General features: G+C 62.8%; 45 protein-coding genes, 1 tRNA gene and 1 pseudogene (2 of these 47 only partly in view). 15 read left to right on the top strand and 32 right to left on the bottom strand.

The window, feature by feature from the left end:
• The 3 genes in view from F4X08_08140 to F4X08_08130 are tightly spaced (at most 27 nt apart) and all read left to right on the top strand, a layout consistent with a single transcriptional unit that may run on beyond the window.
• A protein-coding gene (locus F4X08_08140; protein MYD25768.1) for a dihydroxy-acid dehydratase crosses the window boundary here: on the top strand, positions 1-1,358 show its 3' portion. Its footprint begins 331 nt before the window's first position; the window shows 1,358 of its 1,689 coding nt (coding positions 332-1,689); its start codon lies off the left edge, out of view; the stop codon is at positions 1,356-1,358.
• A gap of 14 nt (positions 1,359-1,372) precedes the next feature.
• On the top strand, positions 1,373-2,119 hold the full coding sequence (locus F4X08_08135) for an isochorismatase (protein ID MYD25767.1): 747 nt from the start codon (positions 1,373-1,375) through the stop codon (positions 2,117-2,119).
• A 27-nt stretch (positions 2,120-2,146) separates the two neighbouring features.
• The gene (locus F4X08_08130) at positions 2,147-3,169 is read left to right on the top strand and encodes a carbohydrate kinase family protein (GenBank protein MYD25766.1); all 1,023 of its coding nucleotides are present in this window, start codon (positions 2,147-2,149) and stop codon (positions 3,167-3,169) included.
• A gap of 19 nt (positions 3,170-3,188) precedes the next feature.
• Here the strand turns inward: F4X08_08130 and gcvT are convergent, their stop codons facing one another.
• A complete protein-coding gene (gene gcvT / locus F4X08_08125) occupies positions 3,189-4,286 on the bottom strand; it encodes a glycine cleavage system aminomethyltransferase GcvT (protein ID MYD25765.1) in 1,098 nt (365 codons plus the stop codon).
• A 170-nt stretch (positions 4,287-4,456) separates the two neighbouring features.
• On the opposite strand from gcvT, the gene F4X08_08120 reads away from it, so the two are divergent.
• The 3 genes from F4X08_08120 to F4X08_08110 all read left to right on the top strand — a co-directional run bounded on the left by F4X08_08120 (position 4,457) and on the right by F4X08_08110 (position 8,399).
• Positions 4,457-6,100 carry a hypothetical protein gene (locus F4X08_08120; GenBank protein ID MYD25764.1) on the top strand — a complete coding sequence of 548 codons (1,644 nt, stop codon included), beginning with the start codon at positions 4,457-4,459 and terminating at the stop codon, positions 6,098-6,100.
• A 138-nt stretch (positions 6,101-6,238) separates the two neighbouring features.
• Positions 6,239-7,186, top strand: a complete 948-nt coding sequence (locus F4X08_08115) for a ribose-phosphate pyrophosphokinase (GenBank protein MYD25763.1) — start codon at positions 6,239-6,241, stop codon at positions 7,184-7,186.
• A gap of 94 nt (positions 7,187-7,280) precedes the next feature.
• On the top strand, positions 7,281-8,399 hold the full coding sequence (locus F4X08_08110; GenBank protein ID MYD25762.1) for a TRAP transporter substrate-binding protein: 1,119 nt from the start codon (positions 7,281-7,283) through the stop codon (positions 8,397-8,399).
• Between the two features lie 12 nt (positions 8,400-8,411).
• On the opposite strand, the gene F4X08_08105 is transcribed toward F4X08_08110, so the two are convergent.
• From F4X08_08105 to F4X08_08035, 15 genes are all read right to left on the bottom strand, one after another.
• Positions 8,412-9,128, bottom strand: coding sequence for a hypothetical protein (locus F4X08_08105; GenBank protein ID MYD25761.1), 717 nt, complete (start codon positions 9,126-9,128; stop codon positions 8,412-8,414).
• Complete coding sequence (locus tag F4X08_08100; GenBank protein MYD25760.1) at positions 9,125-10,099, bottom strand: phytanoyl-CoA dioxygenase family protein; 975 nt, start codon at positions 10,097-10,099, stop codon at positions 9,125-9,127. Before F4X08_08100 ends, F4X08_08105 begins: the two co-directional genes overlap by 4 nt.
• 86 nt (positions 10,100-10,185) lie before the next feature.
• A complete protein-coding gene (ptsP, locus tag F4X08_08095; protein ID MYD25759.1) occupies positions 10,186-11,946 on the bottom strand; it encodes a phosphoenolpyruvate--protein phosphotransferase in 1,761 nt (586 codons plus the stop codon).
• A 1-nt stretch (position 11,947) separates the two neighbouring features.
• A complete protein-coding gene (locus tag F4X08_08090; protein ID MYD25758.1) occupies positions 11,948-12,211 on the bottom strand; it encodes an HPr family phosphocarrier protein in 264 nt (87 codons plus the stop codon).
• 38 nt (positions 12,212-12,249) lie between these two features.
• Positions 12,250-13,233 carry an HPr(Ser) kinase/phosphatase gene (hprK, locus tag F4X08_08085; GenBank protein ID MYD25757.1) on the bottom strand — a complete coding sequence of 328 codons (984 nt, stop codon included), beginning with the start codon at positions 13,231-13,233 and terminating at the stop codon, positions 12,250-12,252.
• 10 nt (positions 13,234-13,243) lie between these two features.
• Positions 13,244-13,546: a ribosome-associated translation inhibitor RaiA gene (gene raiA / locus F4X08_08080; protein ID MYD25756.1), complete on the bottom strand. Its 303-nt coding sequence runs from the start codon at positions 13,544-13,546 to the stop codon at positions 13,244-13,246.
• A gap of 48 nt (positions 13,547-13,594) precedes the next feature.
• Positions 13,595-15,058 carry an RNA polymerase factor sigma-54 gene (rpoN, locus tag F4X08_08075; protein MYD25755.1) on the bottom strand — a complete coding sequence of 488 codons (1,464 nt, stop codon included), beginning with the start codon at positions 15,056-15,058 and terminating at the stop codon, positions 13,595-13,597.
• A 15-nt stretch (positions 15,059-15,073) separates the two neighbouring features.
• Positions 15,074-15,808: an LPS export ABC transporter ATP-binding protein gene (lptB, locus tag F4X08_08070; protein MYD25754.1), complete on the bottom strand. Its 735-nt coding sequence runs from the start codon at positions 15,806-15,808 to the stop codon at positions 15,074-15,076.
• Between the two features lie 21 nt (positions 15,809-15,829).
• Positions 15,830-17,350: a hypothetical protein gene (locus tag F4X08_08065; GenBank protein MYD25753.1), complete on the bottom strand. Its 1,521-nt coding sequence runs from the start codon at positions 17,348-17,350 to the stop codon at positions 15,830-15,832.
• Positions 17,247-17,858, bottom strand: coding sequence for an LPS export ABC transporter periplasmic protein LptC (lptC, locus tag F4X08_08060; GenBank protein MYD25752.1), 612 nt, complete (start codon positions 17,856-17,858; stop codon positions 17,247-17,249). Before lptC ends, F4X08_08065 begins: the two co-directional genes overlap by 104 nt.
• 104 nt (positions 17,859-17,962) lie before the next feature.
• Positions 17,963-18,859, bottom strand: coding sequence for a lysophospholipid acyltransferase family protein (locus F4X08_08055; protein ID MYD25751.1), 897 nt, complete (start codon positions 18,857-18,859; stop codon positions 17,963-17,965).
• A 19-nt stretch (positions 18,860-18,878) separates the two neighbouring features.
• Positions 18,879-19,709 (bottom strand): 3-deoxy-8-phosphooctulonate synthase, encoded by an 831-nt coding sequence (gene kdsA, locus F4X08_08050; GenBank protein MYD25750.1) that lies wholly within the window; start codon positions 19,707-19,709, stop codon positions 18,879-18,881.
• Positions 19,706-20,476 carry a 3-deoxy-manno-octulosonate cytidylyltransferase gene (gene kdsB, locus F4X08_08045; GenBank protein MYD25749.1) on the bottom strand — a complete coding sequence of 257 codons (771 nt, stop codon included), beginning with the start codon at positions 20,474-20,476 and terminating at the stop codon, positions 19,706-19,708. Before kdsB ends, kdsA begins: the two co-directional genes overlap by 4 nt.
• 7 nt (positions 20,477-20,483) lie before the next feature.
• Positions 20,484-20,768, bottom strand: coding sequence for an Asp-tRNA(Asn)/Glu-tRNA(Gln) amidotransferase subunit GatC (gatC, locus tag F4X08_08040; protein MYD25748.1), 285 nt, complete (start codon positions 20,766-20,768; stop codon positions 20,484-20,486).
• Positions 20,769-20,838: 70 nt separating this feature from the next.
• Positions 20,839-23,049, bottom strand: a complete 2,211-nt coding sequence (locus tag F4X08_08035) for an AAA family ATPase (protein MYD25747.1) — start codon at positions 23,047-23,049, stop codon at positions 20,839-20,841.
• Positions 23,050-23,309: 260 nt separating this feature from the next.
• Here F4X08_08035 and F4X08_08030 point away from each other — a divergent pair, with 260 nt between their 5' ends.
• The 3 genes from F4X08_08030 to F4X08_08020 are packed head-to-tail and all read left to right on the top strand — an operon-like array spanning position 23,310 to position 26,434.
• Positions 23,310-24,767 (top strand): GHMP kinase, encoded by a 1,458-nt coding sequence (locus F4X08_08030; GenBank protein MYD25746.1) that lies wholly within the window; start codon positions 23,310-23,312, stop codon positions 24,765-24,767.
• Between the two features lie 34 nt (positions 24,768-24,801).
• Entirely contained in the window at positions 24,802-25,707 is a 906-nt protein-coding gene (locus F4X08_08025; GenBank protein MYD25745.1) for a hypothetical protein, read from the top strand.
• Between the two features lie 10 nt (positions 25,708-25,717).
• The gene (locus F4X08_08020; GenBank protein ID MYD25744.1) at positions 25,718-26,434 is read left to right on the top strand and encodes a ribonuclease activity regulator RraA; all 717 of its coding nucleotides are present in this window, start codon (positions 25,718-25,720) and stop codon (positions 26,432-26,434) included.
• Between the two features lie 4 nt (positions 26,435-26,438).
• Here F4X08_08020 and F4X08_08015 read toward each other — a convergent pair whose 3' ends face one another.
• From F4X08_08015 to F4X08_07995, 5 genes are all read right to left on the bottom strand, one after another.
• Positions 26,439-28,796: an MFS transporter gene (locus F4X08_08015; GenBank protein ID MYD25743.1), complete on the bottom strand. Its 2,358-nt coding sequence runs from the start codon at positions 28,794-28,796 to the stop codon at positions 26,439-26,441.
• A complete protein-coding gene (locus F4X08_08010) occupies positions 28,768-30,288 on the bottom strand; it encodes a sodium/solute symporter (GenBank protein MYD25742.1) in 1,521 nt (506 codons plus the stop codon). The genes F4X08_08015 and F4X08_08010 overlap by 29 nt, the downstream gene beginning before the upstream one ends.
• A gap of 96 nt (positions 30,289-30,384) precedes the next feature.
• Complete coding sequence (pyk, locus tag F4X08_08005; protein ID MYD25741.1) at positions 30,385-31,800, bottom strand: pyruvate kinase; 1,416 nt, start codon at positions 31,798-31,800, stop codon at positions 30,385-30,387.
• 44 nt (positions 31,801-31,844) lie between these two features.
• Positions 31,845-35,093, bottom strand: a complete 3,249-nt coding sequence (locus tag F4X08_08000) for an isoleucine--tRNA ligase (GenBank protein MYD25740.1) — start codon at positions 35,091-35,093, stop codon at positions 31,845-31,847.
• 212 nt (positions 35,094-35,305) lie between these two features.
• Positions 35,306-36,157, bottom strand: coding sequence for a M48 family metallopeptidase (locus F4X08_07995; GenBank protein ID MYD25739.1), 852 nt, complete (start codon positions 36,155-36,157; stop codon positions 35,306-35,308).
• 147 nt (positions 36,158-36,304) lie between these two features.
• Here F4X08_07995 and F4X08_07990 point away from each other — a divergent pair.
• Positions 36,305-37,693: pseudogene (locus F4X08_07990) on the top strand (sulfatase-like hydrolase/transferase).
• Between the two features lie 80 nt (positions 37,694-37,773).
• Here the strand turns inward: F4X08_07990 and F4X08_07985 are convergent.
• The 8 genes from F4X08_07985 to F4X08_07950 form a co-directional block, all read right to left on the bottom strand.
• Positions 37,774-39,450 carry a hypothetical protein gene (locus F4X08_07985; protein ID MYD25738.1) on the bottom strand — a complete coding sequence of 559 codons (1,677 nt, stop codon included), beginning with the start codon at positions 39,448-39,450 and terminating at the stop codon, positions 37,774-37,776.
• Positions 39,438-40,016 carry an RNA polymerase sigma factor gene (locus tag F4X08_07980; protein ID MYD25737.1) on the bottom strand — a complete coding sequence of 193 codons (579 nt, stop codon included), beginning with the start codon at positions 40,014-40,016 and terminating at the stop codon, positions 39,438-39,440. Before F4X08_07980 ends, F4X08_07985 begins: the two co-directional genes overlap by 13 nt.
• 98 nt (positions 40,017-40,114) lie before the next feature.
• Complete coding sequence (locus F4X08_07975) at positions 40,115-43,039, bottom strand: formate dehydrogenase subunit alpha (protein MYD25736.1); 2,925 nt, start codon at positions 43,037-43,039, stop codon at positions 40,115-40,117.
• The gene (gene nuoF, locus F4X08_07970; GenBank protein ID MYD25735.1) at positions 43,032-44,705 is read right to left on the bottom strand and encodes an NADH-quinone oxidoreductase subunit NuoF; all 1,674 of its coding nucleotides are present in this window, start codon (positions 44,703-44,705) and stop codon (positions 43,032-43,034) included. The genes F4X08_07975 and nuoF overlap by 8 nt, the downstream gene beginning before the upstream one ends.
• A 24-nt stretch (positions 44,706-44,729) precedes the next feature.
• Positions 44,730-45,497, bottom strand: coding sequence for a phosphodiesterase (locus F4X08_07965; protein ID MYD25734.1), 768 nt, complete (start codon positions 45,495-45,497; stop codon positions 44,730-44,732).
• A gap of 3 nt (positions 45,498-45,500) precedes the next feature.
• Complete coding sequence (locus F4X08_07960; protein ID MYD25733.1) at positions 45,501-47,015, bottom strand: leucyl aminopeptidase; 1,515 nt, start codon at positions 47,013-47,015, stop codon at positions 45,501-45,503.
• A 96-nt stretch (positions 47,016-47,111) separates the two neighbouring features.
• Positions 47,112-47,399 carry a zinc ribbon domain-containing protein gene (locus F4X08_07955; protein MYD25732.1) on the bottom strand — a complete coding sequence of 96 codons (288 nt, stop codon included), beginning with the start codon at positions 47,397-47,399 and terminating at the stop codon, positions 47,112-47,114.
• A gap of 8 nt (positions 47,400-47,407) precedes the next feature.
• On the bottom strand, positions 47,408-48,775 hold the full coding sequence (locus F4X08_07950) for a 4Fe-4S dicluster domain-containing protein (protein ID MYD25731.1): 1,368 nt from the start codon (positions 48,773-48,775) through the stop codon (positions 47,408-47,410).
• A 293-nt stretch (positions 48,776-49,068) separates the two neighbouring features.
• Between F4X08_07950 and F4X08_07945 the strand changes: the two genes are divergently transcribed.
• Positions 49,069-49,953 carry a dihydrodipicolinate synthase family protein gene (locus tag F4X08_07945; protein MYD25730.1) on the top strand — a complete coding sequence of 295 codons (885 nt, stop codon included), beginning with the start codon at positions 49,069-49,071 and terminating at the stop codon, positions 49,951-49,953.
• Positions 49,954-50,004: 51 nt separating this feature from the next.
• On the opposite strand, the gene F4X08_07940 is transcribed toward F4X08_07945, so the two are convergent.
• The 3 genes from F4X08_07940 to F4X08_07930 all read right to left on the bottom strand — a co-directional run bounded on the left by F4X08_07940 (position 50,005) and on the right by F4X08_07930 (position 52,649).
• Positions 50,005-51,063 carry a tartrate dehydrogenase gene (locus tag F4X08_07940; GenBank protein MYD25729.1) on the bottom strand — a complete coding sequence of 353 codons (1,059 nt, stop codon included), beginning with the start codon at positions 51,061-51,063 and terminating at the stop codon, positions 50,005-50,007.
• A gap of 100 nt (positions 51,064-51,163) precedes the next feature.
• Entirely contained in the window at positions 51,164-51,730 is a 567-nt protein-coding gene (locus tag F4X08_07935; GenBank protein MYD25728.1) for a HEAT repeat domain-containing protein, read from the bottom strand.
• Between the two features lie 13 nt (positions 51,731-51,743).
• Positions 51,744-52,649 carry a hypothetical protein gene (locus tag F4X08_07930; protein MYD25727.1) on the bottom strand — a complete coding sequence of 302 codons (906 nt, stop codon included), beginning with the start codon at positions 52,647-52,649 and terminating at the stop codon, positions 51,744-51,746.
• A gap of 269 nt (positions 52,650-52,918) precedes the next feature.
• On the opposite strand from F4X08_07930, the gene F4X08_07925 reads away from it, so the two are divergent.
• The 4 genes from F4X08_07925 to F4X08_07910 all read left to right on the top strand — a co-directional run.
• Entirely contained in the window at positions 52,919-53,722 is an 804-nt protein-coding gene (locus F4X08_07925) for a hypothetical protein (GenBank protein ID MYD25726.1), read from the top strand.
• A 140-nt stretch (positions 53,723-53,862) separates the two neighbouring features.
• Positions 53,863-53,935 (top strand) — tRNA-Phe (locus F4X08_07920).
• A gap of 378 nt (positions 53,936-54,313) precedes the next feature.
• The gene (locus tag F4X08_07915) at positions 54,314-56,734 is read left to right on the top strand and encodes an FtsX-like permease family protein (GenBank protein MYD25725.1); all 2,421 of its coding nucleotides are present in this window, start codon (positions 54,314-54,316) and stop codon (positions 56,732-56,734) included.
• 179 nt (positions 56,735-56,913) lie between these two features.
• Positions 56,914-57,671: the 5' portion of a HEAT repeat domain-containing protein gene (locus F4X08_07910; protein ID MYD25724.1), read on the top strand. Its footprint extends 1,273 nt past the window's final position; the window shows 758 of its 2,031 coding nt (coding positions 1-758); the start codon lies at positions 56,914-56,916; the stop codon falls past the right edge of the window.

Genomic DNA, 57,671 nt, shown 5'->3' with positions numbered 1-57,671 from the left:
TCCGTTCGCAGCCGATGGACGGCGTCGTGCTGCTGGGAGGCTGCGACAAGACCGTGCCGGCCCAGTTGATGGCCGCCGTTTCGGCTGGCCTGCCGGCGATCTCGCTGGTAACCGGCGCCATGCGCACGGGAAGCTGGCAGGGCGAACGTCTAGGCGCCTGCACGGACTGCCGGCGGTACTGGCTCCGGCACCGGGCGGGCGAGATCGACCGGGAGGAAATCGCCGAAATCGAACAGTCCCTGTGCCCCACGGGCGGAACGTGCATGGTCATGGGAACGGCCTCTACCATGGCCTGCCTCACGGCGACACTGGGCCTGATGCTCCCCGGCGGGGCCACGCCGCTCTCCGGATCGGGCGACCGGCTACGGCAGGCGGTGATGACGGGCCGGCGCATCGTGGACCTGGCCCAGTGCGGGGAGGATCCGCACAAGTTCCTCACCCGGGCTTCGTTCCACAACGCGTCGGTCGTGCTCGCGGCGCTGGGCGGGTCCACCAACGCGGTGATCCACCTCATCGCCATTGCCCGCCGCGCGGGTGTCACCCTCACGCTGGAAGACCTCCACGAGGCGGCGCGGAAAACGCCCGTGCTGGTGAACTGCAAACCCGTGGGTACGGGATACATGGAGGACTTCCACAAGGCCGGCGGCCTCCCCGTACTGTGGAAGGCCCTGGAATCCAGGCTGGATCTCGGTGCCGTGAACGTGAAGGGCGTGTCCCTGGGGGAGATCCTGGCGGACACGGCCCCGCCCACCGCCTGGCAGGATACCATCGGCACCCTGGAAGACCCCATCGGTCCACCCGGCGCCCTGGTCGTCCTGCGCGGCAGCCTGGCGCCCGACGGGGCGTTGATCAAACGGGCCGCTGCCGAGCTGGATCGCCAGCGCCACCGGGGACCGGCCGCCGTATTCGAATCCCCCGACGACGTGGCCGCACGGATAGACGACCCGAAACTGGGACTGACCCCCGATCACGTGCTCGTCCTTCGAAACGCCGGACCCGTGGCCATGGGCATGCCCGAAGCCGGTTCGCTGCCTATACCGGCTTACCTGGCGAAAGAGGGGGTCATGGACATGGTGCGCGTCTCCGATGCGCGTATGAGCGGCACGGCCTACGGTACGGTCGTGCTGCACTGTTGCCCCGAGGCCGCGGCCGGCGGCCCTTTGGCGCTCGTCCGGGACGGCGACCTGATCGAACTCGATGTGGAGAACCGGCGGCTCGACCTGTGCGTTCCCGAGGAGGAACTGGCCCGTCGGAAGGCCGGACACGTCCCTCCCCCGAAGCCCGGCCGGGGTTGGCGCCGGTTATACGCCGAACACGTCCTGCCCGCCCACCTGGGGGCCGACCTGGATTTTCTTTGAATAGGAGCATTGTCATGGCAGATAACCGGCTTGACCTGAGCCTGCGCCGCCAGGAACTGGCGCGCGACAACGGCTTTAACGTGTGGAAAACGATCACGACGGACGTCCGCTGGGAGCCGGAACGCACCGCGCTCGTGCTGTGCGACCTCTGGGATGCCCACTGGTGTCGCGGCGCGGTCGAACGGCTGAACGCGTTGACCCCCCGGATGAACGAGGTCACGGCCGCCTGCCGGTCCCGCGGCGTCCTGATCGTGCACGCCCCGTCCGACACCCTGGATTTCTACCGGGACACGCCCGTGCGGAAAAGAGCCGAGTCCGTGCCTTCCGTGGATACGCCGCCGGACCTCGATCTCCCGGACCCGCCACTCCCCGTAGATGCGTCCGACGAGGGCGCGGATACGGGCGAAACCGAGACCTTCAGCGCCTGGTCCCGGCAGCATCCGGACATCGTCATCGACCAGGAGAAAGACCTGATGTCCGACAACGGCGCGCAGATCTATGCATGTTTCAGGCACTACGGGATCCGCAACATGCTGATGATGGGCGTGCACACCAACATGTGCATCCTGCACAGGACCTTCGGCATAAAGCAGATGGTCCGCTGGGGCGTTCCCGTGGCGCTGGTCCGCGATCTCACCGACGCCATGTACAATCCCGCCATGCCGCCCTACGTCAGCCATGATGAGGGCACCGGCCTGGTGGTCTCTTTCATCGAGAAGCACTGGTGTCCCACCGTGCACAGTTCGGACATGCTCTCGTAACGAAGGGAAGGGCAACCCAGTGACCAGATGGAAGAGACGTCACCTCGAAGATGGGCGTCGTTTAAGCCGGCCGGGTTTCGGGGACATCCGATGAATCGTGCGCTGGACGTGTTGGCGGTCGGGGACGGCAACCTCGACGTGTGGATGCGTGTGCCGCGCCATCCGGACCGGCGCCGTGGAGGCGTGCGGGGATCCGGCGTGGTCGGTGATGCCTGTCGCGTCGGGCCGGGCGGTGCGGCCGCGAACGTGGCCATGGGAACGGCAAGGCTGGGCGCGCACGCGGCTTTCGTCGGTGCGATCGGCGACGACGCGCCCGGTTCCCAATTCGTGAAGGGCATGCGAGCCGGCGGCGTAGACACGTCCCATCTCCACGTCATGGAGGGACGGGCGACTTCGCTGGCCTGCATGTTCGAGACGCCGGACGGCGAGTATGCGTTCTACGTGTGCCCGGGTTCCCGGGCCATACCTTCCCACTGCCTGGCCGCCGACTTCGTCCGGTCGGCGCGCATCCTCTATGTCACCGGCCATGTGCTGACTGAAGACGAATCAACCTGCGCGGCCATCCTCGACGCGATGGCCACGGCCCGCGACGCCGGCGTTACGGTGGCCTTCGATCCGGGAAAGTACTGGCTCAATCCCTCTTTGGAATCCCGCGTGCACGAGGCCGTGAAGTATACGGACATCATCCTGCCCAACCGGGAGGAAGCGGAACAGCTCACGGGCCGGCCAGCTCCCCGTGAGGCCGCTGCCGACCTGCTGGAGGCGGGCGTCGGAATCGTATCGGTGACGCTGGGTGGCCGGGGTTGCCTGGCGGCCTCCGAAGACCGCATGGTCGAGCAGCCTGCCTTCCGCGTCCGGACCGGGTCCACGGTCGGCGCGGGCGACGCGTTCGCCGGCGGACTGCTTTACAGTTTTCTGTTGAAGGAGAACCTGGAGGAAATGGCGGCTTTCGCCAACGCCACGGCGGCCATCAAGATCGGCACACCCGGCGCGTCGGAGGGCCTGCCCCGGGCGGATGAGGTAAGGGCCTTCCTTCGGGAAAACGCATAGCGTGATCCGGCCGACCGGCCTACTTCCGGCTTCCGGTATAAAAGGGGAGTTTCACCACTTCGGCGGCGATGTGCCTGCCTCGGATGCCGATCGCCAGGTCCGCTCCGGGTTCCGCCAGTTCAGCGGGCACGAAACCCGTGCCGATCCCCAGCCCCAGCGTGGGTGAAATCGCTCCGCTGACGACCCGGCCGACCGGGACCCGGTCGTGGAGGATCTCATAGCCCTGCCGGGGTATCCCCCGTTCCAGCAACTTCAGTCCGACCAGCTTCCGCTTCACGCCTTCACGCCGGACCCCCAGCAGGGCGTCCCGGCCGATGAAGTCCGGTTTCTTCAGCTTGACCGTCCATCCCAGGCCGGCTTCGATGGGATTGATCGATTCGTCGATCTCGTGCCCGTAGAGCGCGAGTCCGGCTTCCAGCCGCAGGGTGTCTCTTGCCCCGAGTCCGCACGGCTTCAGGCCCCCTGAAGCACCGGATTCCAGCAAGAGGTCCCATAGCGCGGCCGCATGCTCCGCCGGATACCAGATCTCGAAGCCGTCCTCGCCCGTGTATCCGGTACGAAAGACGCGGGCATCGATGCCCCCGACGCGCGTTTCGACAAATCCCTGAAACCTGAGCGAATCCAGTCCGGCCTCCGCCAGCGGATCGAGTATCTGCTCGCTGCGGGGGCCCTGCAACGCGATGAGCATGCTCTCCTGGCTCAGGTCCCGGATTTCGACGTCATACGCGACGGCATGGCTGCGGAACCAGTCCAGGTCCTTTTCCCGGTTGCCCGCGTTGGGAACGACCAGCAACCGGTCCGGCATTCGATATACCAGGAAGTCATCGATGACGCCGCCGTCGGTCCGGCAGGCCAGGGTATACTGGGACCGATAGGGCTTAAGCCGTTCGACGTCATTCACCGTGACGTGGTTTGCGAAGGCGACGGCATCCGGTCCGGATATCTCTACGCGGCCCATGTGGGAGACATCGAAGAGACCGGCCGCCGTGCGGACCGCGTGGTGTTCAGCCAGAATCCCTTCGTACTGAACCGGCATCTCCCAGCCGCTGAAAGGCACCAACTTCGCGCCCAGCGCCAGGTGGCGGTCATATAGCGCGGTTTTTTGGAGTTCCGCCATGCAACGCTCCCCCTGCGTGATCCCGATTTACACCCATCGCATTTAACGCAAGGGCTTCCTGCGGTGTCAACACAAAAACGAGATCCATGATAGGGCTCCGACTGATTTGAACAGGTGGCAATAGAGGGTCAAATCAACCGAATCACCATCATCAAAAGGAGTTCCTTATCATGATGCGAATATACCATCTCGCCATCACCGTTCTATGTCTCGGTTTCGCGGGGAAGGCCGCGGGCACGGGCATCGTCATTTCGGAGGTACTGGCCGATCCCCATTCGGAATCCAAAGGAGAGTTCGTCGAACTCTATAACGCGGGGGACGGACCGGTGGATCTCGAAGGCTGGCTGCTCGGTGATTCGCGGGACGTGAACGACACGATTACGGACTTCACCGGCCCCCATGACTTCGGCCTGGCGGGTACGGTGCTGGCACCGGGCGCATACGCGCTTGTCGTAGATCCGGACTACGAAGGCGAATACAACGAGCGAGTTGCCGCGGCAGGCGATCCTGCCCGTCTACTGATGCTGACCATCAAGGGAGACCGAACACTGGGCAATGGGCTCGGGAACAGCGGAGACCTGGTCTTCATCAAAAGAGACGAGGTTACGATCGACCAGTTCGCGTGGACCGAATCGGCGGGCGGCAACGGCATCTCGTGGGAGCGGCCCCGATTCGACCTTCCCGCGGACGGGTCCAACCGTGTGCCGTCCACTCATCCCGACGGATCGACGCCGGGGTTTCGAAACAGCACGGCGAGCGACCTTCCTCCCACGCCCGGACCGGTGGAGCCCGAGGAACCCACGGAACCCGCGCAGCCGGAGGAGCCCGAGGAACCCACGAAACCCGCGCAGCCGGAGAAGCCCGAGGAACCGGATGAGCCCACCGAACCGGAAGAACCCACTGAACCTGTGGAGCCGGAAGAGCCCGAGGAACCGTCGGAACCCGCTGAGCCTGCAGCACCAGGCGAACCTTCGGAACCCATGGCGCCTCAAGACACCGGGAGTTCGATGGAAAACGTGGTCATCAATGAAATCATGTTCAACCCCGGCCCGAACCGGACCGAGTGGATCGAGCTGTACAACAGGGGTAGCGGTGCGGTCGATCTTGCCGGCAGCGCGCTGCGGCTGGATCACGTGGAACGGGTGCGCCTCATTTCCTCGGGCGGCCTGTCGATCGAAGGCCAGGGCTATCTCGTCATTGCCCATGACGCCGCCCTGTTCCGGGAAACGCATCCCGGCTTCGGCGGTACCGTGGTGGAAGCGATAGGCGGCTGGGAAAGGCTACGGAACAGCGGTGCGAAGGTATGGCTTCTGGACGCGGTGGGAAAACCCGTCCATGGCGCGGAATACGACGAGGCCCTGAATCCCGACCCTGGTCGTTCCGTGGAACTGGTGAACCCGGACTTCGATCCACCGGTCTGGGGACCATCGGCCGACACGGGCGGCGGTACTCCGGGCCGACGAAACGCACTCTATGTTTCCCGTATACCGGACGGCGTCTCCGTGCATTTCAGCAACAATCCGTTCTCCCCGGATGGCGACAACTTCGAAGACGTTTGCCTGGTGACGGTCGACCTGCCCGCCCCCCACGGTATTCTACACGCCATGGTATTCGATATCCGCGGCCGGTTTCTCAAAACGCTCATCGATCAGACGACGGTAGCCAGCCGGCATGTCTTTACCTGGGACGGAACGGATCAGCACGGACGCGGGCTGCCGGCCGGCCCGTACATTCTATACGTAGAACAGATGCTGCCCACACTCGACAGGCTGACGGCTTCCAAGCATCTGGTCGTGATCGCCGCTTCGCCATGAACGGCCGGATTTCGCCGTGAACGGCCGGATATAGTCCTTGACACGGGGCCCCGGTTTCCCTTGATTACGGTGGCTTCACGCAGCATGGCTCCAGGCCGCCCGGAGCATGAATCGGGTCGCGCGTACAGAGACGGATACATGAACAGTATCGTGGTATTCAGCGGCTCTTCCCATCCCGCGCTGTCGGAAGAGGTCTGCCACTATCTGAACGTACCGCTGAGAGCCAGTACCCTGACGCGATTCAGCAACGACTGCCTCCAGGTCCAGTTGAATGCGAACTGCCGGGAAGGCGATGTCTACATCATCCAACCGCTGGGTCCTCCGGTGCAGGAGAACCTGGTTGAATTGCTGTTGATGCTGGATGCCGCCCGCGGGGCGTCGGCGGCGCGCACCACCGCCGTGCTGCCTTATTACTCCTACTCGAGATCCGACAAGAAGGATGCTCCCCGCATATCCATCGCCGGTCGCCTGGTCGCCGATCTGCTGGGAACGGCCGGCGCCAATCGCATACTCACCCTGCAAATGCACCAACCGCAGGTTCACGGGTTTTTCAGTATCCCGGTAGATCACCTGAACGCGATCAAGGTACTGGCCCAACATTTCCAACAGCGGGACCTGAGCAATACGGTGGTGGTTTCCCCGGACCTGGGCAACGCAAAGAACGCGGCCCATTTCGCGCGGCAGCTGATGTTGCCGGTGGCGGCGGGCAACAAGCGCCGCATCTCGGATGAAAAGGTCGTTATCGACATGATCGTGGGGGACGTATCCGGCAAGAACGCGATCATCATGGACGATGAGATCGCCACCGGCGGCAGCATCATCGAACTGATCCAACGGCTGGAAGAACGCAACGTACAGCGGGTTTCCGTCGTTTGTACGCACGGCGTATTCAGCGGCGGGGCGATCGAACGGTTCAGAGATTGTTCCAGGATCGACGAAATCGTCACGACGAACACGGTACCCATCGGCGAAGACAAGCGACTTCCCCATATGGTCATCCTTTCCGTCGCTTCGCTCCTGGCTGAGACGATTCGAAGGATCCACAACGGGGAGTCGGTGAGCAGCCTGTTTGCCGATACGATGTAAGGTTCGGCTGGGAGGGCTGCTCCCGGTCGGCCGCAGGACGCGGGACGACTTATATAAACCAAATGCGGGACTAACCGATTCATGGAGGAAGAGGATGGACCAGATCAAACGGCGCGAGTTTCTGAAGACGGCGTCCACGGCCGGATTGGCCGGTGGAGCCGCACTGATGGCTGGTTGCGGATCCGGGCAGGAAAGTAGCGGTCCCGCCATCCGTACGGACAGGACCTATGAGTGGAAAATGGTCACCACCTGGACACCGAATCTGCCCATATTGCAGGAGAGTGCGCGGCTCCTTTCCCAATGGGTGGAGGAAATGTCCGAGGGGAGGATGAAGATCACGGTGTATGCGGGCGGCGAGTTGATTCCGGCCCTCGAGGGATTCGAAGCGGTCAGCCAGGGAGTGGCGGAAATGGGACACGGCGCCGCGTACTACTGGGCGGGGAAAGCGCCCGCCACGCAGTTCTTCTCTTCGGTACCCTTCGGGATGAACGCGCAACAGGTCACCGCCTGGCTCTATAGCGGCGGCGGGCTGGAGTTATGGGAGGAAATCTACGCCCCCTTCAACCTGATCCCCATGCCCGCAGGCAATACCGGTTTCCAGATGGGGGGCTGGTTCAGGAAGGAAATCAACACCGCCGACGACCTCCAGGGACTGAAGATGCGGATACCGGGCCTGGGGGGCGATGTAATCAAGCGGGCGGGCGGTTCGGCCATTCTGTCCCCCGTCGGCGAGATCTACACCAACCTCGAACGCGGCGTCATCGACGCCACCGAATGGATCGGCCCGTACCACGATTACCTCATGGGATTCTACCGGGCGGCCCAGTACTACTACTATCCGGGTTGGCATGAGCCGGGCACCGTGACGGAACTCATGGTCAACAAGAGCGCCTTCGAGGAACTCCCGGCCTATCTGCAGACGGTGATACGGACCGCTGCGGCGCGGTCAACGCACTGGGTACTGTCCGAATTCGACGCCAGGAACAACGAGTACCTTCAGAAACTGGTCAACGAAGAAGGGGTACAGCTCAGGCGCTTCCCGGATACCGTGCTCACGACCCTCAAGGGATACTCGGAAGAAGTCATCGCCCAGCTGGTCGAAACGGACGAAGACAGCAGACGGGTGTACGAGTCCTTCACGTCTTTCCGGAACACGGTTACCGGATGGACGGACCTGGGAGAGAAGATCTACTACTCAGGCGCCATGGGGTAGGGCAACAGAGCGCTATTCGTCGAAAACGCCTTCGATCCGGGTGATCCAGCCCGACATCGCGTCGCAGTAAAGCAGGTCGGCTCCACAACGCGCCAGGCCGTGCGGTTCCGGATATTCCGGACCGATATGGATCTCGTCGCGTACGTTGCCGGTCTCGACGTCCATCTTCGCGATGACGCGGTCCACCTTGAAAACCATCCACAGGGCGTCGTCAGCGGTCCTCACGACACCGTGGCCGGCGTCGTAAGGCAGCGGAATGACCCGCTTTACCGACCAGTCCGGGACACGGACCTGCGTGAGCGTCTTTTCCTTAAGCGTGCTCAGCCAGATCGTGCCGGTTTCCACGAAATCGTAGTCCAGGCCGTGGGTGCCGCCGGGTGCGGGGAGCGGCCTGCGGAGCAGGGTAGCGCCGGTCCGCGGGTCGACCTTGAGGATCTCGCCCGTCCCGGGCGGCGCGTCGGTCTCCCTCGTAAATCGCCACCGTTCGCCCGGGCCGTTCGCGGCCAGCCAAAGCCCGCCTTCGCCGAAGGACATCCCACTCGTGTTGGAGGATTCCGTCGGCAATTCGCGCAGTATCCTGCTGACCCCGTACTCGTGGGGATCGTCCAGGGCGAGGAGCGCGATGCGATCGGTGAATTGATCGACAACCCACAGGCCTTCATCGGTGACCTGCAGACCGTTTGGCGCACTGTACGGCGCCCGCATATACCGGGTGATCCTGGGGTTCATGCCTCTTTCCTGTCCTTGAGACGGGTCCAGCCCCTGCCCGGGTTATAGGGCTTCGCCTCGTGGTAGCGATCGCGCAGTTCCCTGAAGGCTTCCGGTGTCGTGACCTCCCGATCGGGATGACTCGAATCCCGGATCACGAAATCGGCCTCGCTCGGATAGCAGGCCATGGTGACCGGGTCCCGTTCCGGCGTGTAGGTCGACGGGTCCTCCTCCGAGTTGTTCGGCGCATCCATGGACTGGTACCTCAGGTCGATACTCCAGCGAACGATTCCGGTATGGTTTACGAAGGAGGCGTGGGGAGTCAGATTCGTCATGAACAGGACATCGCCCCGTTTCATCACCAGGGGTATCGGCTTGTTCTGCGGTAATTCATCCCCGGGGATCTCCAGGTAGCCGCCGTGCCCGCCCGTGTAGTGCCGGAACACGCCATCCTTGTGAACTCCCGGAATCACGTTCAGGCAGCCGTTTTCCACCGTCGTGTCCACCAGCGGGATCCAGCAGGTCACGATCAGGTGCCGGTCGCAGTGGGGCAGGAAGTAGCCGGAGTCCTGGTGCCAGGGCACTTCCGTCCGTGTATGCCCCGGCAGCTTCGGTCGGATACGATAAGCGGAGGCGCCCACGATGTCCGGTCCGATCAGGTCTGAAACACAGTCTACCAGTTCCGTATTCCGCAACAACTCCAGCATCGACTCGCCGTTGAACTGTCCACCACCCCGGCCCATGATCATCGCGAGGACGGCCTCGCCGGCTTCTTCGGACTCCTTGTAAATATGCGCCAACCGGGTCTCGAACCCCTCTTCCTCGTAGGCACTGGCCAGTTTTCCCTCGCCGTGCAGCCGGCGCGCGCCTTCCTCCACGATGTCACTCAAGGCGAGGATCAACGGCCGCAACGCGGCTTCGGACAGCAGCCCGCCTTTGACCAGGTAACCCTGACTATCGAATTGCGTGGTTTCCGCCTGAGATAAACCCATTTAAGCCTCTCTTATTCCCTGGACCGCGCCCGGCACGCCGGGATGTCTCGGTGATGGCGGACCGGCCAGGCTGACCAGGCTGACCGTCAGATGCGCATCATGTCCGATACGTCCAGCTCGGTCTTCGGCTGGTGGGGTTTCAGGAAACGCATGATCTCTTCCGACGTGGACAGGTCCAGCGCCTCCCGGGTAATGGTCTTGAGCTCCTGGTAATCCGCGGAGCGGATCAGGCTCTTGATCTCGGGTATATCGATGGGGCTCATGCTGAGCTCGTCAACGCCGAGACCGAGCAGTATGCAGGCCGCAAGGGGGTGCGCGGCCATGGCGCCGCACACGCCCACCCAGATATCGTTGTCGTGCGCGGCGTCGATCACCGACGCGACAAGGCGGAGCACGGCCGGATGGCACGGATTGTACAGGGAGGCGATGCTCGGATTGCCCCGGTCGGCCGCCACGGTGTACTGGATCAGGTCGTTCGTGCCGATGCTGAAGAAGTCCACCTCCTTCGCCAGATCGTGGGCCGTCAGTGCGGCCGAGGGGATTTCGACCATGATTCCGACCGGCATCGACTGGTCGACAGCCACCCCATCCTCCAGCAGTTCGTTCCGCGCCTCTTCAAAAAGCGCCTTCGCCCTCCTGAGCTCCTGCAATCCCGATATCATGGGGAACATGAGACTCACGTTGCCTTCCGCACCGGCCCTCAGTATGGCGCGCAACTGCACCTTGAACATCTCCGGCCGGTCAAGACAGAGCCGGATACCCCGCTGGCCGAGTGCGGGATTCGCTTCGTCCGGCATCTGTTTCGGCATCTTGTCCGCCCCGAGGTCCAGCGTCCGTATGATCACGTGGTTCGGCGCCATGCGCCGCGCGATGCGCTGGTACGTCCGGGTCTGATCTTCTTCGGACGGCAATTCGTTGCCTACCAGGTAGAGGAACTCGGTACGGTACAGGCCGATGCCGTCCGCGCCGTGATTCAGGACGTCCTCCAGTTCAGCCGGCAGTTCGATATTGGCCGACAGCTCGATGCGCCTTCCGTCCCGCGTCTCCGCCGGGAGGTCGTGGAGTTCCTGCAGTTCATGCTCCAGCACCGATAGCTGGGACTTCGTTTCCCTGTATCGCGCGATCGTATCGGCATCCGGATCGAGATGGACCATCCCGGTGTTGCCGTCGATGATGATCATCATGCCGTCCGATATGGCCTGGGTAGCGATGTTGGTCCCGACCACCGCCGGCACGGCCAGACCTCGCGCGACGATCGCCGTATGCGACGTTTGGCCACCGGCGTCGGTGATGAAGCCGCAGACCGCAGACCGGTCTATTTCCGCGGTATCCGATGGGGACAGGCTGTGGGCTACGAGCACGATCTCACCGTCTGTGGCCTCGATCCCGATATGCGCGCTGCCGGTGAGTTTCGCCAGCACCCGGTATTGCACGTCTTCGAAATCGGCCGTCCGTTCACGGAAGTATGGATTCTCAATCGAGGAGTAACTGGCGATCCATCCTCTCATGACATCGTCGAAGATATACTCTGCGTTGATCCGTTCACGCCGGATGCGCACGACAGTGACATCCACCACTTCCGGGTCTTCGAGTACGGCCTGGTGCGCGCGGAAGATCTTCCCTACGTCCTGGTCGAAATCAACCGCGATGCGGCGCTGTAACCGGGTCAGGTCGTCCAATGCCTCGTCGACGGCGGTCCGGAATCGAAGAATCTCCGCCTCCACGCCGTCGGCGGGGATCGGACGCTGGTGTACGGCGGCGAAGCGGCGATTATAGACCAAAGCGCGTCCTATGGCGATGCCCGGCGATGCCGGTATGCCTTGAAGTACGCGGCGCTCTTCGCTCATGTTACGGCTCCTGATCCTTGTCGAACATGTCGGTGATGGCCTTCAGGGCATCCGTTTCGTCCGGTCCATCGATCTCCACCGTAATGGAACTGCCATGCTCCGCGGCCAGCATCATGACCCCCAGGATGCTCTTGCCATTCACCGGAATGTCGTCCTTGACCAGCGTGACTTCCGACTTGAATCTGGACGCCGTTCGAACCAGTTGCTCGGCGGGTCGCATGTGCAACCCCTTCCTGTTCTTTACGGAAACGGTTTTCCTTATCAAGTCGTTGCCCGATCCATTCAGACCTGCGTGACATGCTTCTACTCGTAGTCTTCCCTGCGATACCGGACCTTCTCGCCTTCCTTCATGACCTCCAGCACCCGCTGGTTCAGTATGGACGCCGGGTTGATCCCGACGACTTTAAGGAGATGCCGGAGTGCGACGACCTCGGAAATGACCGTCAGGTTTTTGCCCGGGTTGATGGGAATCCGGACATAGGGCAATTCCGCGTCGAGCAACGTCGTGGTCTTCTCATCGAGCGCCGTCCGTTCGTAGACCTCGTCGCTGTTCCAGTCCTCCAGGTTTACGACGACTTCTATCCGCTTGCGCACGCGGATGCTGCGTATGCCGAACATGCTGGTGACGTCGATAATGCCGACGCCGCGTATTTCCATGAAATGCTGCGTGATCGTGTTGCTCGTACCCATGATGACGCCGCGCCGCATCCGGTACGCGGTAACCACGTCGTCCGCAACCAGCCGGTGGCCCCGTTCCACCAGGTCCAGGGCCGTTTCGCTTTTGCCGATTCCGCTGCGTCCCGTGAACAGGAGACCCACGCCGTACACGTCGACCAGGGCGCCGTGCACAGTTGTCATCGGTGCGAAGTAGGGTTCCAGGTACTCGATCAGGGACTGCGCGAAGGCATCCGTCGTCAGTGAAGTACCCAGGACGGCGGTATCGAACCGCTCGGCGGTCTCGGCCAATTCCAGTGGAGGATCCATGCCCTTAGTTATCACCATGCAGGGAAAGCCGAGGTCGAACAGCCTATCCAGCGACGCAAGCCGCTGGTCCGCGGGCAGGCTCTTCAGGTAGGATAACTCGGTCTCCCCCAGGATCTGGATCCGGTTGCTGGAAAACCGCTCGACAAATCCCGCCAGCGCGAGTCCGGGACGGTTCGTCTCCGCGTTCGTTATCTTCCTGGACAGTCCCGTTTCACCCGTCAGCGGGGACAGTTTCAGGTCGACCTGCTCTACCAGGTTCTTGATCAGCAGGACGCGCGATTTCAGGGGCGATGTCGTGGCCATCGTCCGTTACCTAGTGACGCCGGGTTCTGTGATCGTGCAGCTTGCCATTGTGTTTCTTCAACTGGGTTTCCATCTTGTTGACCGCCTGATCGAGCGCCGTGTAGGCTTCGGCGTTCTCCTCTTTGCTGGTCAGGACGTGCCCTCCGACGTGCACGTTCAGTTCAACCATGTACCGGTATTTTTCCTGCGAGACGATAAGGTCCGCACTCAGGATGTTGTCGCTGTATCTGTTCAAACGGTCGATCTCTCTGTCCGCATGCTCCTTGTAGGCGTCTGCCAGTTCGCAGTGTCGGGCCGTCATGGATTTCTGCACGTTCGCCTCCCTTCGCCGTGTGGCTGATTCGCTGCATGGCTGATCGGGTCAGATCCTTCTGCGCATCCGCGCAATGGGTATTCCCAGGTTTTCGCGGTACTTCGCCACCGTCCGCCGCTTGATCTGCACGCCTTCCTTCGTGCGGAGAATCTCCTCTATCGCCTGGTCGCTCAACGGCGCGCGCGCGTCTTCCTCCTCGATGATCCGCGCGATGCGGTCTTTGACCGTCTTGGTCGCCAATTGGCCCGCCGCGGCTTCCCCGGTCTCCTCGTCCGCCTTTTTCTTCAATCGCCCATCGAAGAAGAACCTCAACGCGAAAATGCCCCGGGGCGTCTGTACATACTTGCCTTGCGTGGCCCGGCTGACGGTCGTTACATGCAGGCCCACCTCGTCGGCCACTTCCTGGAGAATCATCGGCTTGAGACCGGAAAGGCCCGCATCCAGGAACTCGCGCTGGGCCCTGACGATGCAGTTCGTCACCTTCAACAGGGTCGACCGCCGCTGTTCGATGGAGTTGACGAAGTGGTTCGCCTCGGTCAGCTTGCGTCTCACGTAATGCCGGTCTTCTTCAGAGGATTGCGCGTTCCGGTTCAGGATGGCCTGGTAGGCATGGCTGACACGCACCCTGGGCAGGTTGCGATCGTTGAGGTAGACGAGGTATTCGCCATCCACTTTCTCGACGATCAGGTCGGGATGTATGGCGATAACGGATGAATCGCTGACGGCCAGCCCCGGGTGGGGATTGAGTCCGGCGATCACGTTCAGGGCGTCGCCGATTTCCTGCTCGGACGCCCTTATCTTCTTTCGAATCGAAGCGATGCGCCGCAACTTGACGTCGCGCCAGTGTTCCGATACCAACCGGTATGCAAGTGTATCGCTCAAGTTCAACGCTTCCAGTTGAAGCATGAGACACTCTCGCAGGTCCCGCGCGCCGACGCCGGTAGGCTCGAGGGTCTGCACGACCTTCAGCACCCGTTCCGCTTCGTCGAACGGCACGCTCGATTCCAGCGCCAGGTCCAGCAGTGGCACGTCGAGGAGACCGCTGTCATTCAGGTTTCCGATCAGGTATTCGCCGATTTCGCGGTCCTGGGCGGAGAGGTCGAGCAGCCGCAACTGTTCGATCAGGTACTCGGTGAGCGTCGTATCCGACTTTCCCTCCCGTTCCAGGATGTGCTGATCTTCCCTTTTTTCCGTCTCTTCACGGGCATCCATCTGGTTATGCATGCCGTCCTGAATGTAGGCGTCCCAATCGATTCGGTCCCGTTCGGACGCGGGGTCTCCAGGATCGTCCTCGCGCGCCGCATCCGGCTCCTCGCCCGCCGCATCCGCCGCCTCGCCCGCCGCATCCGCCGCCTCGCCCGCCTCTTCCTCGAGTTCCAGCAACGGATTCTCCTCGATTTTCTCCTTGATCTCCTGCTCGAGTTCCAGCGTGGTGTACTGCAACAACTTGAGCGAGTACATCAACTGGGGAGAAAACTGCTGTCTGGTCTGGGGCTGAAGTTGAAATTCCATGGGCGTGCCTTCCGGTTACTCCAGGCGGAACCGCTCGCCGAGGTAGATACGGCGCGCTTCGGGGTCCTCAGCCAGGTCCTTGGCCGTACCCGATATGTAAATCCGGCCGTCGGCCATGATATAGGACCGGTCCGTGATCTGCAACGTTTCCCGTACCATGTGATCCGTGACCAGGATGCCCAGTTTTCGTTCCTTCAGGCGTCCGATGACTTCCTGTATGTCCTCCACGGCAATGGGATCGATGCCGGCGAAGGGCTCATCGAGCAAAATGAACTTCGGTTCGGTCACCAGGGCGCGGCTGATCTCGGTTCTTCGCCGCTCGCCGCCCGACAAGGTATAGGCTTTGTGCTTGGCCAGATGCGCGATGCCGAAATCCTCCAGCAGATCCTCCATCTTCCGGCGCCGGGCCTTGCGGGTCATGGGCAAGGTCTGGAGAATGGACATCAGGTTCTGTTCCACCGTCATCCTGCGGAAGATCGACGGTTCCTGGGCCAGATAGCCAATCCCCACACGGGCCCTGCGGTACATCGGCCACCGCGTAATGTTCCGGCTTTCCCCGGTTTCGCGGTCATCGATGAGCACCCGTCCCGACCCTGGCTTGATCATGCCGACGATCATATAGAACGAGGTGGTCTTCCCCGCCCCGTTCGGGCCGAGCAGTCCGACCACCTCGCCCTGGTCCACGCGCAGGCTCACATCGTCGACGACGCGGTGATTCTGGTAGGACTTCACCAGGTTCTCAGCTCGCAGGCACTGCACGGATCCTCCGATTCAACGGTTTCCGTCTTCGTCTTCCGGGTTGAGATAGGACCCGTCCACGCCGCCGTCCGCGTTCACCTTGACCGGTTCGCCTTCATTCAGTTCGATCACGATTTCCTTCGCCCGGACCACGTTGTGGCCGGTAGAGCCACCTTCGAGCGCAGACGGATTGTAGGTACTCACCGCGTTCCCTTGCGCGGTAATCATCTTGACCGATTCGCCCTCGAAGTCCACGACCATACTGCGGCCTTCAATGGTACTGCGGTTCGCCTGGTCCGCCTGGTCCGCCTGGTCCGCCTGGTCGTCCATCTGGCCGGTCTGGTCCGCCTGGTCGGTCTGGTTGTCTGCCTGGCCGACCGTCCGGTCCGCCATATCATCCGCCAGATTCGTCCCCTCTTGCTCTGCCGCGGTATAGGAACCCCGGGCGTTGCCCGTAACCAGGGCGCGTGCGACCTCGCCGTCCTCCATTTCGAGGATGATCTCATCCCCGGTGATCTCGCTGTGGACGCTCCGAATCACCGGGTTGCCGAGGAGATCGATCTGCTGGCCTTCGCTGTCGAAGCGCAACGTATCGCAAATCCCCTCCAGCGTTCCCTTCACGACGCTGACCGAATCGAACACGTCGGCGGTCCGGTCTTCGAAGGCGTAGGCCAAGCCTTTCCCGGTCGCCACGATTTCGCCCTCATCGCCTTCCAGTCGCTTGACCAGCCGGGGATTGCCGCTGAAACGAGCGCTATCCGTTGCCTTGAAATACTCCGCGTGATCACAATAAATAGTCACGCCTTCGCCCTCGTCCACCACGATGACGGATTCCTCGGCCAGCGCTTTCAGCAGGGAGTTGGTTTCGGTGAAGTAGTACTCAAGACGAAAGCCCTCGATGTTGATCCTGCTTTCGTTTTGCCGCCAGGTCATGTTCGGCTTGCCCGTCGCCACGGCGCGATGGGGATCCTGGGTGAATACCATGCGACTGCCCGTCAGCACCACGCCGTCCAACGCGTCGTCGAGCCTCACCTTCCCCGCTCCGATAGCCCGTTGGTCCTGTTCATAGTACACCGCGGCGTCGGCGGTGAGCGTGGTGGTCCCGCGGATCATGCGTACGTTCCCAAAAAGATGTACGATACCTTTCAAGCGATCATAGTTCACCCGGTCACTCGTCAGCACGGTGTTTCCGTGCTTGAGCCGGACCGACTCGGCCAGGTCGAAAACCTCGTCGACACCGGTAGCCCGGAAGCTGCCCGCTTCCTCGATTTGCACCGGCTCGCGGCGCTCCTGGCCCCTTGCCTGAGCAGCGGAAAGCACGATGAAACAGCAGACCGTAATCAACCATCTGACGGACCCTGTACCACGATACAATATACCGAAATTACCGTTGAACGTCAAGGATGCGTGCCCCCCGTGACGGCGGTCGAAGTGCTGCTCTGCGAAGGGGTCATTGCGGTTGTGCGTCCGGCAGAAAACGGCCTTTGATGTTGCGCCGAATGATATATCCGCGCATGCCCGGATCGGCCTCAAACCCATCGCCCGCAATGACATCCGCGTCCCCGGTCAATCGTACGGCGGCATCCGTTACGATGAGATTCGCCGCGTTCAACCAGGTCAGGGAATCGGTTTCCAGGGTGCCCCGTTCCGTACTGTGGACCGTTACGCCGCCCCGGACGCGCAGGTTGTGGGTCTGCCCGTCGATTTCGCCCCACTCCGCTTCGAGCGTAGAGGCCAGGCTGCCGTCTTCTTCAAAGAACTCGACGTAGATGCCCTCATCAATGACCGTGACGTTGGTTTCCGTGAAATAAACGCGGTGCCCGGCCCGGATCGTGGCTTCCTGCCTGCCATCCCGGCTCAGGTATATAGTCGTGTTCCACGCTTCCTGGTCCGGCAGCGCATCCTGCACGCCTTCTTCCGGAACCGGCGGATCGATGGGTTGGCATGCGGCCGCGCACAGTACGATTGCCATGGCCAGGTGCCACGGCCGGAAACGGGCGTGCCTTTTGAATGCATGGAGAATCAGGCGGGGCGAAACATGCAGATCGTGGGTAGTCGGCATGACTGAATATACCTGGTTTCGTCCGTATCTGCAAGATCAAGTTGGGCCGCTGACGCTGGATCACGCCTACTTGAACGCCTTGTCAGTTCGCCACGCGCGCCGTGTCAAGCCTCCTTGGACACCTTCCACCTGTCATGCATCCAGACCCACTGCGCCGGCGCTTTCCTGATGAACCGTTCCAGTTCCCCGGTATACGCCCTCGTCGTTGTTTCCACGTCTTCCGGCGTCCGTCCGGTGGGACGGATCGGCGGCCGGACCGTCACGAGATGGGTGTCGTCCGGCAGACGGTGAATGGCCATGGGCACGATGGGCGCGCCCGTTCGATCCGCCAGCACCGCGGGTCCGGTCGGAGTACGCGCCGGGTGGCCGAAGAAGGTCACCGCGATGCCGGCCCCCCGGGTATCCTGGTCCACAAGGAGCCCCACCACATGCCCCTTTCTCAGCGCGCGAAGTATGGCGCTAGTGGCCCGGTCGCGGGGCACCACTTCCAGTCCGCTCCTCACCCGGTTCTCCCGCAGGAGCGCGTCCAGCCTGGCGTCGTAAAGCGGGGCCGCTACCACGGTTACCGCGAATCCCTTGAGCGCCAGGAACGCGCCCATCAGTTCGAAGTTGCCCAGGTGGGCGCTGACCGCTACTACGCCCTTCCCCTCGCCATAGGCCGATTCCAGGATGGACAGGCCATCGGCCCTGACCAGTCCGTCCACGTTCTCCGCCGTGACCCGGGGCAGCCGGGCGACATCCACGACATTCCGTCCCAGCTCCCGGAAGACGTTCCGGCCCAGCCGCCTGATCTGCCCGAGCGACTGCGTTTCGCCGTAAGCCAACGTCAGATTGGAAAGGGCAAGGCGTCTGGGACCGCGGGCGGCCAGGTACGCCAGTCCGCCGATCCACCCTCCGACGGACAACGCCTGCTGCCTCGGCAACGCATTCATCAGGCCGATAATCGCGCACGCCGCCTGATAGATCACGGCATTACGCATGCGCTTGATCAGAGAGGCCAAGAGTGCACTCGCATGGAAGTCAATCCACGGTGTGGGGCCGCACGACTTCGTCGATCGCCTTGAGGCTTTCCAGCAGAGGTTCCAGGCGGTCGAGCGGCAACATGCTCGCGGCGTCGCACAGCGCCTCGGAAACCCGGGGATGGGTCTCGATGAATACCGCTTCGCATCCCGCGGCCACCGCGGCACGGGCGAGGGGTTCGATGAATTCGGGGGTGCCGCCGCTCGCGTCGCTGCTCGGACGGCCGTATAGCCTCACCACGTGGGTGGCATCGAATACCACGGGGTATCCCGTCCGGCGCATGATGGCCAGCGACCGCATGTCGGCGACCAGGTCGTGATATCCGAAAGAGACGCCCCGTTCGGTCAGGAGGATGCTCTGGTTGCCCGCGCTTTCTATCTTGGACACGACCGACGCCACGTCTTCCGGCGCCAGGAACTGTCCCTTCTTCACGTTGACGGGCTTTCCGGTCCGGGCCAGGGCGAGGGTGAGTTCCGTCTGCATGGACAGGTGCGCGGGAAGCTGCAGAACGTCCAGGACCTCCGCGGCCTCGTCTACCTCAGGCAACGCGTGAACGTCCGAGAGCACGGGCACGCCGAGCGCTCGAACTTTCCGGAGTACGCGCAACCCCTCGTGCAGCCCGGGCCCCGCGAAGTAGGCTGCTGAAGAGCGGTTCGCCTTCGCATAGGATGATTTGAACACGAGCGGGATGCCCAGGCGCCCGGTGGCCGCAATCAGGCGTTCCGCGGTCTCCATGACCACGGCCTCGCTCTCGATCACGCAAGGCCCCGCGATCAGCGCCAGCGGCCTTCCGCCGCCTATGGCCACGTCTCCCACGACGACTTCTTTCACGACGCATCTTCCTCCGCGGCCAGCCTGCGTTCCGCTTTTACCAGGTCTTCGGGCACATCGACACCAAGCGGGGCGTAGTCGGTTTGTCGTACGGTGATGCGGTATCCGTTTTCCAGGGCCCGCAACTGTTCCAGCCGTTCGACCCGCTCCAGGGGTGTCGGTTCAAGCCCGGCGAACGTGAGCAGGAACGACCGCCGGTACCCATAGAGACCCACCGTGTTGTAGAACCTGTGTTCGCGCAGGTATTCCCGGTCCGGCCGTTCCCCCGGCCAGGGCAGCGGCGAGCGGGAAAAGTACAGCGCCAGACCTCGTCCGTCGAAGACCACCTTGCCCATGTGGGGATTTAGCAAGTCCTCCGTCCTGGTGATCCGGTGCGCGAGGGTCGTCATGGGCAGGTCCGGATCGTCGACCAGGGGCTGCACCACCGTTTCGATGGCTTCAGGCGTGATCAGCGGCTCGTCTCCCTGGATGTTGACGACCACGTCCGTATCCATCTCCCGTACGGCCGCGGCCAGCCGGTCCGTACCGCTCGGGTGATCCGGTGCGGTCATGATGGGTTCGCCGCCGAACCCGCGGACGGCGTCCGCTATGCGCCGGTCGTCGGTCACGACGTACAGATCGGTGAGGCACCGCGCCCGGCTGGACCGCTCGTAGGTGTGCTGTATCATCGGTTTGCCCCGCAAGGGCGCCAGCGCCTTGCCGGGGAAACGCGTCGAAGCGTAGCGGGCCGGTATGAGACCCGTGATTCTCCGGATATCGGATCCCATATCGCCTTCAGATTACCTTGGGTACCGTGAAATGGCCGCGATCGGACGCCGGTGCGTTCCGCAACGCTTCTTCCTGGCTCAGCGACGTTCCGGCTTCGTCATCGCGGAAGACGTTCTTCAGCTGCAGCACGTGGGAAGTCGGACCTACGGCCGTCGTGTCGAGCGTATTGAGCTTCTCCATGTACGCGAGTATGGCATTCAACTGATCCACCAGCTGTTCCCGTTCTTCATCCGAGAACTTCAGGTGGGCTAATGCCGCGACATGATCGACGTCTTTGACAGTTACCGTCATGGTTTGTCGCCCCTTCGCATGCGCCGGATCGACCGGCGCTTATTCAATATATCAACACATCGATTTATCATTATATCATTTCCAGGGCGGCGTATTTCACGATCACCTTCTTGGTCGTATCCGAGAAGCGTATCGTCGCCCGCAGGTCGTCCCCGCTTCCCGCGACCTGTATGATGCGTCCCTTGCCCCAGATAGGGTGTTTGACATCCTGTCCCTGGGATATCCGCACCCGGCCCATGGGCGTCTCCACGGTCCGGGGGGTCGTGATATCGTCTTCGAACGGGGGGGCGGAGGCCTTTTCTTCCTGCGGCCAGGACGACCGCGAATAGAACCGGCCGGTACGCTCCCGGGAAACCAGGTCGTCGGGAATCTCGTCGATGAAACGGGACCGCAGGGAGGTCTGCGTTCCCCCGAACCTGCGACGCAGATTGGCGTGAGTGAGGAACAGTCGTTCCCGGGCGCGCGTGATGCCCACGTAACAGAGCCGCCGCTCCTCCTCCAGGTCGGTAGGACTTTCCATGGCGCGCGAAATGGGGAAAAGGCCGTCTTCCATGCCCGTGATGAAGACGACGGGAAACTCCAGGCCCTTGGCGTTGTGCAGGGTCATGAGCGTGACGCAGTCCACGGATTCGTCCCACCGGTCGATATCAGTTACCAGGGCCACTTCCTCCAGAAAATCGTCCAGCCCGGAGACCGGCTGTCCCTCCTCCGGCCGCTCGGTCGCCTCTTCAAGGGCGGCCATCAACTCGTTCACGTTCTGCACCCGGGTCTCGGCCTCCACGTTTTTCGCGGCCTCCAGCTCCAGTGCACGCAGGTAGCCGGTCTTTTCGAGCACACGCCGGGCCGCCTCCGCGCCCGATATCTCTGCCAGGCGCGACCTGAGACGAAGCAGAAACTCCCCGAGTTCCACGGCGGCGCGGTGCGCTTTACCCGAGATGCCCGCCTCGCCGGCATGGTACAGCGCTTCCAGGTAGTCCATGCCGCGCTCGACGGCCAGTTGCTCGACGCGGGACAGGCTGACGGCGCCGATGCCCCTGGCGGGGGTGTTGACCATGCGTCGGAAGCTGATGGCATCCCGGCCGTTGACCAGGACCTTCAGATAGGCCAGGACGTCCTTGACTTCCTTCCGTTCGAAGAACCGGACGCCGCCGACGATCACGTAGGGCAGGCCGGCGCGGCGTAACTCGTCCTCCAGCGTACGCGACTGCGCGTTGGTTCGATAAAGGAGGGTGAAATCTCTCAGCACCCGGTCGGAATCGTTGCGCATCTCCTGGATCTTCCGGGATATCCACCGGGCTTCATCCCGGTCGTCCATCGTCTCGACCAGGCCGATTTTCTCCCCGCCGGGATTTTCCGTCCAGAGCTCCTTGCCCTTGCGGCCCTTGTTGTTGCGGATGACTTCGTTACCCGCCTTCAAGATCAGTTGGGTGGATCGGTAGTTCTGTTCAAGCCGGATGACCCGGGCCTCGGGATAGTCCTTTTCGAACTCGAGAATGTTTCGGATGTCCGCGCCGCGCCAGGCATAGATGGACTGGTCGTCGTCCCCCACCACGCACAGGTTCCGGTATTTGTGCGCCAACCGGTTGATCCATTCGTACTGGGCGCGGTTGGTGTCCTGGTATTCGTCCACCAGGATGTACTGGAACCGTTCCTGGTACCGGTTGAGCAGGTCCGGATGCGTCGCGTATCCTATCGCCAGCCTCATGATGAGGTCGTCGAAATCCAGCGCGTTGCAGTCTTCCAGAGCGTGCTGATATGCGTCATAGACCCGCGAAACCACCTGCTGTTCAAAGAAATCCGTGTGCAGCGCCTTGTACTCTACAGGCGATAGGAGCTGGTCCTTGGCCCCGCTGATAAAGCTGCGAACCGCCTCGGGGGAATAGCGCTTGTCGGAGATCTCCAGGTCCTTCATCATCCGACGGATGAGGGCCAGTTGATCTTCGCCGTCGTAGATCACGAAATCGCGGCGGAAGCCCAGGGTCTCCGCTTCACGGCGCAGTATCCGGGCCGAGAGGGAATGAAAGGTGCCCACCCACTGGGGGACGTCGCCCTGCCCGAGCATCCGGTCGATCCGGTCCTTCATCTCGGCGGCCGCCTTGTTGGTAAAGGTGACGGCCAGGATGTGATAGGGATCAATGCCGAGATGTTCGACGAGGTAGGCGATCCGGTAGGTCAACACCCGGGTCTTGCCGCTTCCGGCGCCGGCGAGCACAAGCAACGGCCCATCGACATAGGACGCGGCCTTGACTTGAGCGGGATTCAGTTCGCCAGCGAGGTTCATTCACCGTTCCCAAACGGCCAAGAGAGAAGGACAGTCCACCCGGAATTCAGCCAGCTTCATCCATCTGGAAATTTCGGTGAGCAGGGCGATACCAAAATACACGGCCAAAATCGGTCCTGTCAATATAATCATGGCCCGGGCGACGACCGTCGAAGGGCGTCCGAGCCAAAGTTTCGTTGAATATCCAGGGCAGTCGGATATATTAAGGCGGATCGATTCCAACCTGTTTGTCTGGAGCATGAAACGCGGGATCGCTGCAAATGCTGGATTGCCTGACGGATCGTGGAAACCTGCCCGCCGACGCGGAGGCCTTCGAGCACGCCCTGGCCTGTACGCCGGAGAGCCCGTTCGGACCGCTGGGGACGCGCTTCGCGGCACGGAAACCAATTTACGTCGTACGAGCGCCCGCGCGTCTCGACTGCATGGGCGGCATCGCGGACTACAGCGGTTCGCTGGTCTGCGAGATGACCCTCGACCGTGCCGTTCTGATGGGCCTTCAGGCCCGGGACGACCGGAAAGTGGTCCTGCACAGCGCCGGCGTGGACGGACTGGGCCTTTCTCCGGACGTTGCACTGGCGCTCGACGACCTGGCGCCGGGTTCGGGCACCGTGGATTATGATACCGTAAAACGGCGTTTCTCCGGCACGCCGGAATCCGCCTGGGCGGCCTACGTTGCCGGGGCTTTCAGCGTGCTGCAGGGCGAAGGGCATATGGAACGGTTCCCCCACGGCGCTACGATCGTGCTGGGGAGCAACATACCGCTCCGGGTCGGCGCGTCCTCGTCGGCCGCGCTGGAAATCGCGGCCATGCATGGACTGAGCCTGCTCTACGGGATCAACCTGGACGGGATGACGGTGGCCGTCCTTTCCCAGAAGGTGGAAAACCACGTGGTCGGCGCGGCCTGCGGCATCATGGACCAGGTCACCTGCGCAATGGGTACCCGGGGCCACCTCCTGTCCCTGCTCTGCCAGCCCCATACCGTGCGGGAACAGATACCGATCCCGGACGGCGTACGCTTCATCGGCATCAACTCGGGCGTCCGCCGTGAGATCAAGGGCGCGAGGTATACGAACAGCAGAATCGGCGCGTTCATGGGCCTGGCGATCCTGCAGGATCATCTGCGGTCCGGCAACGGAGCCGCCGCGAATCTCCGCCTGGGATACCTGTGCAACCTGTCCACGTCCGAATATGTGGATTCCTGCCGGTCCCTGCTGCCATCGAGCATCACGGGCCGGGCGTTCATGCGGCGGTACGGAACCACGCCCGATCCCGTGACGACCGTCGATCCGGAGGTTGTTTACAAGGTGCGCAGCCGCGTGGAACACCCGGTGTACGAACACCGCAGGGTGAACGGCTTCACCGAGTGCATCCGGCGGGCGGGGTCTTCTGAACAACCGGCACTCCTCGAGCGGGCGGGCAGGCTGATGTACGCTTCGGACTGGAGTTACACGCACCGGTGCGGGCTCGGGTCCGCCGAAACGGCCTGGATCGTCCGGGAAACAAGGAAACTGGGGGTGGAAGCAGGTTTTTACGGCGCCAGGATTACGGGCGGTGGAGCAGGCGGGACGGTCGCCGTCGCGGGGAACGACCGCATGCTGGACCATCTGGATCGTCTGTTGGAACGTTACGGCGAAGCGACCGGGATCGAGGCCGAACTCTTCACCGGAACTTCGCCTGGCGCCCTCGAATTCGGGCACCGCGTCTATAGGATCCACTGAACATTCACGGCGGGTTTGAAGGAGTCGGACCGGGTTGAAACCAATACGAAAAGCGGTCATCCCCCTGGCGGGGCACGGCGTCCGCATGTTGCCGGCGACCCGCGCCGTGCGCAAGGCGCTGTTCCCCATCGTGGACGTCCAGGGTCGGGTGAGCCCCGTGCTGCAACTGATCATCGAGGAAGCGGTCAACGCGGGCATCGAGGAAATCGGCCTGGTGATCGCGCCAGAAGACGAGGCGATGTTTCGCGCCTGCTTCTCGCGGTTACCCGGTCCGTTAAAATCCGCGATCGGAAACCGAGCGGACCTGCTCGCCGCGGCCGAATCCCCCGGCGAACTTTCAGAGAAATTGACCTTCATCACGCAAGACCGTCCCCGGGGGTTCGGCGACGCGGTCCTCCGCGCGAAGGCCTGGATCGGTGGCGATCCAGTCCTGGTCATGCTCGGCGATCACCTGTACCTCAGCGGGGAAGACCGGTGCTGCGCGCGACAGTTGCTGGACGCCTACGCGGAACTGCAGGCGCCGGTTTCGGGCGTGATCCGCAAATCCGTCGATGAAATCGGCCGGTTCGGGACGGTTTCGGGCCGTCCCGTGCCCCGGTGGAACGGACTCTACGAACTGGACACCGCGGTGGAGAAGCCCGAACCGGACCTGGCGCGGGAACGGCTGCGCGTGGAGGGCATGCCGGCCGACACCTACCTCTGCTGGTTCGGCCTGCACGCCATGACACCGGACATCTTCGATTGCCTGGCGCGGATGGAAGGAGGCGGTGCCACGGAAGGCGGCGAACTTCAACTGACCGGGGCACAGGCCATGTTGACCACTCAACGGGCGTACTTCGCCCTGGAAATCAACGGGGATCACTACGACACAGGTTCGCCGGAAGGATACGTGGAGGCCGTCGCGGCCTTCGCCTGTCCAACCGGCATTACCAACAAGTGAAAGGGAAACCATGTCTGAACAGCAAGCACCATCGCGGGAAACCCTCGAATCCCTGCTCATTCCGAGTACGGCCACGCTGACCTCCGTACTCACGGAATTCGGCCTGTATAACACGTTCATGCAGGACGTCGCGCCCCTGGCCCCGGACACGCGCATGGCCGGTCCCGCCTTCACCCTCCGGTACATACCCGGCCGGGAAGACATCACGCACGTGCCCGTGGACAACCTCACGGACATGCAGCGGATCGGTATCGAAAGCATCGGGCAGGGCGAGGTGCTCGTGATCGACGCGAGGGGCGACACCCGGGCCGGCGTCATGGGCGACATCCTCGCCACGCGGATTCTGCAGCGCGGCGCCGCGGGGGTGGTGAGCGACGGCGCGTTCCGGGATACCCCGGCCATCGTCGAAGCCGGGCTCGCCGCGTATGCGAAGGCCATGAACGCCCACAACAGCAAAAGCGTACACTACCCGAGCGATATACAGCGTCCCATCGCCTGCGGCGGCGTAGCCGTGTTCCCAGGAGACATCATCGTGGGCGATACGGAGGGCGTCGTGGTGATCCCGCGCCACCTTGCCGAAGAAGTGGCGGCCAGGGCCGTTGCGCAGGAGGACCGCGAAGTCTTCATCCTGCAGAAGATCCAGCAGGGAGCCAGCATCATCGGCGTTTACCCACCCGATGAAAAGACCCTGGCCGAATACGAGGCCTGGAAGGCGAAAAAGGGCTGATCCTTCAGTCGGTGGCCAGGTCCGCCATGCGCTGAAAGGCCACCACCGCCAGCAGTCTCTCCTCGGCGTGCAGGGTTCTGCTCCGGCCTTCCGATTCCAGGTCCGCCAGGACCCTGTACGCCAGTTCGAGATCGTCCGGGCGCGCTGCTGGTCCTTCCGCCGGCGCCGTATCTTCGGTTGCATGGTCCGGTCGATCCGGTCGATCCGGGCGGTCCGGGCGGTCCGTCCCCGCTTCCGCAACGATGTCCCGTGCGATCTCCACGAGCCGCTTCAGCACCTCACCGGTCTGCTGGCGCTCGAACGCGCTCAGGGCGCGATCGACGGCCTCCGTGAACCGGTTCCTTGCCGCTCTCTCGACACGCGACCAGCCACCCAGTTGCCGTCGGACGGATCGGAAAATCCGCACCGTCGCCCGGTCCTGGTCCATCTCGCCGGACTGCAGCAATCGATACAGCAGATCCGGTGTGCCGAGGAGATGCCCCGCCGACATGACCAGGACACCCCGCTCAAGGCTGGTTTCGCTGCTCCGTATGAGGTCCTGAAGCCGTCCCAGTATGCCGGTATTGCCCATCCTGGCCAGCGTCTCCAGGGCGGACTGAACGATCGCGGGATCCCGCTCATGCTCGAGCAGGGCTTCCAGCGCGGTTTCCGCGCGGCGGTCCCCGATTCGATCCAGGGCGAGAATGGCGCTTCGCCGGATGCCCGGACGTTCGTCGTGCAACAGGGTCACCAGGATGTTGAGACTGAGCGACGAAGGCACCGCGCCCAGGGCTTCCACGGCTTCTTCGGCGATGTCCGATGACGGGCTGCCCACACATTCGAGCAGCGGATTCACGGCCTCCACCGCGCCGATCCTGCTCAGGGACTGCACGGCCTCCCGGCGCACGTTGCGGTCGCTGTCCTCCAGCAACGCGATAAGTTCGTCCACGGCAAGGTGACTGCCCGTTTCACCCAGTTCACGGGCGGCCCGCGCCCGGACCGAGGGATTGCTCGATTTCCCCATGCGCACCAGGTGCCACAGGGTCGCGATGGGATTCCCCTTGCGCACTCGGTTGATCACGTCCCGGGAAGAAACCTGCGAATCGGAGGTCACGCGGGTCAGCAGGCCCATGTAGGCGACGCGAAGCGCCCCGTTGGCAAGAAAGAGGTATTGCAGACCCGCGAAGGTGTAGCCGAAGAAGGAGACGGCGGGGATGGAGGTACACAGATCGGCGGCAATGCCGCCCAGTACGGCGCCGCAGGCCGCGCACCCTCTCGATACTGCGGAGTAGCACCCCAAGAACGCGGAGCGGTTGACCGCCGGAGCCGTCTTGACGATGAGATTGAACCGGGCGGTGCCCCACCCCGCGCTCATGCTGCCGCCCCAGACCTGCACCAGCGGCACCATGATCCAGTAGTTTTCCAGAGTCACGAAGCCCCAGCCCAGTGGAAACAGTGCCAGTCCCACGGCGGTAAGCGACATGACCGGCTTGTACCCGTACTTGTCTGCCAGGTAGCCCCAGAAGGGATTCATGATGATCGTGGCGATGGTCTGAATCGCCGAGTAGATCGCGATCTGGGCGTAAGAGACCTCCAGCGTCCGCAACATGTAGACCGTGAAAAACGGCGCGGCGATCTGGGCGATGAGGAGCCGACCCGAAACCAGGAACATCAGTCTGCGAAAGGGACCGTGCCGGAAGGGCAGGCGAAGCAATTGGTTCGAAGGGACATGCTCTCCCCGGCTCTTCTGCGGTTCGGGAATGCGGGACCAGGCCCAGACCCCGAAGCCGGAGAAGACCACGGCCACGATGAACAGGGTGGTGAAGCCTCCCTGCTCATCTCCCGCGGCGTACGTACTCAGGAAGAACCCTGCGCAGACCGACGTGATCAGTCCGGCGGACGCCGTCAGACTGCGCTGCCGGGCGACGAAGCGGCCGCGCATCTCGTCGGGTACCAGGTCGGTCAGCCAGGACTGACGGGCCGGGGAAACCAGGGACATTACGGCCTTCGAAAGGGCGATGCAGCCCATGAGCGCCAGCACCTGGTATACCTCGAAGAAGAGAAAGGGGATGAAGGCGATGGGCAGCCAGAGCGACGAACTGACGGCATTGGCGGAAAGGCACAGCGGCTTGCGCCGTTGCAGTCGCTCGATCAGCAGCGGCGAGAAGGCTTGTAGCAACTGGCCGATGGAAATGGACGCGGAAATAAAACCGATCATGGCGCTGGATGCGCCGAGATGCAGCGCGTAACCCGTGGTGTAAACGCCCGTGGTAATCGCTGAATGCACCGACTCGAGCATGCCGTTCACGTTCCACATGCGCATCCCGCGCGCCGTCTGCAGCCGGGTCAGTTTCTTATCCTGTTGCATGATTCGATTTCCCATTCCGCGCCAGTATCCAGCTGACCGTCGTGCCGACCCCCAGGTTCACGGCCAGGGCCACGGGACTGATCCACATGAAGCTGACCGGGTCGTTCCCATCGGGCAACATGCCGAAGAGCGGACCGGAGAAGGCGATGAGCGATGCGGTGAGGACGCCGCACACGGCGCCCGCGACGACGCCGGCCGGCCGGGCGAACGGCACGAAAAGCGCGAAGAAGAACAGGGCGAATATAGGCGTCGTAAGCAGGTTCGAGGTCTTGTTGGTCACCGCTGTGATGTTGCCGGGTACCAGTTCCATCAGCGAACTGGCGCCCACGGCAATGGCACCGATGACGAAGGCGAGCGTTTTCGCCGTACGAGTCAGTTGTTTCTCGGTGGCCGGTGACCTTCTGAACCGGTCGATGAAATCCGTCGAAACCACGGCCGTAATCGCATTGACGCCCGAGTCCAGGCTCGACATGGCGGCCGCGAACATGGCGGCGACCACGAATCCGGACACCCCTGGCGGGAGGTAGTAGGCGATGTAGTGGGGGAACACATGGTCGGCCTGTCCGTCCAGGTCGGCGCCGGCCGGCAGCAGGCCGGGTTGGTCCTGGAAGAATCCGAGGAGGGCGAAACCCGCGACCCACAGGGTGACCCCGATGCAGAGCCCCACCAGTTGCTGGGTCAGGTAGGACCGCCTGGCCGCGCGGGCGTCGGTGGTCGCCATGAAACGCTGCACCACGGTCTGGTCGCCCCCGGCCGTGGCGATCGCCCACGTCATGGACGCCATCATGGAGCCGATTACGGTCAGACGCACGGACGGGTCCAGGCTGAAGACTGGCTGCGCGTCCCAATGGGGCTGCCAGGAGCTCGGAATCCAGCCGAATCCGTCGAAATGCAGGGTAACCGTGACAATCACCAGTATGGCGCCGCCGAGCATGAGCAGGGTCTGAAGCGTGTCGGTGATCACCACGGCACGCAGCCCGCCGAGCGAGGTGTAGATGACCGCCACGAGCCCGGTAACCAGGGTGATTACGGGGATCCAGTCATCACCCACGCCCAGCATGACGGTCATGGCCTTGGCGGACAGGTAGATCAGCAGGGCCATCCAGACCAGCCGGAGCAGGATGAACATCACCGCGCCCAGCAGGCGGATGCCCAGACCGAGCCGGTCCTCCAGCAGTTCATAGGCGCTGGTCACGCGCGTCCGCATGTAAACGGGAATCAGCCCGTAGCCGACCACCACGAAGATGATCGGAATCGTCAGGTAGTTGAGCATCCAGACGGGACCCTTTCCGATGGCCTCGCCCGGGATGGACAGGTAGGAGATGGTGCTGAGCAGTGTGGCGAACAGCGAGAAGCCGATCAGCGTCGGCGGCATGCGCCCCCCGCCGGTGAAATACTCCCTGACGGTGCTCTGCCTGCGGCTGTAGTAATAGCCCAGCGATATGGTCGCCAGGGCGTATCCGATGATGATGGTCCAGTCGACGGGCGTCAGTCCGCCAGGAGTCATGGATCCTCGCTTCCACTGCGTAGTGTATACATTGTATCTACAGGACGACGAACCTTCAAGTCGACGTACTTAAAAGACGACGGGCAGCCCGTGCGGCTAGGGCACGGCGGCGACCCGGACGAAATCCGTGTGACCCGGTCCCGCCGACGGCGATCCGCCCACGATGACGATGTGGTCTCCCCGGCTGAGACCGCCGGCCTCCCGGGCCGCGTCGAGCGACGTACGGATCATCCCGTCCGTCGTGTCGAACTCGGCGCACAGCACCGGTTTAACGCCCCAGACCAGTGCGAGGCGGCGGACGGTCGCCACTTCCGGGCTGACGGCGATGATCGGCACGCTGATCCGGTGTCGTGCGGCCACCCGGGCAGTGTGACCCGACCGCGTGCAGCAGACGATGGCCTTCGCGCCTGCTTCCAGGGCCAGTACGCAGGACGCATGGCTGATCGCCTCCGAAACTCCGGGCATCCCGCGCCGCTCCGGGTTGCCATGGGCCGTTCGCTGGAACAACCTGGCTTCGGCCTGTTCCGCGATGGACGCCAGTGCGCGCACGGCCTCCATCGGGTAGGCGCCGGTGGCGCTTTCTTCCGAGAGCATTACCGCGTCCGATCCGTCTAGAACCGCGTTGGCCACGTCGGCGGCTTCCGCCCGCGTGGGCCGTAGGCTCTCGACCATTGACCGCAACATCTGCGTGGCCGTGACGACGGGCCGTGCAGCCTGCAGGGCCTTGGCGATGATGTCCTTCTGCACCAGCGGGACATCCTCGTAGGGAATTTCCACACCCAGGTCTCCCCGTGCGACCATGAGCGCATCCACGGCCGGGAGGATGTCGTCGAGGGCGTCCACGGCCTCCGGTTTTTCGATCTTCGCCATCAGGGGCAGGCTCGACCCCCGATCGTCCAGCAGCTTACGTGCACGCAACACGTCATCCCGGTTTCGGACAAAGGACAGCGCGGCCATTTCCACGCCCATGTCGAGCCCTTCCAGCAGCAGTTCCCGGTCCTTTTCCGTGAAGGCGTTGATACCCGTTGCACCACGAGGTACCGTGATGCCCTTGTGATCGGAGAGCGAACCGCCGAGGAGTACCTTGCACCGGATTTCGGGCGGTGCCACGGCCTCAATACGCAGTTCAACCAGGCCGTCGGCCAGCAGCAGGCGCTGTCCCGGCTGAACCTCCTCCGGAAGGCCTGCGTAGTTCACCGACACCCTGGTCCGGTCGCCGGGCACCGATTCCGCAGTCAGGGTGAAATCATCGCCCGCACCGAGGTGAACGGCACCGTGCTGAAACGTTCCGATGCGGATCTTCGGGCCGGGCAGGTCCTGGAGGATCGCGACGGGCTTGCCGAGGTCGTCCGCGGCGGACCGGATGCGGCTGACGCTGCGCCTGTGGTCGTCCGGGGTGCCATGGGAGAAATTGAGACGGAAGACGTCTACGCCGGCCTCGATTATTTGGCGGACCATCTCGGGCGAACTGATGGAGGGACCCACTGTGCAAACGATTTTGGTACGTCGCATCGGTCCGTCCTTTCACGGGCCAGACCGCACCAGGCAACCGGGGCTTACTTCAACACCCCGATGCGGGCGACGTGATCGCCGAGTTTGAGTTCGCCGGAGTGGACATCCCCGGGCACGGGCTCGTCGCGAAGCACCGTCGACAGCGTTTCCGTCCTGATGTAGTCGGCGTGGGTATCGATGGCCTCGGCCAGGTCACCGTCCGCCTCGTAGTAGAGCGTGATCCGGTCGTCCACGTTGAAATCGGCTTCCTTGCGGAGATTCTGCACGTGGCGGACGAAGTCCCGCATCAGTCCCTCGAGCAGGAGATCGCGGGTTACCCTGGTGTCGATGGCGACCGTGCATCCGAAGTCCGACGTCACGGACAGCCCGTCGGCGTCTACCCGTTCGACCTCGAGCTCCTCAGGCGACAGATCGACCCGATCACCGTCCACCTCGAGCGTAAGGACCTCGCCGCCTGCTACGAGCGCGCCGGTCTCGTCTCCGTCCAGTGCCTCGAGCGCCGTCCGCACGGCGTTTAGCCGCTTGCCGAACCGGGGACCCCACTTCGAAAAGACCGGCTTCACCGCGTATCCGCGAAACGCATCTTCGCTTTCGACCAGTTCCAGGTCTTTCACGTTCAGTTCTTCCAGCACCTGCGAGCGCAGGCGCTCGATGGTTTTGCCCTGCCGAGCGTTCGCGGGTTGCACCAGCAGCCGGCTGGCCGGCTGGCGGACCTTCATCCGGGCTTCGTTCCGCGCGGAGCGGCCCAGTTCGATCACCAGCATCAGGTCATCCATGTCGTCCATGAGATCCTGGTCGATCAGTTCGCCGGAAGCCTCAGGGTATGCACAAAGATGGACGCTCTCCGGCGCCGATGGGTCGACGGGCGGGACCAGGCTCCGGTAGAGTTCCTCGGCGGAGAAAGGAAGTATGGGGGCGATCAGCCTGCTCATCGTCACCAGCACTTCGTAGAGCGTCTGGATCGCCGACTGCTTGTCCGCGTCATCGCCGCTCTTCCAGAATCGCCGCCGGCTCCGGCGGACGTACCAGGTGGAGAGCACGTCGATGAACCGTTCCGTTTCGCGAACCACCACGGCCGAATCGAAATGGTCCATCCGGTCGTTGCAATGGCGAATCAGCTGATGCAGCCGCGAGAGCACCCATCTGTCGAGTTCGCTGCGGTCCGTTGCGGGGGCGGAAGCGGAAATCGGCGGGCAATCCGGCAGGTTGGCGTAGGTCACGAAGAACGCGTAGACGTTCCACAGCCGCAGCATCTTCCGGGTCACCTCCTCGGCGGGGCCGTAACCGAACCGGAAGACCATGTTCAGCGGAGCGCTGGCGTACTGCCACCGCATCACGTCGGCGCCCATGCGGGCCGTGGCGTCCTCCACGGCGATGGCGTTGTCGCCGCTCTTGCTGAAGGGCTCGCCGTTTTCGTCCCTCATTTCTTCGTAGGTGAGCACGGCCTTGAACGGCGACCGGTCGTAGAGGGTCACCGACATGAACAACTGGGAATAGAACCAGAGCCTGATCTGTTCCCGCATCTCCGTGATCCAGTCCGCGGGAGACCACGATTCCCAGGTGGATTCGGGACCGGGCGAAACCTCGCCCGCCTTGTCTCTTTCGGCTTCCGGTCCGCGCTCCGACCGGATCGTGCCTTCGATCCCCCTGTGCTCCGGCAGATAGTTCAAGGTCGAAAAGGGTACGATCCCGGCATCGAGCCAGCAGTCGCCCACTTCGGTCACCCTGCGGGCGGCCTCGTCGCACCGCTCGCAGGTGATCTCGATTTCGTCGATCCACGGGCGGTGGAGTTCGGGCAGATCGTCGACGAGCGCGGGATCCACGGCCCGCTCACGCAGTTCGGCCGTGCTGCCGATGACATTGATATGGTCGCAGTTCCCGCAACAGTAAAAGGGCAGGGGCAGCCCCCAGAATCGCCGGCGCGAAATGCACCAGTCCCCCATGTTGTCCAGCCAGTCCTGCATCAGGAGCCCGCTGTACTCGGGTACCCACCGGACCGTGGCGGCGGCCCGCTTCATCGGCGCCTTGATCTCGTCCGCGGAAATGAACCACTCGTCGGCCAGGCGGAAGACCAGGGGCGTCTTGCACCGCCAGCAGAAGGGATACCGGTGCGTGTAGTCTTCCCAGCGGAACAGCACGCCCCTGGATTCCAGCTCGCGCCGGACGCCCTCGGCCGAATCCCGTACATGGGTGGCCGCGAGCGGACCGATGTCGTCCGTGAAATAGCCGTTTTCGTCGATCGGCACGATGATGTCCAGGCCCAGTTCCTGTCCGAGCTGGTAGTCCTCGGCGCCGCAACCCGGCGCGATATGGACGATCCCCGTGCCTTCCTCGTCCGAAACCATGTCCCACGGGACGGTGGCACGGTTGACCTCCCGCTGCGCCGGAAGATCCTCCAGCGGACCGTGGAACGGAAGGCCGATCAGGTCCTCCCCCTTTACCGTCTCGACGACTTCGGCTTCCGGCGGCAATACCGTGTCGACGAGCGATTTCATCAGGTAGTAGTGCGCGCCGTCCAGGACCGCCTTCGCATATTCGGCTTCCGGGTGCAGCGCCAGGGCCGTGTTGGCGGTCAGGGTCCACGGCGTGGTGGTCCAGACCAGGAAGTACTCGTCTTCACGGCCGCCGACGCGGCAGCGGAAGAAACAGGATGGGTCGGTCTGTTCCTGGTAGGAGTCCACCAGTTCGTGCTGGCTCAGGCTGGTTCCGCACCGCCAGCACCAGGGCATGGACCGGTGGCCCCTGTACAGCCATTTCCGGGCGTCGCAGGCCTTGAGAAAATGCCAGATATGTTCGATGTTGTTGTCGTCCAGCGTGAAGTAGGACGCCGGATGGCCGTCTTCATGGTACCACTGCATCCAGTGGCCCATGCGGATGGACTGCCGGGTGATCCGCTCCGCATACTCGTCCACCCTCGCGCGGCACGCCCGGGAAAACTCCGCGAGGCCGAAGGTCTCGATATCCCGCTTCGAATCGAATCCCAGCGCCCGTTCGACCTCAACTTCCACCCAGAGTCCCTGGCAGTCGAACCCGTTCTGCCACCGCTGGTTGAACCCCTTCATGGCCTTGTAGCGGCAGTACATATCCTTGTAGGTCCGGCCCCAGGCGTGGTGGACGCCCATGGCGTTGTTGGCGGTAATCGGGCCGTCGATGAAGGACCAGGTGGGGCGATCCGCCAATTGCGCGCGCAACTTGTCGAAAACTCGATGCTCCGCCCACCATGCGAGTATACGCTCCTCCATGGCGGGGTATTCCATCTTTCCGTCAAAGGGCTTGAACATCTGGCCAGACACAGGAAAATCGATGCTCCACAGGTTAAACAGTTTACGAAGCGTTCTGCCGAATTACAGGCGCCAGGCATCCTGGAATCGCTGCCTGAAGGGCATATCTCACGATCCGAAACGCCGGACTGAAAATAGGCCGTAAGGGGGTGTTGCACAAGGTATTTCTGGCTGGCGGAAGGGCTGGCGGGAGGGCGGACGACAACGATCACCAGGCGGTGATTTCAGTCCTTGCCGTCCATAATCGGGAACCGGTTCAGCTCGTCCCTTCGCGCGCGCCAATCGGGCAGGTGCCGGTCGAGGATGCCCCAGAAGCGGCGATTGTGGGAGGGCTCGATCAGGTGGGCCATTTCGTGAACGATCACGTACTCGAGGCATCGCATCGGCTTCTTGGCCAGCTCCAGGCTCAGCCAGATCCGGCCGTTTCGGACGCTGCAGCTTCCCCAGCGGGTGCTCATCTTACGGATCCGCCATTCCTTCACCTTAACGCCCATGAACGGTTCCCACACCGCGATCAGGCGCGGGATGCTCGTCTTCAACCTCTCGCGGTACCACGCGGCGAGCAGGTCCGCCCGCTCATCCCGGCCGGTACCCGGACGAACGCGCATTTCCAGCGTCGAATCGCCCAGGAGACCGACGTGCGGCGGTCCTTCGTGGGTGGTGACGTTCAATACGCGGCCGATGCCCTCCACGTAATGGCGCTCGCCCGACACCCAGGACCGGGCGGATTCCCGTTCCCTTTGGCGCTGTCTTTCCTGCTGCCGCCGGACCCAGGGCATCCGTTTTACCACGACCTGGCGGATCGAATCATCGCCGATGCGGAGCGGCGCGGAGACCCTCAGGCGTCCATCGGGAGGCCCAACCCTGAGGTAAAGGTGCCGGATTCGCTTACGGTGGACTTCCACCTCGATATCGTCCACGCGCAATCGATATACCTTTGATGTCCTTGCCGTGGCGATAGGTTGCTCGCTTTCGGTCTGAGTCTTCGGCGGCCGGATCCGGTCGTTTCGGACCCGCCGTGAGTGCCCGTGTTCTCCTGACGATTCCGCAATATAGGGCGGAAGGCGGACCTGCAAAAGGAGAACAGATCGTTGTCCCCGACCGACTAACCGGTTTGACTTTGATCATTCGAACCCGTTAAATTCCAGTTTCACGATGAATCCTCGGGAGACTTCAGCCGTACGAATCCTTAGCCTGGAAAGGGACGCGAATTGAACCGCGGCAAACCCAATATCCTGTTCTTTTTTACCGACGACCAGCGTTTCGATACGATTCACGCGCTGGGGAATCCCCTTGTTCACACGCCCGCCATGGACCGGCTGGTCGATCGGGGCGTGTCATTTACGCACGCCCATATCCCCGGGGGTACCTCGGCCGCCGTATGCATGCCCAGCCGGGCCATGCTGCATACCGGCCGCACGCTGTTTCATCTCGACGGCGCCGGCGCGGACATTCCGCCGGAGCACGCACTGATGGGGGAATACCTGCGGTCACACGGCTACCGCACCTGGGGTACGGGCAAGTGGCACAACGGCGTCTCGTCATACGCCCGCAGTTTTTCGGACGGCGCGGAGATCTTCTTCGGGGGCATGGACGACCACTGGAACGTACCGGTCTTCGACTACGACCCGGAGGGGAAGTACGAAGGCAGGCTGCCTCAGTGTCCGGATGCCTTCCGCTCGAACGAAGTAAATATACGGAAGGGGGACCACGTGCACGCCGGGCGGCACTCCAGCGAGATCTTCGCAGACTGCGCCGCCGATTGGCTGAAGGGGTATGATTCCGAAGATCCCTTTTTCATGTATGTCTCGTTCATGGCGCCCCACGACCCCCGGACGATGCCCCGGGAGTTCCTGGACCTGTATGATCCCGAAGCCATCCCGCTGCCTCAGAACTTCATGGGCGGCCACCCCTTCGATAACGGCGACCTGAAGGTTAGAGACGAAGTCCTGGAGACGTTCCCGCGTGATCCGGCGAGCGTGCGGCGCCACATCGCCGAATACTACGCGATGATCACCCACCTCGACGCGCAGATGGGACGGGTCATGCAGGCGCTGGAAGACCGCGGCATGGCGGACGACACTATCGTCGTCTTCACCGGGGACAACGGCCTGGCGATCGGCCAGCACGGGCTGTTCGGCAAGCAGAATCTCTACGAGCACAGCATACGCGTGCCCCTGGTCTTCTCCGGGCCCGGCATCCCGCGCGGTGTCCGGCGCAGCGCCTTCGCTTACCTGCTCGATATCTTTCCCACCCTGTGCGATCTGACGGGAATGGACACGCCCGATTCCGTGGAGGGGGTGAGTCTGGCGCCGGCGTTATATGATCCCGGCGCACGCCCGAGGGACACGCTGTTCGCGGCCTACCGCCAGTGGCAGCGGATGGTGAAGGACGACCGGTTCAAACTGATCGAATACGTGGTCGACGGGTGCCGGACGACCCAGCTGTTCGACCTGGAACGCGACCCGCTTGAATGCCGCAATCTGGCCGGTGAAGCTGCTCATGCCGATCGGCTTGCAGCCCTTCGCTCCAGGCTTTCCGACTGGCGAGACGAATGGAGTGACGCGGACAGCGAATGGGGCCGGGCCTTCTGGACCGGGTACGTCACGTGAGGTTTCTCAACCGGCGAATTCGAGGCGCGGATGATGTGCAGATCCATCAACGCCTCGAATCCAGGCCCGTTCTGTGAAGGTCAGGCCGCGGCCACCCGGTTTCCTGCGCTCCGGTACAGCGCTTGCCCCATGGCGCCCATGCCGATGATGACCAGCAGCAGATTGATGACCCAGCCCACGTAGGGCAGGCTGACGGCGATCAGGACCAGCACCAGACCGGCGAGGAGGGGAAGCAACAGTGCACGGACGCCCTCCTGTTTCGGCCGCAACAGCGCGTTACCCAGGAAATGGGCCACGACGATCTTGGACACGTAAAGGCTCAATGCCCATACAGCGGCAATGACCAGTCCTGCGGGCAGCCCGATGAACGTCACGGCGAGCACGACCGCCAGGACCGGCGTGGCCGTGACCAGCACGAACCCGAGTCCCGCGGACGTAAGTATGCCGGTAAGATTGTCCAGCGGTACGCGCCGGAGCACGGGAAGCGCCCAGAGCAGCAGCAGGCCCGACAGGAACGCCGTGACCAGCCAAAGGGCCGTCCAAGCAATGGTCCAGGCTGACAAAAGCCCGTCCTCACCCTCGTCCTGATCCAGTTCGGGAACTTCCACGATGGTTTCGCCGCCAACGATCGCGGCAGAATCCACCTCCAGGCTATCCTCGTCGGGCAACCCCACGTCGATGTCCCCGCCGATGGATGCGGAAGACTGGACCGTTGCCAGGCGGCCTGCGAAAGTAACGTCCCGCTTCACCTCGCCCGATATCGTCAGCGTCTTGCCGAACACCGTAACGTTCCGGCCGACTGATCCACCTACAATGATGTTCTCCCCGAACGCGAAGAGGTCTCCCTCGATCGTTGCGTCAGGGCTGGACCGGAGCGACTGTGCAAATCCGTAGACACTCTGACCGATCGAATTTCCTATGCGAATGACCTGGCCGAACCCGGCGAATCCGCCGCCCACCTGTCCTTCTACCTCGATGGTCCTGCCGAATGTGTAGATATCCCCCAGGACCGAACCCGAGATTTCGATCGACTGGGCGAAGGCAATCAGATCTCCGGTCACCTCTCCGTCGATCCTGACCGTGCGGCCGAAGGCGACGAAAGTGTCGTCGACGATCTCTCCGGCATCCACGGAGATGTTCTCGCTGGACCGTATTTCGATGGCTTCCGCGGGGCGGACGTATCCCAAAACCAACAGCAGCCCTCCAAGCACAACCAACGTGCCGATCGGCCTCCGGAACAGAAGATACAACGAACCCAGCAGCATGATGAACGCGACAGCCAGGCCTACATCGCTTATCAGTGTAACCATGGTCGTACCTCCATTCTGGTAGTATTCGATGAAATAATTACCGGTGCTGAACAGTATGGACAACTGACCGGAAACGTTCAGTGGATTCAGCCACTCGATACTCCATGGAAGTTCCAGTCCCATCACCCAGCCAATTCCCATGCGCATCAATGCCGCGAGTCCAATGACGAGCCCCAGCAGCTTCAAGGTGTGGATGGGCGAAGGCGCGGAGACCGGGGCCGGTTGCGTTTCAGCCAGAAAAGCTTCCGCGTTTCCAATTACTTCGAAGAGTACGTCTCTTTCCTTGCGGAACGCCTGTACGAGGCCCTGGCACCGGGGGCAGCTTTCAAGGTGAGCAGTGAACGACCGTGCTTCGGAACCGGCCAGCTCGCCATCGGCATAGGTCGAGCAGACGATTTCGGATGGACACGCGTCCTGGTGCAACGATTCGTTGGTCATGGTCGGCATAATCCGGTCAACTCCTCTCGCAATCGTCTTCTGGCTCGGTAAATCAGCGTCGCCACCGTGTTTCGGTTCAGATTAAGCGCTTGGCCGATTTCATCGTAGGTGAACTCGTTGTAGTAGGCCAGCACGAGCGGCACGCGGTACCGGTCCGGGAGCGACTGTATCGCCGATCGCACCTGGTGTCCTTTTTCCGCCCGCACCATGATCTCCAGCGTATCCTCGGAAACCTTCGACGGGCCGACCTGGTCGGGATCGGCGGATTCATAGAAATTCACCTCGCGGTTTCGGCGCCGCAACCGGTCGAGACAGTGGTTGGTCGCGGTCTTGAGCAGCCAGTTAAGGGGCGACTTCGACGCGTCCATGGTGGACCGGTTCCGGTATGCACGGAGAAAGACTTCCTGGGTCGCGTCCTCGGCGTCGGACACGGACTTCAGTAGATATCTGCAAAGTGCGAGAATCCGCCGATTATGCGTCCGGTACGTCTCGTCGAACTCGAAACCCGTTGCGCTTGCGCCGCTCTCGGTCGTGTTCACAACCCTACTACGAATGGCGGAACGAGATAGTTTCATTTCCTGATCCTCATACGAGGCGCCAGGCGCGTCATGATCCGCGGAGCAACAGAACGGAACAAGGATGCGTCGTGTTGGCGGACTGCGTGAGGTGTTTGCTAATCACTCGATGGCACAGGCTTCACGGCCACCGCGCAGAACTTGAATTCGGGGATTTTGCCGTCGGGGTCCAGGGCATCGTTGGTCAGGATGTTGGCCGCGGCTTCCTTGAAGTGGAAGGGGATGAAGACGTTGCCGTCAGCAACGCGGTTGGAAGCCCTCGCCTTGAGGGTTATAGCGCCCCGGCGGGAGGATACGGCCACCGGGTCGCCCTCTTCGACGCCCAGGCGTTCCAGGTCCCCGGGCGTCATCTCGACGAAGGGCTCCGGCGAGATGGCGTCGAGGGCCCGGGCGCGGCGGGTCATGGTGCCCGTGTGCCAGTGCTCCAGGACGCGACCGGTGTTCAGAACGAAGGGGTATGCGTCGTCCGGCATTTCGTCCGGCGGGGCGAAAGATACGGGCGTGAACCGGCCCCGGCCCCGGGGAAAGGAGCCGGTGAAAAGCACGGGTTCTTCCAGGGGCCAGACCACGGTTTCCCGTTCCATCGCCTCGTAGGTGATGCCCTGGAATATGGGGGTCAATGCGACGATTTCATCCCAGACCGATTCCGGTCCGTCGTATGCCCATTGCGGGCCGCTCTCCACCTGTTCCATGCGGATCATCCGGTTGGCCAGGTCGATCAGGATGTCCCCGTCCAGGCGGGCCTCGCCGGGCGGCTCGATCGCCTGCCTGCCGATCTGCACCATGCGGTTCGTGTTGACGTAAGTCCCCCGCTTCTCCGCCGCGGTGGAGGCAGGCAGGATTACGTCGGCGAACTCCGCGGTCTCCGTCAGGAAGACGTCCTGCACGACGAGGAACGAGAGCTGCTGCAGGGCCTTTCTGACCTTGTTCATGTTCGGGTCCGAAAGGAAGGGATTCTCGCCCATCATGAGCATGCCCGCGATGCTTCCGTCGAGGGCGCCATGCATGATTTCCACGACCGTCAGTCCGGAGTTTGGGTCGAGCGTGGTATCCCAAGCATCCTCGAAACGCTTTCTCACCTCCGGGTCGTCCGCGGACTGGTAGCCGGGATAAAACCTCGGAATCAGTCCCACGTCGGATGCGCCCTGCACGTTGTTCTGGCCCCGAAGTGGGTGCAGGCCCGTACCCCGGCGGCCGATGTTGCCCGTCATGAGGCAGAGGGAGATCAGCGCCCTCGCATTGTCCGTGCCGTTGACGTGCTGGCTGATGCCCATGCCCCAGAAGATCATCGCGCGCTCCGCCCGGCCGTACTCCAGGGCTACTTCCTCGATCACCGAAGGCGGAACGCCCGTTATCCGGGATGCCATCTCGGGCGTATAGCTTGCCAGGAAGGGTTCCAGGGCCTCGAAGTGTTCGGTCCGTTGCGCGATGAAATCCCGGTCCTGGAGGCCCTCCCGCAGGATCACGTGCATCAGCCCGTTCAGCAGCGCGATGTCCGTGCCGGGCTTGAACCGTACGTACCGGGTCGCGTGGTCGGCAATGGTCGGCCGCCGGGGGTCGAGCACGATCATCCTGACGCCTCGTGCCACGGCCTGTTTCATGTAGGATGCGGCGACGGGGTGGTTGTCTTCCGTGTTGGAACCGATCACAAAGATGACATCGGTTTCAAGGACTTCCTGGAAGGCGTTGGAGACCGCCCCGCTGCCGATCGCCTCGGTGAGGGCCGCCACGGACGAGGCGTGGCAGAGACGCGTGCAGTGGTCGACGTTGTTGGTGCCGAAGACCACCCGGATCAGTTTTTGGAACAGGTAGGCTTCTTCATTGGTCACCTTGGCCGAGCCGAAACCCGCCAGCGCGCCCGGACCCAGCGTGTTTTTGATCTCCAGCAGCCTGCGCGCCGCCAGGTCCAGCGCCTCGTCCCATTCAGCCTCGCGGAACACCTCCCGAATGCGGTCGTTCCATTCCGGCGAACGGAGAGAACGGCGGAAGTCCCGATAGTCCTTGAAATCCGCCGACAGCGGTTGTTTCGGATAGGCTCCTTCCCGGCGGATCAGGGGCTTCGTGAGCCGCTGGGGATGGTGTGTGTAGTCGTAACCGTACCGCCCCTTGACGCACAGCCGGCCTTCGGTATGGGTATCGTCCCTGCCGGTGACGCCCTCGATACGGCCGTTACGCACGTGGTACGAGACCCCGCAACCCACGCCGCAATAGGGGCAGATGGAATCGACCTGCCGCGTATCCGGCTCGGTTTCTTCGGGGAATTTAGACGTGGCGTCGGGGCCTTCCGGCGCGGTGTTGGGGTCGGCTGCTTCGGGGACGTTCGCGGCGGCACCGGATTCATTCGCCACGGAGCCGGACCCGTTCGCCGAGGTATCGACCAGTCGCTTGTCGGTGAGAGCGCCGGTGGGACAGGTGGCCACGCATTCACCGCAGGACACGCAGGAAGACCCGCCCAGCGGCAGGCCGTTGTCGAAGGCGATCCGCGTATCGCAGCCCTTGCCCGTTCGGCCGATGACGTCGTTCACCTGCACGTCGTCGCAAGCACGGATGCACCGGTCGCACAGGATGCACGCGTTCAGGTCCACCGCGATGACGGGCGAGGAAAGGTCGGGCGACGTCGGCGGATTCGGGCTTGTGGCGGCGAACCGCGACGGGTCGGATTGGAGTTGAAACCCCAGGCGCGCGAGTTCGTCCTGTTCGGCGGGCTTGCGCCGGTCATCCGCGTGCGGCTGCCCGGACTCCAGCAGTTCCACGAGAGTCCGGCGCGCCCTGCGCACCCGGTCCGTGTCCGTGCGCACGGCCATGCCATCTTCGACCTGCCGGATACAGGCCGCCGGCAATGTGCGGGCATTCTCCACGTCGACCACGCAGACACGGCACACGGCGACCGGTTCGAGTTTGGGATCGTGGCACAGGGTGGGGATGTCGATTCCGGCGGAGCGCGCCGCTTCCCAGATCGTGGCGCCGACCGGCGCGGTCAGGCTTCTGCCGTCGATGGTCAGCGTGACGGTGCGACTATTCATCCGGACCGCCCCCGGTGTTTTCTCCAAGGCCAGCCGGTTGACAGCCGCGCGATGCGAAGGCGGAAGGAAAATGCCGGAGCACCGAGGTAAGGGGCAGCGCAGCGGCCTGGCCCAAGCCGCAGATCGAGGTGAGCTCCAACGCCTCGGCGACGTCCGCCACGGGTTCCAGCGCGTCGGACCGGGCATCTCCCTCCATGATCGTGTCCAGCAACTTGACCAGGTGTTCCGTGCCCATACGGCAGGGCACGCACTTGCCGCAGGACTCGTTGCGGAAGAACGACACCGCGTTCCGGGCGAGGTCCACCATGTCCGTTCCTTCGGCCAGTGCGATGACCGCCCCGGAACCCAGCATGGAACCGGCATCGGCGAGCGGTTTGAAATCCAGGGGGAGATCCGCCAAGGACGCCGGCAGGAAACCCGATGACGTGCCACCGGGAGAGAAGGCCATAAGATCGCGTCCTCCGGCAACGCCGCCCCCGTAGTCCCGAATGAGATCGCAGACCCTGGTTCCGAGTGGAATCTCGTATACGCCGGGCCGGTTGACGTGGCCGCTCAGGGCGATGTACTTGCGTCCGACTGCGCCGTTTACCCCCTGGGACCGGAACCAGTCGGCGCCGCGCCGCAGGATGGCAGGCACCCACGCGAAGGTCTCGACGTTGTTGATCAGCGTGGGTTGTCCGTGAAGCCCGTGCGTGCCGGGAAACGGCGGCTTGTTGCGGGGCTCGGCCCTTTTCCCTTCCATCGCTTCGAGCAGGGCCGTCTCCTCGCCGCAGATGTATCCTCCCGGACTGTCGAATATCTCGAGATGAAACGAATGCGCCGAATCCAGCACGCCGTCGCCCAGGTATCCGGCCGTATAGAACGCCTTGATCGTCCTTTCAAGCACTTCGCGCTCACGGTCATATTCGTGGCGCAGGAACAGGTATCCCCGATCGGCCCCTACGGCGAGACCGCCCAGGATCAGGCCCTCGACGACGAGATGGGGGTAGTGGTAGAGGATCTCGCGGTCCTTGAACGTGCCCGGTTCGCTCTCATCCGCATTGCAGATCGCGTACTTGACGTCGGAGGCCGTTTTACGTACGAGGTCCCACTTGACGCCGGTCGGGAATCCGGCCCCGCCCATGCCGCGCAGTCCGCTATCTTTGATGGTCTGCACCAGCCCCTCCGCATCACCGCGCGAGACCCACTGTTTCAGGGATTCCGCGGCCAGCGGGTGATCATAGGGATCGATGAAACCCGGTTTGATCGTTCGCCTGACGGGCTGGCGAGCGATCTTCCCGTCGGCGGCCAGGCGGGAAACGTACCGGCCGAGCCGCTCCCCGGTCATGGACCGGTAGCTGCGACCGTTGATCGAGACCGCCGGCGCGCCGTCGCACTGGCCGAGACAGGAAATCGCGGAGACCTCCCACTGGTCCAGACCGGCATAGCGCACGGATTCCCGCAGGGTCTCCAGCACGTCGCAGGCCCCGTGGAGATGGCAAGAAAGATCGGTACAAACGCGCAGGTCGGCCGAGGGAGGCGGTTCCTGCCGGAAGTGCGGATAAAAACCGGCCACGCCATGGATTTCGTAAAGCGGTATGCCCTTGCGTTCCGAAAGGGATTTCAATTCCTCTTCCGGCAGAAACCCGTGACGTGCCTGTATTGCTCTCAGATCATCGATCAACATGTACCGGGTCCGGATTGGAGACGGTTACAGGGTGAGCTGGTGTATCGAGGTCTTCCAGCGCGGACCGTCGATGTCGACGATGCGGAACGCCGCGGGTTCGTCCGTCGCGATGACGCGGGTGCCGTCCGGCTTGACCACGGGGTCCTTGCGGAACTGCAGGCCCACGCTAGGAGCGATAAGGACCGTCGCATGATCCAGTTCGATGCGAAAGTCGTAGTGGAGGTGACCGCACAGAATCAGCCGCAATGATGCATGGGCGTTGCACATCCGAACAAACCGGCCACCATCCTTCAGAATCAGCTTATCCATCCACGGGACGCCCACCGGTACCGGCGGGTGGTGCATGCACACAGTGGCCGGCAAATCGTATGAAAGCTCCTGTTCCAACCAGTCCAGTTGAACGTCGTCCAGTCTTCCCTCCACCTCCCCCTCGTCGTAGGTATCGAGCACGATTATCCGGTGGCCGCACCGATCCAGCGTGTAGAAATACGGGGCCGGATTCGCGGTGGATTCGTCCAGCATGATCCGGCGGAAAACCGGCCTGTAATCGTGATTGCCCATGGCCATGTGACAGGGAAAGCGTAGGCTGGAAAGGGTGCTTTTCAGCGTCAGGTAGGATGCTTCGGACCCATCATTGCTCTGATCGCCCGTCATGACGACCAGATCGGGTGCGGGGCTCAACCGGTTAACCGCATCTATGGCGGCCTGAAGTCGTCCCAGCGTGTCCTGGCCGTGTACGGGCTGTTGCGCCGCTGGAACGATATGGGGGTCGGAGAGTTGTACGATGCGCATGGATCAGCTCTTCCAGTCCTTTGCCAGTTGCAGCAGCAGTCGCACCCCCACTCCTGTGGCTCCTTTCGGGCAATATGGCTTGCTCGCATCCGTATACGCGGTCCCCGCGATGTCCAGGTGCACCCAGGGACGTTCGACGAACTTCGCCAGGAACGCGCCCGCGGTCAGCGCGCCGGCCCACCGTCCCCCGGTGTTCTTCACGTCGGCGATATGGCTCTTGATCTGGTCGTGGTAGTCCTGCCACAGCGGAAGCGGCCAGACCCGCTCTCCCGCGGTCTCTCCGGCCGTCCGGACCCGGTCCTGCAACCCGTCGTCGTTTCCCATCATCCCCGTGGCGGCGTGGCCGAGGGCGACCACGCACGCCCCCGTCAACGTGGCCAGATCGACCACCGCGGCTGGATTGTACCGCTCCGCGTACTCCAGGGCGTCGGCGAGTACGAGGCGCCCTTCGGCATCGGTGTTGATCACTTCGATCGTCTTGCCCGAGCGGGTCGTGATGATGTCGCCGGGTTTCAGCGCCCTGCCGTCCGGGAGGTTTTCGGTGGCCGGAACGAGTCCCACCACGTGAACGGAAGGTTTAGACAGGGCGATGGACCGCATCGCGCCGATCACGGCGGCCGCACCGGACATGTCGTGCTTCATATCCTCCATGCCGCCGCTAGATTTGATCGATATGCCGCCGCTGTCGAATGTGATGCCCTTGCCGATGAATACCAGTGTATCCGTCCCGTCGGTCGCTTCGCCGTGTTCCAGCACGATGAATCGAGGCGGCTCCTCGCTGCCGGCATTGACGGCGAGCAGGGCGCCCATGCGCTCGTTTGCGATGTCCTTCCGCGTCAGGACGCGGCATTTCAGTCCGGTTTCCCCGGCCATATTCCGGGCGGCGGCGGCCAGCTTGCGCGGGGTCATCGCATTGCCGGGCGCGTTGGAGAGGTCCCGTGCCAGGGTTGTGCCCTCGGCGCTTATCTGACCGTCTTCAATCCCGTCCCTGATCTCATAGGCCTGCGCCCGTTGCGGTGTCACGACGGCCACCGAATCGAGCCCGGGTCGATCTTCATCGCCGGTCTTGAAGTCGTCGTAACGGTATGCGCCAAGCAACAGGCCTTCCACTGTGGCCTGAGCGCAATCCCTAAGCTCGAATACCGGTGCGCCGGGACCGTCTGGTCCGCCCGGTCCGTGCACGGTTATGGACAGTTCGGATACCCCGAGTTTCAGCGCCCTTCTGACGGCTACGCCGGATGCGCGCCGTGCCGTTTCAAGGGAGAATTCATCGCGCGATCCGAGTCCCACGAGGATAATACGGCCCGGCGGCGCCTGGCCGAGCGGATAAAGCACCGCGACTTCCTGGTCTCCGCCCTTGAAATCTCCCAGGGCCAGTACATCCTGCAGATACCGGTGCAACGCGGGTTCCATGACCTCGGCGTCGCTCTCCTCGAGCTGTTCCTCTTTGAACAGCCCAATGATCACGGTGATGTCGGCTTCCGATCCGATCCGTCCGATTTTAACGTCTATTTGCATGCGCTTCTGTCCGTATTGGGGCGGTCGGCGGTTCCGTGCCGCGGGTAGGGAAACCGGCCCGAATACACTGGCGTCCTGCAAAGGGATTCCATGAGACTAATGATGGCATCCGCAGCCTGGTCCGCAAGACGAGGAGGGAACAGGTGCCGGTGTTGCCGCGGTAGCCGCGGATTCTTTTGCCGATGTAGCCGTAGCGAAAGTGGAGAACTTCCTGAACACGTCGTCTGCTGAGCACGTGGGACAGGAAATGCTTTCCGATGCGGCCGCGTTCATTACGAGCATTTCGAAATCATCGTCACAATATGTGCAGTGGTACTCGAAAACAGGCATGGCGGGTAACGCTCCTGTGGGATTTGCGGCGACGAGCTGGAACCCGTTCGCCATTGAACTGGCTACGCTCCGTCTGATGCGGCTTGCCGAACGTTCGCTTCTTCCTCGTGCTTCAAGCGGTAGGCCCGGTCGAGCAGTTCCACCGGGTGAAGGACCTCGATCTCCCCGCCGTCCCGGTTTATGCCGTGCCGGATCTGCAGGATGCAGCCGGGATTGCCGGTGGCCACCACGTCGGGCGCAGCCTGCTTGACGTGGTTCATCTTGCGCGCGAGCAGCCGGTCCGCCATGGCGGGATGGGTAATGTTATAAATACCGGCGCTGCCGCAGCACCAGTCCGATTCTTCCAGTTCGACGAGCTCGAGGCCGGGAATCAGGCTCAGCAGGTCCCGGGGCTCATCGCGGACTCGCTGTCCGTGGGCGAGGTGGCAGGCATCGTGATAGGCGACCCGTGCCCGGACCGGTCCCATGTCCGCCCTGACTGGTATCCCTGCGAGAAACTCGTGAACGTCTTTGACTTTGTCCGCAAAGACGCGGGCACGGTCGTGGTAGTCGGGATCCCCGGCCAGCAGGTCGCCGTACTCCTTCAACTGCGCGCCGCATCCCGCGGCGTTGATGATGACGGCATCCACTTCCGCCTGCTCAAATACATCGATGTTCCTGCGGGCCAGTGATTCGGCCACCTCGCGCTCCCCGCTGTGTACCTGAAGCGCCCCGCAGCAGGTCTGGGCATCGGGTAGGACCACGTCGCACCCGTTTTCGTTCAACACGCGGACCGTAGCGGTGTTCACGTGGGTGAACATCTCGTTCATCACGCATCCAGTAACCAGGCCCACCCGGTAGGCCGCCGTCTCCCGTGCCGGGGAGAACGGTCGTAGCTCCGCCTTCATCGAAGTGCTGGGCATGTCCGGCATCATGGCCTCCATGCCGCGCAGTCGGGAAGGGAGTAGTTTCGTCAGACCCACCCTGCGAGCGAGTTTTTGTATGCCAAGCGCCTGGTACCAGCGTAAAGGCAGGAAAACCACGGAGAGCAGGAAACGCGACGGCAACAACCGTTCGAACACCAGGTTCCGGAACAACCGGCCGAGCAAGGGTCGGGGCCGCTTCTCAACGATCTCCGCCCGGGCTGCTTCCACGAGGCTGCCGTAGTGGACGCCCGCGGGACAGGCCGTTTCGCAGGCCCGGCAGTCCAGGCACCCGCTTATATGCGTCTCGAAGTGATCCGTCAGTTCGATACGCCCGTCCGCGTAGGCCCGCATCAGGTGGATGCGGCCGCGGGGGGAGTCCATTTCCACGCCGAGTTCGGTATAGGTCGGACAGGCGGGAAGACACAGTCCGCAGTGCACGCAATCCAGAAACTTGTCGTATTCGTGTACCAGTCTGTTCTGCGTGCTCATGCTATGCGGATTCCGATCTTGCGCGGGCGGGTGCATCGGACAGCCTGATCGGCAGGATGCATCGGCCGGTCTATTCGCATCGGTCGGCCTTTTCGGCCGGGTGACGATCGTAGTATAACTAAAGTTCAAGCGTATATTGTCAAGCAGTTTATGGCCGTTCCGGATGGTGAAATAACCCTTCCAAAATCCTCCGTTCGATTTACCTTCCCATGATACGCGCACAGTTGTGTAGATGCGCGTTGACGCGCACTCGCGTTGCGCCACAAGGGAACATCCGGTTCGCAAAACCGTCCTTAGAAACGTCGATTTGACAGGAAGGAGCCGATTGCATGTCCGCGTTCGAAGGTATCCTGCCCGCCATCATCACCCCGATGCACAGCGACGACAGTTTCAATGAAGAGGCGTTCCGCCGGGTCATGGAATTCAATATCGAGGCCGGTGTCCACGGATTCTGGATCGCGGGCGGGACGGGTGAAAGCATCCTGCTCAGCGACGAGGAGAACATGCGGATCGCCACGGCGGCGGCGGACCAGTCCCGTGGCCGGGTGAACAACATCATGCATGTCGGCGCCGCGACCACGGAAAGGGCGGCCCGGCTGGCCGAACATGCCGCGGGCGCCGGGGTGGAGGCCATCTGCTGCGTGCCGCCTTTCTTCTACGGCCGGACCGACGAAGCGATCGCCGAACACTACCGCATCGTGGCGGCCGCGGCGGATCTGCCCCTTTTCGTCTACAACCTGCCCCAGTCCACGGGCGTCGAGATCACGCCTTCGCTGATGCGGAGGATCCAGGACCGGGTGCCGCAGCTGACCGGCCTCAAGCACTCGTCCCAGGTATTCGCCAACGTGCGCAACTTCTCGGCCTTGGGGCTGAAGTGCCTGGTGGGCAACCACCAGTTGATGCTCCCGGCCCTGACGATCGGCGCTACGGGCTGCGTGGACGGACCACCGGTTATCACGCCGGAATACTGGGTAGAAATCTGGAAGGCCTATCGCGCGGGAGATCTCGGACGGGCAGAAACCGCGCAGGACCGCGCCAGCGGGGTGTGGGCGTCCCTCGGCGCGTGCGGCGGCGAGTTCCATTCGGTGGCCAAGGCGGCGCTCAGCGAGCGGCTGGGCATTGATTGCGGGTCGGCGCGGCCGCCAGGAAGGCCCCTGTCAAAGGAACAGCGCGACGCACTGCGCGGGACCATGGCCGATCTCGGCCTCGTGTAACTGTCCGTCACTCTGCCTATCTGCCGTCGACCGTAATCAACGTCGCGCCGGTCAATTCGACAGTCGCCTGACGATGTCGTCGCCAACTTCCACGGTACTCGACCCGCCGCCGATGTCGGGCGTGCGGATCCGCCCTTCGGCGAGGTTCTCCGATACCGCCCTGCGTATGGCCGCTCCGGCCTTTTCTTCACCCAGAAACTCGACCATCATGGCCGCCGCGAGGATCGTGGCGATGGGATTGACCTGGCTTTTGCCGATGAGTTCGAAGGCGGAGCCGTGGACCGGCTCGAACATGGAGGGATGAATCCGTTCGGGGTTCAGGTTCGCGCTGGGCGCGAGACCCATGCTGCCCACGGTGATCGCCGAGATATCGGTCAGGATGTCGCCGAAGAGGTTCGAGGCCACCACCACGTCGAAGTCCTGGGGCCGGCGCACGAAGTCCATGGCCGCGGCGTCGATGAGGAGGGACTCGGTCTCGACGTCTCCGTACTCCGTTTTCACGCAATCGAATACTTCGTCCCAGAAGACCATGCCATGGCCCTGGGCGTTCGACTTCGTGATGGACGTAACCAGGCGCCGACCGTCGCGTCGCCGCGCTTCTTCGAAGGCGTAGCGGATGATGCGCTCAGTGCCGTGCCGCGTGAAGACGGAGGTCTGGACCGCGACTTCCTGGTCGGTCCGCTGATACACCCGGCCCCCGATATCGGCGTATTCCCCTTCGGTATTCTCCCGGATGACCACCAGGTCGATGTCGCCGGCCCCCTTTCCCGCGAGGGGAGACTGCACGCCCGCGTACAGGAAGGCGGGCCGGACGCAGGCATACTGGTCGAATCTGCGCCGTATCGGGAGAATGAGGTTGTTCAGGGTGATGTGGTCCTGCACCTCCTCGTCGCCCACAGCGCCGAAGAATATGGCGTCGAAGGCAGCGAGCCGGTCCAGCCCGCCCTCGGGGATGAACCTTCCCGTTCGCTTGTAGCGTTCGGAACTCCAGTCGAAACGGGTGAAACGAAAGGCCGGGGCCCCCAGCGCGTCAAGCGCCTTGATGCCTTCCTCGATGACTTCGGGACCGACGCCGTCCCCGCCGATCACGGCGATTTCATAATTTGGCATGTTTGAATGTACCGATGTGCCTTTCCAGGGTTTGGTCGTGCAGGAAGCGCGGATCAGGGGGTTTGCACTCAATTCGAGGACGGTGGGGCATGTGCTCTGTTCAGGAGTCGGCGCCTCCGGCGGAACATTCGTCGCAAGTCCACGCGGCGCGGGTCATCCCGCCCGCGGGGATCTCCGTCTCGTAGTCCTGTGAAACCGGCACCCGGGTCCTGCCACAAAAGTCGCATTTGCCGGTCAGCTTTAGATGCCTGCCAGCCGGCTTTTCCTCGCGGATCCGGGACACCATGTCTTCATTGAGAAACGGTTCGGCGAACTGCCGCGCGAATCCGAGCACCTGGCGGTCCGTTTCAGTGTCCAACGCGCGGCGGACGATGGGCTCGAAGGCCGGATCGGTAGGACAGCCTCCGTCTTCCAGCGTATGCCAGGCCCGTCGGCGGACCCGGGCGTCTTCATCCTCCATCATCCGGTAGAGCGCCTTCCAGACTTCCTCGTTGCGGTGACGGACGTGGCATGGACACATGTAGGTCGCGGCCACGATACGGTCTTCGGGATCCCCGCTTTCGGACAGGCGCAGGAGTTCCGCGATGTCTTCCCGGCTCACGCGTTCCTCGCCCGGCTTCCGCCAGGCCTTCTGGTGGCGGTTGAGTCCGCTGTTCCGTCTGCCCATCGCCTTGTCCTGGTCAGAGCTGCTGCACGGGATTGGAGAGCACGCCGATCTGGGGAGAGGCGATCATCACGATGTCGTCCTCACGCAATCCCAGGTCGTTCGGCACGATGATGCCCGTGCCCGTGGAAACGACCGTACCCGCAGGGATTAGGTTGTCCCGGTAGAGGTACTCGTTCAACTCGTCGAAACTGCGCGCCAGTTGCGAAGTGTTGGCCTCTCCCTCGAACACGACGGCATCGTCCCGCAGAATCCGGCAATGAATGTCGATATCGTAGGGATCGTCGATCTCGTCCGCAGTGACCAGGGCGGGTCCGAGCGCGCAACAGCCCTGGTAGATCTTGGACTGGTTGAGATAGAGTGGATTTGCCTTCTCGATATCCCAGGCCGAAACGTCGTTGCACAGGGTGTAGCCGACGATTTCGCCTTCATCGCCCAGCACGTAGGCTAGTTCGGGCTCGGTGGCGGTGAAGTTCGAGTCGCCGCGCACGCAGATGGGCGCGTTGGGTCCGGAACAACGGGAAGCGGTGGCCTTGAAGAAGGATTCGGGCCGGTCGGACTGGTATACCTGGTCATAAATGGTCTGCTGGGCGTCGTCGTCCCTGAATTCGGCGCTTCGCTTGTAGGTCACGCCGAAGCCCCACACCTCGGGCGAGAAGATCGGTACCATCAGGTGGGGGACGCCCACGTCGGGTGTAACGTCGAGCGATTCGTAGGAGAACCCGGTCAACTGGCCTTCGTAGTCGTTGATGGCGCGTTCGACGAGTTCGGACAGCGAAAGCCGGGCCGTCCCGGATACGTACAGGAGGTCGTTGACGGTTTCCACCTCCGGCATGACCTCCGAAAGGTCGATGACCTGATCGTCCTGGAAGATGCCCACGCCGGACTCCTGGCCGGGTTCGTAGTATTGAACCAGTTTCATTCGAGATTCCCCGTATTTAAGGAGGGTTTTACCGGATTCATGCCTGCAAAAAACACAGGTAAAGATAGGATTCCAGCGCTTCGTGTAAAGGGAATTCTGTCCCGCGTCCCGGGGTGTGGTTTACCGTTAGTGCTTGATCGCAGGCACGGCGAACGTTACCATTGGAAGAGCTTTTTGTTGAAGTGGGAAGCGTTGGACAGTGTATACTATTCCGTTTGCAGTGTCGTATCTACAGTTGGCCGAAATCTACAACCCGGAAAGCACGCCGAGTGTCCTTTTTACTCCGGACCGCCGCCGTTCTGATCATGCTGACCTTCGTGCTTGGCGTGATTCTGCCCACGGCCCGCGGACAACGCACCCCCGATTCTCAACGCACCCCCGATTCTCCCGTTACGAGTTGGCAGAAGCTTGAGACGCGGATGACCGACAACTGCGCCCTGTGCCACCAGCGTCTGGGTGAACCCCTCGCCAAGCAGGTCGCCGAGTGGCAGGGCAGCATCCACGCGTGGCGCGGCGTCTTCTGCGACACGTGCCACGGGGGCGATCCCACGAGCACCATACTCACCGTGGCCATGGGCGAGCAGAACGGGTTCATGGACGCACCGCTGCCCGAAGCCATCCCGGAAGACTGCGGACGCTGCCACCCCGAAGCCCTCGAAAGCTTCTGGGAGAGCGCCCACGGGGACCTGTTTGAAGCCAACGACTTCGAACCCGAGTGCGTCACCTGCCACAACAGCCACGACGTGACGGAAGTGCACATCGACATGGTGTCCATCACCGCGCCCTGCGGCGAATGCCACGACCAGGACTACATCGACGAAGTCCGCAATCCCCTGATCGATACGGACGGGAGAATCGAAAGGCTCTACAAAGAGATCCTGGCCATGCCCGGCGACAACCCCAACGCGCCATATCTCCGCAACCGTCTCGTCCGCGTCCGCAAGGAGTTCCGCGGCCTGGCGCACTACCTGGCTACCAATACCATCGTCACCAAGCGGCAGGCCATCGACCGGGAACTCGACTACATCGAATTCATGCTGCATTTCGATGACAGCACGGTCGAAGGCAAGTAGCCGGAAGCCGCGATCAGCCCCCGGTTTCCCCCGAAGTTTCCCCCAAAACCGCCACCCCGGATTTTCGCTTTTCCAGGGTTATTTCTGTTGACTTTCCCCGTGGTCGCCGCTAATTTTGACTGGCTTTGCCGGAATCGATTGCCGAGGTAGCTCAGGCGGTAGAGCAGTGGACTGAAAATCCATGTGTCGACAGTTCGACTCTGTCCCTCGGCATTTCCCACAATACATCGAACACCCCGCTCAAAACGGGCCTTCTGGCTGGCGTGGCCCGCACCGGTGTGGCCCGCGCCGGCATAGCCCCCATCGGCGTGGTTCACACTCGCGTGGTTCGTGCTGGCCGGTTCCGCAGACCGCATCATCCAGCGCGCCTTACCCCGATGCTCTCTCCTGGCGGCACCGGCAATACCCCCAGCTGTCGCGCTGGTGGGACCCGAATCCTTCTTCCACTGCAACCTTTCTTGAGCCGATCGAGTCGAAACGATCGACATCAGCCCACACGAACGGCCGATCGAGCACGTCGAAAACGGACCGAAGCCGCACTGACGCGCCGAATCTCCCGAGTTCCCGCTCGAGACAGGATACCACGCGACCATGTTCCGCAACTATCTCACGATTGCCTATCGTAACGCCCTGCGCCACAAAGGATACGCCGTAATCAACGTCATGGGCCTCGCGGTCGGGATGACCTGTTGCATCCTGATCCTGCTATACGTCCAGGACGAACTCGGCTATGACCGGTACGCGTCCCGGCACGACCGCATCTACCGGCTCACCATGGCGATCGAGACGCCGGACAGGGCGGAAACCCGCACCGCGCGGAGTCCGACGGCCTGGGGGTGGATGCTGACCGACGCCTTCCCTGAAGTCGAAGGGTTCACTCGCATAAAGGCGCCGCTGGTCTCCTGGCAGGTCACGTACGTGGAAGGCAACAGACGGTTCAACGAACCCGGTTTCTACTTCGCGGATCCCGGCATCCTGGATCTGTTCGACTTCAACCTGGTACGCGGCGACGCGAACACGGCACTGAACGCCCCCAACACGGTGGTCATGACCGAATCCACGGCGGCCAGGTACTTCGGAGACGAGGATGCCCAGGGCAAGGTGATCCGGATCGACAACACGTACGACCTGACCGTTACCGGCGTCATGGAAGACGTACCACGCAATTCCCATATGACCTTCGGCTTCCTGGGATCCTTCGAAACCCTAAACGTCAACCCCATCTACGGGGGAACGGATTACGGCAGGAATACGCAGAACTTCGGTCCCGACCTGTATACCTACCTGCTACTCGCCGAAGGTATCCCGCCCGAATCCCTCGATCCGAAACTGGCGGAGTTCATCGAATCGCGCTACGGACCGGCCCTGAACCAGTTCAATGCGCAAATCGAAGCCGAACTCCAACCGCTGACCAGCATACACCTGCATTCGAATCTCGACGGGGAACTCGGCGCGAACAGCGATTTCGCCTACATCTACATCTTCTCGGCCGTTGCGTTCTTTCTCCTGCTGATCGCCTGCATCAACTTTATGAACCTGGCGACGGCCCGATCCGCCGGCCGCGCCCGGGAAGTCGGCATCCGCAAGGTGCTGGGGGCGTTCCGCGTTCAGCTGATCGGCCAGTTCATGGGCGAATCCACGATCATGGCGGTACTTTCACTGATCCTTGCCGTGGGTCTGGTCTACGCGTTTCTTCCCGCGTTCAACGCCCTGGCCGGCAAGGACCTGGTCTTTGCCTTCGACGATATGAGCATGGCATTCGGCCTGATCGGCATCGTGATACTGGCCGGTGCGCTGGCCGGAAGCTACCCGGCGCTGTTCCTGTCGTCGTTCCAGCCCGTCTCCGTGCTGAAGGGCTCCTCCAGGGCGGGTACGGTGAACACGAACCTGCGGAAGATACTGGTCGTGCTGCAATTCGTGATCTCCGTCGTGTTCATCATCGGTACGGGCGCGGTAGCGGACCAGATGCGGTTCGTGCAGGACAAACACCTGGGATTCGACAAAGAACAGCTGGTGGTCATGCCACTCGGAGATCCCAGGCAGCGCCTGATATACAATGCCTACAAGGATCAAATCAGCGGCTATCCCAACGTATTGGGCGTTACGGTGGCGAACGGAATGCCGGGCGGACTGGTGAACGACATCCTCTTTACGCCGGACGGCGCGCCGGAAGAGGAACTGGTCCGCATCAACAACATGTGGATCGATCACGATTTCATCCGCACGATGAACATCGAACTCACGGCGGGACGCGATTTTTCCAGATCCTTCTTCACGGATACGCTGCAGGCGTTCGTGATCAACGAGGCCGCCGTGAAATGGCTGGGCTGGGAAGGCGCTCCGCTCGACAAGAAAATCCGCCTGGGGAACTTCAAGGACGGCCGGGTCATCGGCGTCGTACGGGACTTCCACGTGCGGTCGCTGCACAGCGGCATCGAACCGATGATGCTGCAGCTGGCGCCCGGCCCGGATCCGCTCCACTATCTCGCGATCAGGATCGCGCCGGATGACGTGGCCGAAACGATGGGATTCCTGGAAAACAGCTGGCGCGAGATCTATCCGGACGATTCGTTCACGTATTCGTTTCTCGACGAGGACTTCAACCGGCTGTACCAGAATGAAGTACGGCAGGGAAGCATCTTCCGCAGCTTTTCCTTACTGGCCGTCTTCATCGCGTGCCTGGGTCTGCTGGGACTCGCTTCCTTCACGGCGGAACAGCGAACCCGGGAAATCGGGGTGCGGAAAGTGCTGGGGGCATCCGCGTCCGGCATCGTCGCGCTGCTTTCGAAAGAATACGTCCGGCTGGTCGTATATGCCAACCTCATTGCCTGGCCCATCGCATACTTCGTGATGAACGACTGGCTCGACGGCTTCGCGTACCGTACGGACCTTTCTCCCTGGATATTCGTGCTCGCCGCGGCACTGGCCATAACCGTTACGATGCTAACCGTAAGCTACAGAGCCGTCAGCGTAGCCCATACCGATCCCGTGGACGCCCTGCAGCACGAGTGAACTGACTGCGCACCCCGCGTCAATTTCAGGTTTGACGACCTCCCCGTTCGACTGTAGATTCCTTCGACCGTGCGCCGGCCCTGCCGAGGCCCCGCCGGGCCCTGCCAAAGTCGCGCTCAGACTGGCGTTCAGGTAAGCACTGAGGCAGGCGCTCCGGTAGAAGGATCGCCCCAGGGCGCGTGCCTTCGGACCTCCATGCGACCATGACGTCGCGCATTGCGGTGCATCGCGCGAGCATGCCAAGCCGAACGGGAAAGACAGCGCTGATCGTGGCTACGAAAACCTATGCTTCGCTGCCGTACACCGAACCGGACCATCTCGTCCGGGATTTCGCCAGCCGCGGTATCGTCGCCCTGCCGCCGGAAAGCCTCGGCATCCCCGAAGAGATCCACCAACGCATATACACACTGGAGAAGCAGGCTTACCTGGCAAGAAAACCGGTGACGCCGGGCGGCGTACCGGATGTCCTTGAAGTCATCAACGCGCCGGGCGTGGTCGATGCCTGCAACCGGATCGTGGGCCGGAACTGGGCCATCGTCCCCTTTACCCACAATGCCTCCTTTGCGAGCGGCGCCCGGGACCAGCACTGGCACAAGGACGACAACGGTCCGTACAACGGCCGCAAGCAGCGCCATCACCAGGCCGTGCAGATCGAGATGCTCTACTATCCCCAGGACGTGACCGAAGTCATGGGCCCCACGGCCACTGTGCCCTACTCGCACTACTGGACGTTCAACCACGAAGAAAACCACGACAATTTCGCGGGCGCCGACCACCTCGATTTCGAATATCAGATCAGCGGGATGGAGGGTGTCCCGGTGAGCGGTCCCGATTCCAAATACGACTGGGAGGACGTCGTTCACCGGCGCACGGCCCACGACGTCCGGATGCGGGAAGCCGTGTCCAACACGGGATGGCCCCTCGTGAAACCCCTCGA

The organism is Gemmatimonadota bacterium, from assembly GCA_009841265.1.
Lineage (GTDB): Bacteria > JAAXHH01 > JAAXHH01 > JAAXHH01 > JAAXHH01 > JAAXHH01.
Note: the sequence above shows the minus strand (reverse complement) of the source record. Positions and strands in the feature narration are given on the sequence as shown.

Excerpts from the sequence above, each read along its gene's own strand:
- ptsP (MYD25759.1), bottom strand. The coding sequence starts at position 11,946 with ATGAGCGAAGAGCGCCGCGTACTTCAAGGCATACCGGCATCGCCGGGC.
- F4X08_07975 (MYD25736.1), bottom strand. The coding sequence starts at position 43,039 with ATGAATAGTCGCACCGTCACGCTGACCATCGACGGCAGAAGCCTGACC.
- F4X08_07935 (MYD25728.1), bottom strand. The coding sequence starts at position 51,730 with ATGGGCAGACGGAACAGCGGACTCAACCGCCACCAGAAGGCCTGGCGG.
- F4X08_07940 (MYD25729.1), bottom strand. The coding sequence starts at position 51,063 with ATGCCAAATTATGAAATCGCCGTGATCGGCGGGGACGGCGTCGGTCCC.
- F4X08_07945 (MYD25730.1), top strand. The coding sequence starts at position 49,069 with ATGTCCGCGTTCGAAGGTATCCTGCCCGCCATCATCACCCCGATGCAC.
- nuoF (MYD25735.1), bottom strand. The coding sequence starts at position 44,705 with ATGTTGATCGATGATCTGAGAGCAATACAGGCACGTCACGGGTTTCTG.
- F4X08_08035 (MYD25747.1), bottom strand. The coding sequence starts at position 23,049 with ATGAACCTCGCTGGCGAACTGAATCCCGCTCAAGTCAAGGCCGCGTCC.
- F4X08_08135 (MYD25767.1), top strand. The coding sequence starts at position 1,373 with ATGGCAGATAACCGGCTTGACCTGAGCCTGCGCCGCCAGGAACTGGCG.
- F4X08_07955 (MYD25732.1), bottom strand. The coding sequence starts at position 47,399 with ATGGCGAACGGGTTCCAGCTCGTCGCCGCAAATCCCACAGGAGCGTTA.
- pyk (MYD25741.1), bottom strand. The coding sequence starts at position 31,800 with ATGCGACGTACCAAAATCGTTTGCACAGTGGGTCCCTCCATCAGTTCG.
- F4X08_08100 (MYD25760.1), bottom strand. The coding sequence starts at position 10,099 with ATGGGTTTATCTCAGGCGGAAACCACGCAATTCGATAGTCAGGGTTAC.
- F4X08_08010 (MYD25742.1), bottom strand. The coding sequence starts at position 30,288 with ATGACTCCTGGCGGACTGACGCCCGTCGACTGGACCATCATCATCGGA.
- F4X08_08115 (MYD25763.1), top strand. The coding sequence starts at position 6,239 with ATGAACAGTATCGTGGTATTCAGCGGCTCTTCCCATCCCGCGCTGTCG.
- F4X08_08130 (MYD25766.1), top strand. The coding sequence starts at position 2,147 with ATGGAAGAGACGTCACCTCGAAGATGGGCGTCGTTTAAGCCGGCCGGG.
- F4X08_07960 (MYD25733.1), bottom strand. The coding sequence starts at position 47,015 with ATGCAAATAGACGTTAAAATCGGACGGATCGGATCGGAAGCCGACATC.
- F4X08_08065 (MYD25753.1), bottom strand. The coding sequence starts at position 17,350 with ATGTCATTGCGGGCGATGGGTTTGAGGCCGATCCGGGCATGCGCGGAT.
- F4X08_08015 (MYD25743.1), bottom strand. The coding sequence starts at position 28,796 with ATGGGAAATCGAATCATGCAACAGGATAAGAAACTGACCCGGCTGCAG.
- F4X08_08120 (MYD25764.1), top strand. The coding sequence starts at position 4,457 with ATGATGCGAATATACCATCTCGCCATCACCGTTCTATGTCTCGGTTTC.
- F4X08_08110 (MYD25762.1), top strand. The coding sequence starts at position 7,281 with ATGGACCAGATCAAACGGCGCGAGTTTCTGAAGACGGCGTCCACGGCC.
- F4X08_08105 (MYD25761.1), bottom strand. The coding sequence starts at position 9,128 with ATGAACCCCAGGATCACCCGGTATATGCGGGCGCCGTACAGTGCGCCA.
- F4X08_07980 (MYD25737.1), bottom strand. The coding sequence starts at position 40,016 with ATGAAACTATCTCGTTCCGCCATTCGTAGTAGGGTTGTGAACACGACC.
- lptC (MYD25752.1), bottom strand. The coding sequence starts at position 17,858 with ATGCCGACTACCCACGATCTGCATGTTTCGCCCCGCCTGATTCTCCAT.
- gcvT (MYD25765.1), bottom strand. The coding sequence starts at position 4,286 with ATGGCGGAACTCCAAAAAACCGCGCTATATGACCGCCACCTGGCGCTG.
- F4X08_07950 (MYD25731.1), bottom strand. The coding sequence starts at position 48,775 with ATGCACCCGCCCGCGCAAGATCGGAATCCGCATAGCATGAGCACGCAG.
- rpoN (MYD25755.1), bottom strand. The coding sequence starts at position 15,058 with ATGGAATTTCAACTTCAGCCCCAGACCAGACAGCAGTTTTCTCCCCAG.
- F4X08_07930 (MYD25727.1), bottom strand. The coding sequence starts at position 52,649 with ATGAAACTGGTTCAATACTACGAACCCGGCCAGGAGTCCGGCGTGGGC.
- F4X08_08020 (MYD25744.1), top strand. The coding sequence starts at position 25,718 with ATGTCTGAACAGCAAGCACCATCGCGGGAAACCCTCGAATCCCTGCTC.
- F4X08_07915 (MYD25725.1), top strand. The coding sequence starts at position 54,314 with ATGTTCCGCAACTATCTCACGATTGCCTATCGTAACGCCCTGCGCCAC.
- F4X08_08030 (MYD25746.1), top strand. The coding sequence starts at position 23,310 with ATGCTGGATTGCCTGACGGATCGTGGAAACCTGCCCGCCGACGCGGAG.
- hprK (MYD25757.1), bottom strand. The coding sequence starts at position 13,233 with ATGGCCACGACATCGCCCCTGAAATCGCGCGTCCTGCTGATCAAGAAC.
- kdsB (MYD25749.1), bottom strand. The coding sequence starts at position 20,476 with ATGGGATCCGATATCCGGAGAATCACGGGTCTCATACCGGCCCGCTAC.
- F4X08_07985 (MYD25738.1), bottom strand. The coding sequence starts at position 39,450 with ATGCCGACCATGACCAACGAATCGTTGCACCAGGACGCGTGTCCATCC.
- F4X08_07965 (MYD25734.1), bottom strand. The coding sequence starts at position 45,497 with ATGCGCATCGTACAACTCTCCGACCCCCATATCGTTCCAGCGGCGCAA.
- gatC (MYD25748.1), bottom strand. The coding sequence starts at position 20,768 with ATGACGGTAACTGTCAAAGACGTCGATCATGTCGCGGCATTAGCCCAC.